Raw genomic sequence first — 57671 nt, forward strand, 5'->3', positions numbered from 1 at the left:
GCATGTGTCGTTCCTGGCGTTGGATCAGCGGATGACCGGCAGCGCGGCCAGTGTGATCGGACGCGCGATTGCGGGTCTGGATGCGTTCGTGCTGGATTCGCGGCTGCGTCCGGCACCGGTCGGTGTGCCCGGGGAGATCCACGTCGTCGGCGCTCAGCTCTCGCGTGGCTATCTGGGCAGGCCGGGGTTGACCGCGACACGGTTCGTGGCCGATCCGTTCGGTGCGCCGGGTTCGCGGATGTATCGCAGCGGCGATATCGGCCGATGGCGCGTGGACGCCGACACCGCGGCTCTCGAGTACGCCGGGCGTGGTGATCAGCAGGTGCAGTTGCGGGGGTTCCGCATCGAGTTGGGCGAGATCGAGGCGGCGCTGCTGCGGTGCGAGGGCATCGGGCAGGCGGTCGCGTCGGTCCGCTCCGACGACCAGTCCGGACAGCGGCTGATCGGATACGTGGTGGCCGACACCGGCGCGCAGGTCGACCCGGTGCGGGTCCGCGCGGAAGTGGCTGGGTTCTTGACCGGCTACATGGTGCCCGACGCTGTGGTGGTGCTGGACGCGCTGCCGCTGACCCCCAACGGCAAGCTGGACCGTAAAGCGCTGCCTGCCCCGGAGTTCGTCAGCGGGGTCGCCTACCGTGCGCCGCGCACCGCCACCGAACACGCCATCGCCGAGGCGTTCGCCGACCTGCTCGGCGCCGACCGGGTCGGGCTCGACGACGACTTCTTCGCGTTGGGCGGCAACTCGCTGCTCGCGGCACAGGTCGTCGGACGGCTCCGGGACGCCACCGGAGCGACGGTGCGCGTGCAATGGTTCTTCACCGACGCCACCGTCTCGGGTCTGGCCGCGCGCATGGATGCGGGCGACGCCGATGCCAACGCGGCGTTGGAGGTGCTGCTGCCGATCCGTGCGAGCGGTTCGGCGGCCCCGCTGTTCTGCCTGCATCCGATGTACGGCTTGGCCTGGTCGTATGCGGGCCTGGCCCAGTTCCTGCCCGCGGAGCAGCCGATCTTCGGTCTGCAATCGCCCGCGCTGTCGGAGGACGGCGAGCTGCCCGGATCGCTGGACGAGCTGGCCGAGCGCTACCTGTCGGAGATCAGGGCGGTGCAACCGCACGGCCCGTACCGGTTGCTCGGGTGGTCGCTCGGCGGTGTGCTCGCCCACACCATCGCCACCAAGTTGCAGGACGCGGGCGAGCAGGTGGGGTTGCTGGCCATGATGGACAGCCATCCGAACCCGGACATCGTCGGGTTCCGCGCCGCGGTGCGCGGCGCCTTGGCCGAACTCGGCCTCGGTACGGCGGCTGCCGACGCCGATGATGTCTACGAACTCGACGACGAGGCGTTGGCCACACTGCACGCCACGATCCCGGCGGATCTGGTGGCCGTGACGCCACAGCGACTGCGCCGGATCTATCGCAGCGCGGTCCGGTCGGCGGAGCTGATCGCGGCGCACCGGCCGGGAGTATTCCGCGGCACCGTGCAGTACTTCAGCGCGGCCGTCGCCGACCCCGCCGACAAGTTGCGCGCCGCCGCGGCGGACTGGTGGCCATACGTCCACGGCATGGTCGTCGACCGGCCGGTCGAGGTCACGCATGCTCGAATGGCCGCACCGGAAGCGTTGGCGGTGATCGGCCCGCAGCTGGCCGCCCTGCTCGACGTCCGCCGTTGATCGTTCCGGCCGACGCCGTGGCCCGAATCGCGCGTCGGCAGGGAATAATCATCTCCGGCACTCGTCACGCGCGTCCGTTCCGCGGCCCGGTAGTCCACCGGTCGTGGCCGACGGCGCTCGGCGTGCGCCGGCGGTTAGGTAACGATCGGCATGCGCGCGTTCGATGATCATGATGCGGGGGGGCATGGTGACGTGCGTGTGGCGACGACAGACAGGGTGAGGCAGCACGATGGTTCGGGCGGTCGGGCAGCGGTGTGACGAGACTGCGGAAGCGGTGCGCGCATGACCCGCCCAGCCCGTGTGCGCCCGACCCGTACCCGCCGCCCCCGAGTCACCACCCTGCCGCAGTTGATGGCCACGGCCGTCGAGGCCAACCCGAGCGGCGCCGCCTTGGTGTTCGCCGACGCGACCAGCACGCTGGCGCAGCTGAGCTATGCGGAGCTGGATGAACGGTCCACGCGGTTGGCGCGTCTGCTGATCGATCGTGGGGTGGGTCCGGAGGATTTGGTCGCGGTGGGTGTGCCGCGGTCGATCGAGTCGGTGGTGGCGGTGTGGGCGGTGGCCAAGACCGGTGCGGGGTTCGTTCCGGTCGACCCGAACTATCCGGCCGATCGCGTCGAGCACATGATCGCCGACTCGGGCGCGGTCTTCGGGCTGACCGTCGACGAGGTCCGTGGCGACCTGCCGGACCGGGTCGAATGGCTGTCCATAGATACCGTCGAGTGCGCGCGGCGACTCGAGGAGTTCCCCGCCGACCCGGTGACCTACACGGAACGGGTTCGCCCGCTGCGCGGGGAGCATCCCGCCTACGTCATCTACACCTCCGGCTCCACCGGCAAGCCGAAGGGCGTGGTGGTCACACAGGCGGGGTTGGCGAGTTTCTGCGCTGAGCAGTGTGAACGGTATCGGGTGACGAGTGTGTCGCGGACGTTGCATTTCGCTTCGCCGTCGTTCGACGCCTCGGTGCTGGAGTTGTTGCTGGCGTTGGGCGGCGCGGCCACCATGGTCGTCGCGGCCCCTACGGTGTTCGGCGGCGAGGAGTTCGCGTCCCTGGTGCGCAGGGAGGCCGTGACCCACGCGTTCGTGACGCCCGCCGCGCTCGCCTCGGTGGACCCGGCAGGCCTGGACGAGTTGCGCGTGGTGGTGGCCGGTGGCGAAGTGTGCCAGCCGGAATTGGTGCGGCGCTGGGTGCTGCCGGTTTCCGGCGGGCGGACCCGTGAATTCTTCAACGGGTACGGCCCGACCGAGACCACGATCATGACCAATATCAGCGCGCCGCTCGTGCCGGGGGAGCCGGTGACGATCGGCGCGCCGATCCGGGCCGTCACCGAGTACGTGCTGGACGAACGATTGGTCCCCGTGCTCAGCGGTGTGGTCGGCGAGCTGTACATCACCGGTGCGCACCTGGCCCGCGGCTACCACGAACGGCGCGGGCTGACCGCGTCCCGTTTCGTGGCGAACCCGTTCGACGCCCACGGTTCACGGCTCTATCGCACCGGTGACTTGGTGCGGTGGACGCCGAATGGTGAGTTGGAGTATCTGGGTCGCAACGATTTCCAGGTGAAGATTCGTGGTTTCCGGATCGAGCTGGGTGAGATCGATGCGGTGCTGGCCGCGCACGAGACGGTCGATTTCGCGGTCACCGTCGGGCATCAGCTCGACAGCGGCGCCACCATTCTCGTCGCCTACGTGCACGCCGCGCCCGGCATGGTCGCCGACGCGGCCGAACTGGCCGCTTTCGCCGAGCAGAGCCTGCCCGCGCACATGGTGCCGACGGTTGTCATGGTGCTGGAGGAGATCCCGCTGACCCCGGTGGGCAAGCTGGACCGCGGGGCCCTGCCCGCGCCGCGGTTGCAAACCAAGGTGTTCCGCGCGCCCGTCGGTCCCCTGGAAGAGCTCGTCAGCGAGGTATTCGCCGAACTGCTCGGCCCGGGTGCGCCGGTCGGCGCGGACGACGATTTCTTCGAACTGGGCGGCAATTCGCTGATCGCCACGCAAGCCGCGGCCCGTTTGGGCGCCGCCATCGCGGCGCGGGTGCCCGCGCGGCTGATCTTCGAGAGCCCTACCGTCGCCGCGATGGCCGCGCGGCTGGAGCCGATGAAGGGCGCGGGGGACCGGCGGGCGTTGGTGGCGGTGGAGCGTCCGGAGCGGGTGCCGTTGTCGTTGGCGCAGCGGCGGATGTGGTTTTTGAATCAGTTCGATACTGGTTCGGCGGCGAACAATATTCCGTTCGCGGTGCGGTTGTCGGGTGTGTTGGATGTGGCGGCGTTGCAGGCGGCGGTCGCGGATGTGGTGGAGCGTCATGAGACGTTGCGGACGGTGTATCCGGCGGTGGACGGGACCGGGTACCAGGTCGTCGTGCCCGTGGCCCGAGCCGTCCCCGACCTCGCGCCCAAGCCCGTCGCCGAGCACGAACTGCTGGACTGGCTGCGTGGCTTCGCGCTGACCGGTTTCGATGTCGCGGCGGAAGTGCCGCTACGCATCGCTCTGGCCGAGATCGCCCCCGACGATCACGTGGTCGTCGTCGTGGTGCATCACATCGCCGCCGACGGCGCATCGGTCGCGCCGTTACTGCGGGATCTGCTCGGCGCGTTCCTCTCCCGGCGCAACGGGGCCAGACCGTCCTGGGAGCCGCTGCCGGTGCAGTACGCCGACTACACGCTGTGGCAGCGGGCGATGCTCGGCGACGAGGACGATCCGGATTCGGTGGCCGCCGCGCAGATCGCCTACTGGCGTCGTGCCTTGGCGGACATCCCGGACCGGATCGACCTACCCTCCGACCGGCCGCGCCCACCTGTCGCCTCCGGCCGGGGCGCGGAGTACACCTTCGCGGTGGACGCCTCGGTGCACCAGGGTCTGGCCGCACTGGCGCACAGTGCGGGCGCCTCGGAATTCATGGTGGTGCACAGCGCGCTTGCGCTGCTGCTCGCCCGGCTTACGGGCACCTACGACATCACCATCGGCACGCCCGTGGCGGGCCGTGGCGAGCGGGAGCTCGACGCGCTGATCGGTATGTTCGTCAACACGCTGGTGCTGCGCTCCCGGATCGACCTCGGCGCGTCGTTCCGTGCGCTGCTTGCCCAGACGAAAGAAACGGATCTGGGTGCGTTCTCGCATGCCGACTTGCCGTTCGAGCGGCTGGTCGAGGTGCTGGACCCGGTGCGCTCGCAGGCGCATCATCCGCTGTTCCAGGTGGCGCTGTTCTTCCAGAACATGAGCAGGCCCGAGGTGGTCCTGCCCGGCTTGTCCGCCCGGGTGCTCGAGCTGGACGGCGCGATCGCGAAATTCGACCTGCAACTGACCGTGGTGCCCGACGCCGAGGGCGAGCCGACGGGCTTCACGGCGATGTTCACCTACGCCACCGACCTGTTCGACGAGCGGACGATCGCGGAGTTCGCCTGGCGGTTGGAGCGGCTGTTGGCCGCCGCCGTCGCCGAACCCGACCGGCCGATCGGGACGATCGATCTGCTCGCTCCCATAGAGCGCGAACGCATCCTGCTCGAGTGGAACGACACCCGGTATCCGGTGCCCGCCGAGTTGCTGCTGGACGGTTACCGGCGTGCGGCGCAGGCGTACGCCGATGAGGTCGCGATCGTTTACGAGGGTGTCGAGCTGTCGTATCGGGCGTTCGATGCGCGGGTGAATCGTTTAGCGCGGTTGTTGATTTCGCAGGGTGTGGGTGCGGAGTCGTTGGTGGGTTTGGCGGTTCGGCGGTCGTTGGATCTTGTGGTGGGGATGTATGCGATCGTGGCGGCGGGTGGGGCGTATGTGCCGTTGGATCCGGATCATCCGGCCGAACGCATCGCGCACATCCTCGAGACGGCGCAACCGATCTGTGTGCTCACGACCTCCGCCGACGCGGTCGACGTGCCCGAAGGCACCGCGGTACTGCTGCTGGACGCCCTGGATCCGAACCGTTTCGACGACGCCGCGGTCCGTGCCGAGGAGTTGGTGCGCCCGGTGCTGCCGCACCATCCGGCGTACGTGATCTTCACGTCCGGGTCGACCGGCAGGCCGAAGGGCGTCGCGATCTCGCACTTCGCGATCCAGAACCAGGTCAGCTGGATGCTCGCGGCGTATCCGCTCGATGCCGACGACGTGTACTTGCAGAAGACGGCGACGACGTTCGATGTCTCGCTGTGGGGATACTTCATGCCGTTGCGGGCGGGGGCGAAACTGGTCGTCGCCACGCACGACGGCCATCGGGATCCGGTGTACGTCGCGGATACCATCGCCGCGCAGGGCGTGACGGTAACGGATTTCGTGCCGTCCATGCTGACGGTCTTCGCCGCGCACACCGCCCCCGGTTCGTGTCCCACCCTGCGCGACATCTTCGTGATCGGCGAGGCGCTGCCGCCGGAGACCGTCGCCGCTGTGCAGGCGGTGACCGACGCGGCTGTGCACAACCTGTACGGCCCGACCGAGGCGGCCGTGTCGGTGACCTACTGGCCCGCGACCGCCGCTGACGAGCGTTCCGTGCCGATCGGCGTGCCGCAGTGGAACACCCAGGTGTACGTGCTGGATTCGCGTCTGCAACCGGTGCCCGCGGGTGTTCCGGGCGAGCTCTATCTCGCCGGTGATCAGCTGGCCCGTGGATATGTGCGTCGTCCCGATCTCACCGCGGACCGCTTCGTGGCCAACCCGTTCGGTATCGGCGAGCGGATGTATCGCACCGGTGACCTGGTGGCCTGGCGCGCCCCGACCGAAATACTGCCGCATCGGCTCGACTATCTCGGCCGGACCGACTTCCAGGTGAAGTTTCGTGGTCAGCGGATCGAGCTGGGTGAGATCGAGACGGCGCTGCTGGCTCAACCGTCCGTGAGCCAGGCCGTGGCTCTCGTCGCGCCGTCCGCGCTGGGCGACCAGCTCGTCGCCTACGTCGTGCCCGCACCGGGACGAACGAGCGAACAGGCCGAATTGCTCGCGGCGATCGGTGAAACGCTGCCCGCCTATATGGTTCCGGCCACGATTGTCGCGCTGGACGCGTTTCCCCTGAACCCCAGTGGCAAGCTGGATCGTAAGGCGCTGCCGGAGCCCACCTTCGAGGCCAAGCATTTCCGTGCGCCCGTGACCGCGATCGAGGAGATCGTGGCCGGGGTGTTCGGTGAAGTGCTCGGTGCGGGGCGGGTCGGCGCGGACGACGATTTCTTCGCGCTCGGCGGAAACTCGTTGGTCGCCACCCAGGTCGTGGCGCGGGTCGGTGCGGCGGTCGGTGCGCGGGTACCGGTGCGGACACTGTTCGAGTCGCCGACCGTCGCGGCGTTGGCGGCGGCGATCGAATCGGATACGCATGGTGAGCGCGCTGTAGAGCTCGGCGGTATCGCGCGGCCGGAACGTCTGCCGTTGTCGCCGGCGCAGCAGCGTATGTGGTTCCTCAACCGCTTCGACCATGCGGACAACCCTGCCGCGGCCACCGCTTCGGCGGCCTACAACCTGCCGTTCGCGTTGCGGTTGACCGGCGAGCTGGACGTGGCCGCGCTTGGGGCGGCGCTGAACGATGTCGTCGCGCGGCACGAGGTGCTGCGCACGGTCTATCCGGAGACGCCGGACGGTCCGGTGCAGGTGGTGTTGCCCGCCGCGCAGGTGGCGCTGGACGTGGCCGTGCATCCGATCGGTGCGGCCGACATCGCAGGCGAGGTGTACGAACTCGCCTCGGCTCCCTTCGATGTGACCGCCGAAGTGCCCGTACGAGTGCGATTGCTACAGGCCGCGCCGTCGGAGTTCGTGCTGGTGGTTGTGGTGCATCATATCGCGGCTGATGCGTCGTCGATGGGTCCGTTGGTGCGGGATGTGATGATCGCCTATGCGGCGCGCACTGCGGGTGACGTGCCGGGGTGGTCGCCGTTGGGTGTGCAGTACGCGGATTACGCGTTGTGGCAGCGGGCGGTGTTGGGGGAGGAATCGGACCCGGAATCCATCGCCGCCCAGCAGATCAGATTCTGGCGGGAGCAGCTTGCCGGGTTGCCGGATTTGTTGGAGTTGCCCGCGGATCGGCCGCGTCCTGTGGTGGCGTCGTTGGCTGGTGCGCGGGTGGATGTTGCGGTTGATGCGGCGACGCATGCGGGTCTGGTGGAGTTGGCGCGTGCGCATGGTGCGACGTTGTTCATGGTGGTGCATGCGGCGTTTGCGGTGTTGTTGGCTCGGTTGTCGGGTAGTTCGGATGTCGCTGTCGGTAGTCCGGTGGCGGGTCGTGGTGAGCGTGAGTTGGATGATTTGATCGGTATGTTTGTCAATACCGTGGTGTTCCGGTCGCGGGTTGATGGTGGTGAGTCGTTCGCGGGTTTGCTTGCGCGTCAGCGTGAGTGGGATTTGGCGGCGTTCGCGCATGCGGATGTGCCGTTCGAGCGGTTGGTGGAGGTGTTGAATCCGCCGCGGTCGACGGCGCGTCATCCGTTGTTCCAGGTGGGGTTGTCGTTTCAGAATGTCGGGCGTGCGGTGTTGGAGTTGCCGGGTTTGTCGGTGGCTGGTGTGGATGCGGATTTGGATGTGTCGCAGTTCGAGCTGCATTTGATTGTTGGTGATGGGTATGAGGAGTCGGGTGCGGCTGCGGGTATTGGTGGGTTTTTGACGTATGCGACGGATTTGTTCGATCGGGCGACGGTGGAGGGTTTCGCGGCGCGGCTCTCGCGGATCCTCGCGGCTGTGGTCGCGGATGCGAACGTCGCGGTCGGCGATATCGACATCCTCGCCGACACCGAGCGCACCGACGTGCTCACCGTATGGAACGACACGACCCACCCGGTGGAACCCGCCGCGACGCTGGGATCGTTGTTGCGCCGGGCCGTCGCGGCGGCGCCGGCAGCGGTCGCGCTGGTCGCCGACCTGCCCGATGGTGCACGCGCCGAACTGACCTACGCAGAGCTGGCTGCCCGGGTCAACCGCCTCGCCCGCTACCTGGTCTCGGTGGGCGTCGGCCCCGAATCCCGGGTCGCGCTCGCTTTCCGCCGATCGGTCGATCTGGTCGTGGCGATGTACGCGGTGGCCGAGGCCGGTGGTGCGTATGTGCCGGTGGATCCGGATCAGGCTGCCGAGCGCACGAGCTACATCCTGGCGACGGCCGCTCCGGTGTGTGTGTTGAGCAACGCGGAGGCGGAGTTCGACACCGACGTCGCGCCGGTGGTGCGGCTGGAGGACTTGGAACTGACCGCGGTCGCGAGCGCGCCGCTCACCGCATCCGAGCGGGTCGTACCGCTGCGGCCGGAGAACACGGCATACGTCATCTTCACCTCGGGATCGACTGGCCGCCCGAAAGGCGTCGCGGTGCCGCACGCGGCCATCGTGAACCAGTTGCTGTGGAAAGTAGCCGAATTCGAGCTGACCGAGGACGACTCGGTGCTGCTGAAGACGGCGGCGACGTTCGACTTGTCGGTGTGGGAGTTCTGGTCGGCGGCGGTGTGTGGTGGCCGGCTGGTGATCGCCGCCCCGGAGGGCCACCAGGATCCCGCGTATCTGAACGACCTGATGGCGCGGGAGTCGGTCACCACACTGCATGTGGTGCCGTCGATGCTCGACGCGCTACTGGTACACCGAGCAACCGCGGAGGCGGTGAATTGGTCGCCACGGCGGGTGTTGGCGATCGGTGAGGCGTTGCCGGGTTCGGTGGCGCAGCGGTTCCTGCGGGAGAACCCGCGTACTGAGTTGTTCAACTTGTATGGTCCGACCGAGGCGGCGGTGTCGATCACCAGTCATCGGGTGAGCCGTGCTGATGAGGTGTCGGTGTCGATCGGTGCGCCGGAGTGGAACAGTCAGGTGTATGTCCTGGATGCGCGTTTGCGGCCGGTGCCGGTGGGTGTGTCGGGTGAGTTGTATTTGGCGGGTGCGCAGTTGGCGCGCGGGTACTTCGGTCGGGCGGATTTGTCGGCGGATCGGTTTGTGGCGAATCCGTTCCAGCCTGGAGCGCGGATGTATCGCACGGGTGACTTGGTCGCCTGGAACGGTAGTGGTGAGCTCGAGTATCGGGGTCGTACGGATTTCCAGGTGAAGATTCGTGGTTTCCGTATCGAGTTGGGTGAGATCGAAGCCGCACTGTTGGCGCTGCCCGAAATCGCGCAGACAGCGGTGATCGCGAAGTCGGATCCGAAGACCGGTGACCGCCTGGTGGCCTACCTCGTGCCGAGCGATGCCGATGCCGATGCCGGTGCCGGTGTGGATGTGGGGCGGGTGAGGTCGGAACTGTCGGCGGGTTTGCCGTCGTACATGGTGCCGTCGGTGTTCGTGGTTTTGGATGCTTTGCCGTTGAATGTGAACGGCAAGTTGGATCGTAAGGCGTTGCCGGAGCCGGAGTTCGAGGTTCAAGCGTTCCGTGCGGCCTCGACGCCGATCGAGGAGATCGTGGCGCGGGTGTTCGGCGAGGTGCTGGGTGTCGAGCGTGTCGGTGCGGATGATGATTTCTTCGCTTTGGGTGGTAACTCGTTGTTGGCGACGCAGGTCGCGGCGCGTATCGGCGCGGCGCTGGATGCGCGTGTTCCGGTGCGGGTGCTGTTCGAAGCCTCCACCGTCGCCGGGCTGGCGATCAAGGCCGAACGAGGCGCAGGCCGCGAGCGCACGCCGCTGGTCGCCGGGCCGCGCCCCGACCACATCCCCCTGTCGTTCGCGCAGCAGCGCATGTGGTTCCTCAACCAGTTCGACACCTCGGCCTCGGTCTACACCATCCCCGCGGCGATCCGCCTGTCCGGCGACCTGGACGTGGCCGCATTGCAGCAGGCCGTCGCCGACATCGTGGCGCGACACGAGATCCTGCGCACGATCTACCCGCAGACGCCGGACGGCCCGGTGCAGCGGATCCTCGCGCCGCACGAAGTGCCGGTGGAGCTGGCTCCCGCGCAGATCGGCGACGAGCACGTCGCGGGCGAAGTGCAGCGGGTCGTCGCGTCCGGCTTCGACGTGACCACCGAGGTGCCGTTCCGCACAAAGCTGTTCCAGCTAGAGGGCCCCGAGTACGTACTGGTTTTCGTCGCGCACCACATCAGCGCCGACGGCTGGTCGATGGGCCCGCTGACCAGGGACCTGATGCTGGCCTACGTGGCGCGCAGCGGAGGACGGGAGCCGTCCTGGGCGGCGCTGCCCGTCCAGTACGCCGATTACGCGCTGTGGCAGCGCGAGGTGCTCGGCGCCGACGACGATCCCGAGTCACTCGCGGGCACACAATTGGCCTACTGGACGGCCGAACTCGCAGACCTGCCCGACGAGCTGAACCTGCCCGCGGACCGCCCGCGCCCGTCCGCCCAGTCCTTCGTGGGCGGCAAGACCGGTTTCGTCGTCGACGCCGACGTGCACGCCGCGCTGGCGGGTCTCGCGCGGCAGCACAACGCCACGTTGTTCATGGTCGTGCACACCGCGTTCGCCGTGTTCCTGTCCCGTTTGTCGGGCGCCGACGACATCGCCATCGGCACGCCCGTCGCGGGCCGCGGCGAAGCCGAAATCGACGACCTGGTCGGCATGTTCGTCAACACATTGGTACTGCGCACCCGAGTCGCGCCCGGTCTCGGCTTCACCGAACTGCTTACCGCCACCCGGGAAACCGATCTGCGCGCCTTCGCCAACGCCGACATCCCGTTCGAGCGGCTGGTCGATGCGCTCGGCCCCGAGCGCTCGGCAGGCCGCCATCCGCTGTTCCAGGTGGCGTTGTCGTTCGAGAATCTAGCCGCCACCAGCTTCCGACTACCCGGCCTGAGTTTCACCGCCCTCGACCCGGCCGCCGACACCGCGAAGTTCGATCTGCTGCTGACCATGCGCGAGCAGCGCACCGAGTCCGGCGCGGAAGCCGGTCTCGCCGCCGAGTTCACCTACGCCCGCGACCTGTTCGACGAGCAGACCGTGGTCGAGTTCGGCCGCAGGTTCCGTCGCGTCCTGGCCGCCGTGGTCCGGCATCCCGCCACCGCCGTCGGTGATCTGGAGATCCTGGACGACTCCGAGCGCGCCGACCTGATCGCCCGTGCCGGCGCACCGGCCCTGCCGCCGCGCACGCTACCGGAGCTGATGGCCGCCGCCGTCGCCGCGAACCCGGCCGGAATCGCCGTGGTCGCCGACGGCCGCACCTTCAGTTACGCCGAACTGGACGCGGCCTCCGCGCAATTGGCGCGCGCCCTGATCGACCGCGGCGCGGGACCGGACGTGCTGGTCGCCATCGCGATCCGTCGTTCGGTGGAATCCGTGCTGGCGCTGTGGGCGGTGGCCAAGACCGGTGCGGCCTTCGTCCCGGTCGACCCGACCTATCCTGCCGACCGCATCGCCCACATGGTCGCGGATTCCGGAGTGACCCTCGGCGTGACGCTCACCGCCGAGCTGGGCAACCTGCCCGTCCTCACCGGTGGCGCCTGGGTCGCGTTGGACGACCAGGACTTCACCCTGGACGTCGCCGTGCGCTCGGACCAGCCGCTGCGACCCGGCGAACTGCGCGGGACATTGCGTGCGGGCAACGCCGCGTACGTCATCTACACCTCCGGCTCCACGGGAACGCCCAAGGGCGTCGTGGTCACCCACGCAGGCCTGGCGAACTTCAGCGCCGAACAGGTGGAGCGTTACCGGCTCGACCGATCGACGCGGGCCTTGGCGTTCGCCTCGCCATCGTTCGACGCATCGATGCTGGAACTGCTACTCGCGCTCGGTTCGGCGGGTGGGCTGGTGGTGGCGCCGCCACTGACCTTCGGCGGTGAAGAACTGGCCGAGCTGATCCGCGTCGAGGGCGTCACGCACGCCTTCCTCACTCCATCCGTGCTCGCCTCGCTCGACCCGGACGCGCTGTCGGGGATGCGGGCCATCGTGGCGGGCGGCGAAGCGGTGCCCGTCGATCTGGCGGCCGAGTGGACGGGTGCGCCGGAGCGCGCCTTCCACAACGGTTACGGGCCGACCGAGACCACCATCATGACCAATATCAGCGACCCGCTACAGCCCGGCGAACCGGTCACGATCGGCGGTCCCATCCGCGGCATGCGGTCGCTGGTGCTCGACAGCAGGCTGCGTCCGGTGCCGGAAGGCGTCACGGGCGAACTGTATCTGGGCGGCATCCAGCTGGCGCGCGGCTACCACGCCCGGCCCGGTCTCACCGCCGCTCGGTTCGTGGCCGACCCGTACGCCGCGCCGGGCGAGCGCCTGTACCGCACGGGCGACCTGGTGCGCTGGCGTCGGTCCGGTGCTGCTCCGGTTCTGGAGTACGTGGGCCGCAACGACTTCCAGGTGAAAGTGCGCGGCTTCCGCATCGAACTCGGCGAGATCGACGCCGCGCTCGCGGCTCAGCCCGAAGTCGGCTTCGCCGTCACGCTGGGACGCGAAAGCCGTTCCGGTGCGACGATGCTCGTCTCCTATGTGCTGCCTGCCAAGGGCGCCAGCGTCGACCCGGCCGCGCTGACCGAGCGGATCGGGCGCGCGCTGCCGGAGTATATGGTGCCGACGGCGATCGTCGTGCTCGACGCGATCCCGCTGACGCCGGTGGGCAAGCTGGACCGCAAGGCGCTGCCCGAGCCGGAAATGGACGCCCGCGCCTACCGTGCGCCGCGGACCCCGGCCGAACTGGTGATCGCCGAGGTGATCGGCGCGGTGCTCGGCGTCGACCAAGTCGGCCTGGACGACGACTTCTTCGCCCTCGGCGGCGACAGCATCATGTCCATTCAGGTGGTCTCGCGCTCGCGCGCCCGCGGCGTCATTTTCTCCCCGCGTGACGTCTTCGAATGCCGTACGGTGGCCGCTTTGGCCCGCGCGGCCGCGGTAGAGGGCGGATCCGGCGACGAGGCGGGCGAACTACCGCTCACGCCCAACGCGGCCCGGACGGTGGACGAGGGCATCGAGGTGCGGGCCATCGCCCTCGACGTTCCCGAGACCTGCTCCGTCGACACGGTGCGCGCCGCGGTGGCCGCCGTGCTCGACCAGCACCCGATGTTGTGGGTGCGGGTGCGCAACGACGACAAGGGCAGGCCCGTGTTGCGCATCCCGGCTGCCGCCGAGCGCACCGGTGAGGCGTTCCGCCGGCTGGATCCGCAGCGCGGCGAGACCTCGCTGCCCATCGACGACGTGGTGCAGGCGGCCGCGGCCGCGCTGGATCCCGAAGAGGGCCGCAACATCTACTTCGTGCTCACCGGCGATCCCGGAGCCCGCTCGACGCTCATCGTCGTGGCCAGCAGCCTCGTGGTCGACGACGTCTCCTGGCGGACCGTCGTCGACCAGCTCAGCGCGCGATGGAACCGGGCGCGCCATGCCGCGCCCGCGACCCCGGAAACCGGCCTCGGCACGCTCATCCGTGCGCTGTCGGCCAAGGCGCACGATCCGGCCACCCTCGCCGAAATGGATTGGTGGCGACGGGCGCTCGGCACCGTCCCGGAGGGCGCGGGAACCGATGGACGTGATCTGCGCGCCCGCAGCCGGGTATCGCTGACCATCACGGCGGAGGGCGCGGCGGCCGTCGCCGCTGCCGCCGAGGCTTACCACGCCGGGGTGGACGACATCCTGCTCACCGCGCTGGCGCTGGCCCTGCAGACCTCGGCGGGGGAGACCGTCACGCGCGCGATCGGTTCGGTCGTCCGGCTGCCCGCCGACGGTCGGACGGCCACCCATGCCGACGCCCAGAGCATGGTGGGCGGCTTCCTCACCGAGTATCCGCTTCCACTGCGGCTGACCAGGATCGACCTCGATGACGCCCTGATCGGCGGCCCGGCGGCGGGCACGGCGATAGCGCAGATCAAGGAGCTGCGGCGGTCGGTGCCCTCGCGCGGTGTCGGCTACGGCCTGTTGCGCCACCTCGATGCCGAGACCGCCGCCGAACTGCGCGGCCTCGGCCACGGCCGGTTCGCGCTGCGCTACCGGGATCTGCGCCCGGCGCGGGTGCACACCGACATCCCCTCCGACGAGCTGCTGCTGGTGCTGACCGTCGACGCCACCGACGACGGCCTGCTGGCCCGATTCGACTTCGCCTCCGCCGCGTTCCGCGGCGAGGACGCGAAAACCTTCGCCGAGCACTGGATTCGCGCCCTGGGCGGCCTCGCCGAACACGGCCTGCGTCCGGACGCGGGCGGCTACACCCCGTCGGACTTCCCGCTGGTGCGGCTGAAGCAGCCCGATATCGATCGCTTCGCCCGCGCCTACCCGGACCTGTCCGACGCCTGGCCGCTCACCCCGCTGCAATCGGGCATGCTGTTCCACGCCCTGCTCGCCGAGAATTCGGTGGACGTCTACACCACCCAATTCGTGCTCGATCTCGGCGGCGCGGTGGACCCCCGCCGGATGCGGGCCGCCGCGCAGGCCGTGCTGGACCGGCACGACAACCTGCGCGTCGCCTTCGCCGACGACAGCGAGGGCAATCCCGTGCAGATCGTGCAGGATTCGCTCGAGGCGCCGTGGCGGCTGATCGACCTGTGCCAGCTGGAACCGGCCGCGGCCGCGGCCGAGGTAGAGCGGATCAAGGCGGCCGACCTGGCCGAGCACTTCGACATGCGGACCGCGCCGCTGCTGCGGTTCGCGCTCATCCGTTCCGCCGCCGCCCGGTACCACCTGCTCGTGACCAGCCACCACATCCTCATCGACGGCTGGTCCATGCCGCTGTTGATGAAGGACCTGCTCACCCTGTACGCGTTGGGCGCCAACTCCCGGCACCTACCCGCGGTGCCGTCCTACCGCGACTACTTGGCGTGGCTGGTGGCGCAGGACGCGGAGGCGGCCCGCGCCGCGTGGCGCGCCGCGCTGGCCGGTATCACCGAACCGACGCCGCTGGCTCCGGTCGATCCCGGCCGCGAGATCTCCGCAGGCGTCGGCGAGGTGGGGTTCGAGTGGTCCCCTGCCGACACCACCGCGCTGACCAGGCTCGCGTCGGGTCTCGGCGTCACGGTGAACACCGTTGTGCAGGCGGCCTGGGGTCTGCTGATCGGCCGCACCGTCGACCGCGACGACGTGGTCTTCGGCGCCACCGTATCGGGTCGCCCACCCCAGCTGGACGGCGTCGAGTCGATGGTCGGCCTGTTCCTGAACGCGATCCCCGTGCGGGTGCGGCTCGATCCGACCGGCACCCTGGGCGGGCTGCTGCGCCAGTTGCAGGCCGAGCAGGCCGCACTGCTGGAGCACCACTATCTGGGACTGAGCGACATCCAGGAAGCTGTTGGCGTGGAGGGCCTGTTCGACTCGCTCGTCGTGTTCGAGTCGTTCCCGGTGGACCGGGAGGGCCTGGACCAGGCCGGCGCCATCGACGGAATGAACGTCATCGGTGTCGGCGCGGCCAACGGCACCCATTACCCGTTCACGGTGATGGTGGTGCTGGACAGTCAGCTGCGGGTCTCGGTGAAGTACCTGCGCGACCTGACCGGAGAACCGGCTGCGACGGCGCTCGCGCAGCGGCTCTCGATGCTGATCGGTCGCTTCATGACCACCCCGCAGGCGCGCGTCGGCGACATCGACGCGCTGCTGGACGACGAGCGCGCCGAGCTGGCCGCGCGCAACGCCACCGACGTGCCGGAACTGCTCGACGAGGCGACGCTGCTGTCGCTGTTCGACGCGCAAGTGGCGCGCACGCCGGACGCGCTGGCGGTGCGCTTCGGCGACACCACGCTCAGCTACGCCGAACTCGACTCGCGCGTCCGGTCCCTGGCCGTCGAGCTGATGGGGTGGGGCGTCGGCCCGGAGACGCTGGTCGCCGTGGCCATGCGGCGCGGCATCGACCTCGTCGTCGCGATCTACGCGGTGTTGCGCGCCGGTGGCGGCTATGTCCCGATCGATCCGGACCATCCGGCCGAGCGCAGCGAGTACGTCCTCGACAGCGCCGCGCCGATCTGCGTCCTGACCACCACCGCGGACGCCTTCGACACCGCGACCGGTGTCCCGGTGGTCGCGGTCGATACGCTGTACCTGCCTCCCTACCAGGGCCTTCGGCCCCAGGATCACGTTTATCCGGACACCGTCGCCTACGTCGTCTACACCTCGGGCTCGACCGGTCGCCCCAAAGGCGTGATGATCACGCACCGGCAGATGGTCAACCAGTTCCGCTGGGCGCAGTCGGCCTACCCGCACGACGGCGGTGACGTGGTGCTGCACAAGACGCCGATCACCTTCGACATCTCCACCTGGGAGCTGTTGTGGCCACTGCAAACCGGTGCGTCGATCGTGATCGCCGAGCCCGACGGACATCGCGATCCGGCCTACCTGGCTCGACTCATCGTCGACAACGCCATCACCACGGTGCATTTCGTGCCGTCGATGCTGGAGGCGTTCCTCGACCCGGTCGCCGACCCCACCGCGCGGTACCCGTCGCTGCGGCGGGTGTTCGCCGCGGGGGAAGCGTTGTCCGGGGAGACCGCGGCGGCCTTCGCCGCCACCGCACCCGGCGCCGCGCTGGTCAACTGGTACGGACCCGCCGAGGCCACCGTGGTCACCGATCACCCGGTGCGCGACACCGCGGCGGCGGCGGTACCGATCGGCGTTCCGGTGGCCAACACCCGCGTGCACGTGCTCGACCGGCAGCTGCGCCCGGTGCCGCCGGGCGCGGCGGGCGAACTGTACGTCGCCGGAGTGCAGTTGGCCCGCGGCTATCTCGGCGCCGCGGCCCTCACCGCCGAGCGATTCGTCGCCCATGCCGGCGGCGCCCGGCTCTACCGCACCGGTGACATCGTGCGCTGGCGCAACGGAGCGCTGGAATACCTGGGCCGCAGTGACTTCCAGGTCAAGCTGCGCGGCCAGCGGGTGGAACTCGGAGAGATCGAGGCCGTGCTCGCGCGCCATGCCCAGATCCGGCAAGCGGCGGTCTCGGTGGTGCGCAGCGCCACCGGGGACCGGCTGGTCGCCTATGTGGTCGCCGCGCCGGGAGTGACCGTCGACGAGGCTGCCCTGCTGCTGCACGCCCGCGCCGCGCTGCCGTCCTACATGGTGCCCTCGGCTGTTGTCGCGCTCACCGAACTGCCGCTCAACGCCAGCGGCAAACTCGACCGCAAGGCGCTGCCGGCACCGCGACCGGCCGCGCGTCCGTACCGCGCGCCGGGCACGCCGTTGGAGCGGACCGTGCTGGAGGTGTTCGACGAGGTGCTCGAGCTCGGTGCCGGACAACGGGTCGGCATGGACGACGACTTCTTCGACCTGGGTGGCAACTCGCTGGTCGCCACCCGCGCGGTGAGCAGGTTGCGCACGCTCACCGGCGCCCAGGTGCGGGTGCAGTGGTTCTTCACCGATCCCACCCCGGCGGCGCTGGCGGCCCGGATCCTCGCCGCGCTGGCCGACGACCACGACTACGACCAGGACTCGAACGCGGCGCTCGGTGTGCTGCTGCCGATCCGGACCATGGTGCCGCACGACGTCGCCGCCGCGGGGCCGCTGTTCTGCCTGCATCCGATGTATGGATTGTCCTGGTGCTACGCAGGCCTCGCGCGCTATGTGCCCGCGAGCACCCCGATCTTCGGCCTGCAGTCGCCCGCGTTGACCGAAGAGGGCTACCTGCCGCGGTCGTTGACCGAGATGGCGCACCGCTACGTGGCCGAGATCCGCGCGGTGCAGCCGCACGGGCCTTACCGGCTGCTCGGCTGGTCGCTCGGCGGTGTGCTGGCGCACGCGGTGGCGACCGCGTTGCAGGCCGCGGGTGAGGACATCGGCCTGCTCGCCATGCTCGACAGTCACCCGGACATCGACGTCACGGATTTCCGGGCGGCGATCCGCGAGGCGCTGGCCGAACTCGGTATCGGCGCGGACGCCCTGCTGCCCGGCGACGGTGACATCCACGATCTGAGCGAGGACGCTCTCGCCGCGCTGCACGCCACCATCCCCCCGGACATGGCGGTGCTCACTCCCGACCGGGTCCGCCGGATCTACCGCAGCGCGGTGCGCTCGGCCGAGTTGATCGCCGAGCACCGCCCGGACGTTTTCCGTGGACGATTGGACTACTTCAGCGCGGCCGGTCACGACACCGCGGCCGCGGGCTGGCAACCCTACGTCGAGGGCCGGGTCGACGATCATCCCGTCGGCGTCCCGCACGACCAGATGACTTCGCCGGAAGCGCTGGCGCAGATCGGGCCGCGATTGTCCGAACTGCTGGATCCCCCCGGCTGGGAAATGACACGGAACCCGGGGCGGTCATGATCGACCCGCGACCGTTCCGGCATGATAGGGCAACGGTGCGGTAACGAAGTCCTCTGTTGTGACGACTACATAGGCCGTATGGTCGGGCGTGGTGTCCAGGGCATCCCCCGGCGCGTGGGGCATGCAGAGTGAATCTCGAGACGAAGCGAAGGTGCGAAAATTGATACGTCGACAGACCCGGCGCGGCGGCCTGCGGGCTGCGGCCGCGATCGCGGCAACCGCGGTGCTCGCGGGAGTGATGACCGGTCTCGGCGCGTCCAGCGCGACAGCTGACCCGATCATCGATTCCAAGACCCTGCTGGGCAACCCGGTCGCCCCGGACGGTTCGCGTATCACCAAAGCCGAGTACAAGGACGAGCGCAGCATCCGGTTGTACGTGTACTCGGCGGCGATGGACGAGAAGGTCATCATCGACGTCCAGCGCCCGGCCGACGCGTCCGTGCCGCGTCCCACGCTGTACCTGCTCAACGGGGCGGGCGGCGGCGAGGACGACGCCTCGTGGCAGGCGAAGACCGACGCGCTGGAGTTCTTGTCGGACAAGAACGTGAACGTGATCCAGCCGATCGGCGGCAAGTGGAGCTACTACACCGACTGGATCAAGGACGACCCGGTACTGGGCCGCAACAAGTGGAAGACCTTCTTCACCGAGGAGCTGCCCCCGCTCATCGACGGCGCGCTGGGCACCAACGGCGTGAACGCCATCGCGGGCCTGTCCACCTCGGGCACCACCGTGCTGGCGCTGCCGATCGCCAAGCCGGGCCTGTACAAGGCCGCCGCGGCCTACAGCGGCTGTGCGCAAACCAGTGACCCGGTCGGCTCCCAGTTCGTGAAGCTGACGGTCGAGACCTGGGGCGGCGGCAATACCGACAACATGTGGGGTCCGGAGGGCTCGCCGGACTGGGTGGCCAACGACCCGTACGTGAACGCCGAGGGGCTGCGCGGCCTCGACCTCTACATCTCCACCGGCAACGGCCTGCCCGGCCAGTACGACACGCTCAACGGCCCGTACACCCTTCCCGGCCCCTACGGCCTGGCCAACCAGATCGTCATCGGTGGAGTGATCGAGGCGGGCACCAACTACTGCACGAACAACCTCAAGAACAAACTGGAGCAGCTGGGAATCCCGGCCACCTACAACTTCCGCAACACGGGCACCCACTCGTGGGGCTACTGGCGTGACGAATTCCAGGTGTCGTGGCCCGTGCTGGCGAAGGGCCTCGGTCTCTGATCGCCGCGTAGCCGGTGCATACGGCCGGGAAATCCGGCTGACCTCCATCGACCGCCTGGTTGCGAACCGCGCAACCAGGCGGTCGGTCTTTCACGCATCACCCGGTGCGTGTGATCAGACCCAGTTCTCGATCCAGTACTTCCAGATCCGCGGCGCGTACGCCTCCAGCGGCGGGACCCTGATGTCGGTGCCGGCCAGGGCCGCGCTGGTGTGCCTGCAATCGAACCAGCAGGCGAATTCGCTGTGCTCCAGAACGTCCAGCGGTACGCCGACCCGGGGCAGCAGCCAGTTGGCGCCGGGGACGCGCAACATCATGTCCAGGGTGCGCTTGGGCACCACCTCGACCAGGTGGGGCGCGCCCGCCTCGTCGGCGAACAGGTTGAGCGCGTCGACCGCGCTCTGCCTGCGCGGATCCACCAGGTGGTAGGTGATCTTGTCCGAACCGGGGCGGTGCGCGATGTGGTCGAGGGCACGGGCGACGAAATCGACCGGGACCATGTTGGTCTCGCCCAGCTTGGGCACCAGGACCGGCAGCAGCCTGGGCAGTTGCGCGCCCATGCGCAGCAGGCGGAAGAAGTAGTACGGGCCGTCGATCCGATCGATCTCACCTGTCCTGGAATGCCCGATCACGATGGACGGCCGGTAGATCCGCCAGCGCAGCGACGATTCCCGGACGATCCGCTCGGCCTCGAACTTCACCCGTTGCACCGGGGTGGCCAGTGTCTGGCCGTGATCGAACATGTCCTCGGTGAACAGGCCCTCGCTGGACCCGGCCACCTCCACCGTCGAGACGTGGTGCAGCAGATCGACACCCAATTCCTCGGCGACATCGACCAAGTGCCTGGTCCCACCGCCGCGTTCGGTGAGGTCGTAGCCGGCGGCCAAGTGGAAGACGTGCTCGATCTCGCCGCGGTGCCGGGTCAGCCAGCTCGGGTCGATGCCCAGCCCCGGGGCGCCCAGATCGCCGCGTACCGGACGGACGCGGTCGCCGCCCGCCCATTCCTGCGCGCAGCAGGCGAACCGGTCGGCCGAGGCGTCGCCCGGCCGTACCAGGACGTGGATGGCACCCTCGCGTTTCAGGAGCTCGGGGATGAGGAACCGACCGATGAACCCAGTTGCCCCGGTAACCAGGTAAGTCATAGCCGATGAACATAGTCGCCTGCCGGTCGGTACGTTCCGGCGGGCTGATCAGTCGGCGAAGACGGCCTTGCGCTTGGTGAGCATGGCGGTGGCGCCCTCGATGAAATCAGGGGAGCGCAGCAGCTCGGTCTGCCCCGCCTTCTCGGCGGCCAATGCGGCGTCGAGGGAGGTCAGCGTGGCCTGGTTCAGCGCCCGCTTGGTGAGTTCCAGCGCGCGGCGCGGCCCGGTCGCGATCTTCTCGACGCCGGCCTCGACCGCGGCATCGAGTTCGTCGTCGGGCACGACCGCGGTGAACAGGCCCGCCGCCGCGGCTTCGCGGGCGGGCAGTCGCTCGCCCAGCAGTGCCATCCGAGCCGCCAGGGGCCGGCCCGCCGCCGCGGCGACCAGCGCGGCCGCCCCGCCGTCGGGCATCAAGCCGATGTTGATGAACGCCAGCAGCAGGTAGGAGTCCTCGCTCGCGTACACCAGATCGGCGGCCAAGGCGATGCCGACGCCGACGCCAGCCGCGGCGCCCCGGATCCGGACGATCACCGGGACCGGCGCGTCGACGATGGCGCGCACCAGCTGATTGGCCGCGTCCATGACCATGTCCGAGGTGATGCCGCGGCGCGCCTCGTCCGCACTCGACGACAGATCGGCCCCGGTGCAGAAATCACCGCCTTCGCCGGCCAGCACGATCGCCCGCACCGCGCGGTTCTCGGCGGCCGCGAGGAAGGTATCCCCGAGGGCGACCATGGTGTCGTAGTCGATCGCGTTCTTCCGCTTGGGGTTGGTGATCGTGACCCGGAGCACCTTGCCGTCCTGGACCGCCGTGAACCGGGTCGCGGGGGCGGCCGGGGCCACGGAATCGTTGGTGCTCATGTTCGCTCCTAAGCTGCAATTCGGCGGACGGCGGGCTGTGAATGATGGTTAACTTTGCGAATTGTGGTTAACTTAGGTTCCATTGTCGGGCGCTGTCAACCAGCGCGGCCGGAGAACGGAGAGGTGCATGGTCGCGGATCGCAGCGAGGTCGGCCTCGCTCCCGCGCGGCCCGAACCGGGCAAGCGGGCGGGTGCGCCGTCGGTGCGACGCCGTCCGAAGGACCGCAAGGTCCAGATCATCCGGGCGGCCGCGCGCGCGTTCAGCGAACGCGGGTACTACCCGGTCGGGGTGGACGAGATCGCCGCCGAGGTGGGCATCTCCGGCCCCGCCCTCTACCGGCATTTCACGAACAAGTACGCGCTGCTGGTCGCGGCCGCCGAGGAGGGCGCGCGGCACCTGCTGACCGTCGCCGAGGCCGCTGACGACACCCGGCTCGACCCCGGGCAGCGCTTGGACGCGCTCATCCGCGCGATCAGCGAGCACACCGTGGAGATCCGCCGCGAGGCCGGGCTCTACCGCTGGGAACGGCGATATCTCGAGCGCGACGACCGGGTTCGGATCAGGAAGATCTACGACGACCTGAACAACACCCTCGCCGCGCCGATCGCACTGCTGCGACCCGACGCGCCACCCGCCGACGTGGCGATGCTCGCCGCGGGCGTGCTCAGCGCGATCGCCAGCATCGCGGCGCACCGCACCGCGCTGTCGAGCGCCCGGCTGCTTCCGCTGCTGCACGAGATGGCCTGGGCCATCCTGCGCACCGAGCTGCCCCCCGCGCCGGACGAACCCGACCCCGGCCCGCCCCTGCGCGGCATTCCGGTGACCTCGAAGCGGGAACAGTTGCTCACCGAGGCCATCCGGATCTTCGGCAGGCAGGGCTATCACGAGGCGAGCATCGAGGAGATCGGCGCCGCCGTCGGCATCAACGCCTCCAGCGTGTACCGGTACTTCGCGAGCAAAGCCGACCTGCTCGCCGCGGCCTTCTACCGCACCGGGGACCGGCTGGCCATCGCGATCACCGAGGCGTTGGCCGAGGCGGCCAGCCGGGAGGACGCCGCGCGCCGCGTGGCCGACCGCTACGCGAGATTGAGTTTCGCCATGCCGGAGATCATGCCGGTGTATTACGCCGAGTTCAGCAACCTGCCGCAGGCCGAGCAGCACAAATTGCGCGCCATTCAACGGCAGAACGTGCTGGAGTGGGCCAACCTGCTCGACGGGGACCCGGTGGAGGCGCGCTTCCGGGTGCACGCCGCCATCAGCCAGGTGATCGATGTGGGCAGGTTGATCCGATTCGATTCCCGGCCACCGCAAGTGGCCCGGGTCACCGCCCTCATGGACGCGGTGCTGCTCGATTGAGCTCGCGCCGGTCAGGGGCGGCGGCCGTGCCGGATCCGGAAGATCGTCCTGGCCACGCGGAGGTGGCGCGGGTGCCGATCGAACGTGGAGAGGTTCACCGGCGCCTGGTACCGCTTGCGCGTGATGGCCAAAGTCCTGCTGAACTCGCGTAGCCCCTGGTCGCCGTGGCTGTGGCCCTGGCCGTATTCGCCCACACCGCCGAAGGGCAGCGCGGGAATGCCCGCGTAGGCGGTCGAGGAGTTGATCGTCACCACGCCGACTCGCAGTTGTTCGGCGAACGCCTCGATCTCGTGCACGTCCCTGGTGAACACCGATACCGCGACGTCGGTGCCGACCGCGTTGATCCGCTCGGCGGCTTCGTCCATGCTCGCCACCTTGTTCACGATGAGCACCGGGCCGATGCCCTCACCGGTGATCGCGATGCTCTCCTCCGGCACCTCGGCCAGCACGATCGGCTCGATGTAGGGCTCGCGGATCGAGTCCAGCCCGCCGACCACCGCGCGGCCGCCGCGGGCCACCGCGTCGCGTACCTGCCTGCGCACCACGTCGACCTGCGACTCCATGATCATCGGCCCGTAGGACGCTTTCCGGTCGGCGCCCGGCCGCAGCCTGCGGGCCTGCTCCACGACCAGGTCGAGAAAGCGGTCGTACACCGACTGGGCGACGTACGCGCGCTGGATGCCGGTGGCGTTCTGTCCGGCGTTGGCCATCGCGCCGAACACGGCGGCCTCGGCGGCGTCGTCCAGCTTGGCGTCGACGTGCACGACCATGCTGCCCTTGCCGCTGCGCTCCACGACGACCGGCGTCATGGTCTGCGCGCACACCGAGATCACCTCGCGCGCGCCCGCCTCGGAACCGGCGTAAGCGATCTTGTCGACCTTCGCCCGGCACAGCGCGGTTCCGGTGGTCTGGTCTCCCGTGACCACCTGCAACACCGGTTGGTTCGGCGCGAGCCGGGCCCAGCTGTCGGCCAGCCACACTCCGACGCCGGTGGTCAGCTCGTGCGGCTTGAACACCACGGCGTTGCCCGCCGCCATCGCGTACGCGATCGAGCCCATCGGGGTGAACACCGGGTTGTTCCACGGCCCGAGCACTCCGACGACCCCCAGCGGCAGGTAGCCGACCGAGGCGCGCTGATTGCGGCTGAGCCAGTTGGAACCGATGCGCCGTCGGTCCAGCGCGCGGCCGGCGTTGCGCGCGGCCCAGTCCAGGTCCTCCACCGCGAGCATCACCTCGATCGCGGCGTCCGCTTGCGGTTTCCCGGTCTCCTCGCACAGCAGGGAGACCAATTCGCCCGAGCGCCGGGCGATCTCGCGTTTCCAGTCCAGCAACCACCGTTTACGGCTGCTGAATCCCAGCTCCGCCCACCATTTTTCGGCGGAGCGGGCCGCGCGGACCGCGCGATCGAGTTCGCCGGCGCTCATCACGGCGTAGTTGCCGACGACCTCGCCGGTGCGCGGATCGTAGGACGTCAGCACGTTCGTTCGGCCCGTTCCTCCCGGACGCGCCGCCAACCGTGGCTGCGCGGACTCGGCCATGATCACCTCTCGCAGTGTCGGAAACGGCGTGCGGACCGCTGAGCGGAGCGCAGCCGCGGACGAGTGAGTGTGGTCCCCCGCGAAGCAGACTATGGTCTGGCGCAGTGGGCCGACAAGGTTCGGCCGCCCGCTCTCGCCCGTGCCGGATCGCGCTCACCAGCGTCGATCCCTTGCTCGGCGCATGGACCGGGGGAAATGTGAGTAAGGACACACAGGGTGCATGCCGGTGCGCCTACCGTGCGCGAAGCGAAAGCCGGTTCGATCGGGCCGGTAACATCACGCCGAGCGCGACGGATCACCAATCCGAGCGTGCGCTGCGCTCGGGCGACCTGGTCGCCGTACCGGCCGATAGTGGAGAGTTGATGCCGAGTTCCAATCAAGCAGATTCGCATGCGGGTGAGCCAGCGGTCCGGGTAGCGGACGTCCGCAAGTCGTTCGGCGACGTGCATGCACTGCGGGGCGTCAGCTTCGTCGCCGACCGCGCCTCCGTCCTCGGCATCCTCGGGCCCAACGGCGCGGGCAAGACAACGATGGTGAAGGTCCTCTCCACCCTGCTGCGCCCCGATTCCGGCACCGCCGTCGTCGCGGGCCACGACGTGGTGCGGGACCCGGCGGGCGTGCGCCGATCGATCATGATGACCGGTCAGTACGCGGCGCTGGACGAAAACCTCTCCGGCCGCGAGAATCTGGAGCTGTTCGGCAGGCTGATGGGCTTGGCGAAGTCCGCGGCACGCAAGCGCGCCGACACGCTGCTGGAGGAATTCGATCTGGTCAGCGCGGGCCGCCGCGCCGTGCGCCACTACTCGGGCGGCATGCGCCGCCGCGTCGACATCGCCTGCGGTCTGGTGGTGCGTCCCGAGGTGGTGTTCCTCGACGAGCCGACCACCGGCCTGGACCCGCGTAGTCGCCAGGGCGTCTGGGATCTGGTGACCGCGCTCAAGACGCAGGGCATCACGGTGCTGCTCACCACGCAGTACCTGGAGGAAGCCGACGTGCTCAGCGACAACATCATCGTGATCGACAAGGGCACGGTGATCGCCGAGGGCACCGCGGACGAGCTCAAGGAGAAGACCGGCGGCAGCTACTGCGAGGTCGTTCCGCTGGATCCGAAGAAACTGCGCACCGCCGCGTACGCGCTCGGCGACCTGGTGCCGTCCGCGGTGTTGGCCGACATGAACGGCGGCGACCGGCTTTCCATCCCGGCGCCGGAGGGCGCCGCCACGCTGACCGAGGCACTGCGCAGGCTCGACAGCGCCGGTGTCGACCTGGCCGACATCGCGCTGCGCCGCCCCTCGCTGGACGACGTGTTCCTGTCCATCACCGGCCACTCGGGCGGGCACGCGTGACCGCTGCGACCGCCCCGGAGCACACCCACGCCGAGGCGACGCTGTTCGCCGAGCTGCCCGTGGCACGGTTGTCGTCGTTCGCGCAGTGGCGCGCGCTGACCGGCCGCATCATCCGCACCATGGCGACCAAGGGCGAGCTGATCGTTGCGATGGTCACGCCGCTGGTCTTCACGCTCGGCTTCTACCTGCCGCTGCGCTACGTGATGAAGTTCCAGGGCATCGACTACGCCCAGTACGTCATGCCGATCATCGTGTTGCAGACCATGGCCTTCACGATGATGTCGAACGCGCAGCTGGCCGCGTTCGAGGCGCTGACCGGCCTGAGCACCCGCTTGCAGACGATGCCGATCGGGGCGCTGGTGCCGTTCACCTCACGCATCTGCGCCGGGCTGGTCCGCTCGATCACCTCCCTCGCCGCGGCGGTGGCGTTCGGCCACCTGATCGGCTTCCGCTTCGTCGCGGGCTTCGGTCAAGCCGTGCTGTTCTGCCTGTTCTCCCTCGCCGTCGGCACGGTGCTCGCGATCGGCGCCGACGCGCTCGGCAGCCTGACCAAGAGCCCGGAGTCGCTGAGTCAGGCGCTGACGCTGCCGACACTGATCTTCGGCATGCTCTCCTGCGGGTTCGTGCCCGAACGCAGCTTCCCGGAATGGATTCGTCCGTTCGTGCGCAACCAGCCGATCTCGCAGTTCTCCTTCGCCCTGCGCGACATGACGGCCGACGGCGTGACCTGGCAAGTGCTGTGGGTGCCGCTGCTGTGGTTGATCGGGCTGTCGGTGGTGTTCATCCCGGTGGCGATCTGGGCGAGTGTGAGGCGGTCATGAGTTCGGTGGAATCAACCGTGGAGCGCACCTCCCCGCGGGCGGACGAAGAGCGGGCGCGCGCGAGCGAACCCCTGCCGGTCGTCCGGGCGAGGCCGGAAGGTTCGCTGGTCACCTGGGCGGTGCAGAGCCTGATCCAGTGCAAGAGGCTGCTGCTGATCTGGGCGCGGGATCCGGCGACGACCATCCAGACGCTTGTGTATCCGGCGCTGACCTTGTTGATGTTCTACATCGTCCTGAACAACTCGGTCTCCGGTGCCACCGGTATGCCCGCCGTGTACGGCACCGTCCCGCTGTTGACGTTGGTCGCCGCGATGTCCGGTGCGGTGGTGAGCGCGCTCGGCTTCAAGACCGAGAAGATGACCGGACTGCTGGGCCGGTTCTGGACCATGCCGGTGCATCGCGCGGCCGGGTTCACCGGCCGGCTGCTCGCGGAGGCGGTCCGTGTCCTGGTGACCACGTTGTTCGTCGTGGCGGTGGGGCTGCTGCTCGGATTCCGGTTCGGTCAGGGCCCGCTCGCGGCGCTGGCGTTGATCGGCATCCCGGTCCTGTTCGGCGTCGCGTTCGCCGTGCTGGTCACCGCGCTGGCCACCATCTCCGAGGGCGTGATGCTGGTGAACATCATCGGCATCGTCAACACCCTGCTGATGTTCTTCAACTCCGGTTTCGTTCCGGTATTCGCCTATCCGGTCTGGTTGCAGGACGTGGTGGCGAATCAGCCGATGAGCTGCGCGATCGATGCGATGCGCGGATTGTCCTACGGCGGTCCGGTGGCCGAGCCGCTGATCAAGACGCTCGCCTGGACGATCGGCATGATCGTGGTCTGCGCCTACCCCGCGGTCAGGGGATACCGGCGGGCCGCGGAGACCGGCCCCTAGCCACCGCGCCGTCGCGGCCAGGGCCGTCCGCAGGCCCTGGTCACCGGACCTGGCGTCCGGCCGATTCGCGCGATGGCGCGAAGTCGTAGTCCAGCCAGCGGTCCCGGTTGGTCCAACCGACCAAGTCGTAGCGCCACCGGAACGGCCAGGTGTGCGCCACGGTATTCCACAGCACGGCGCCCAGGGCGGTGTAGTCGTCGTGCGCGGACAGCAGGGCGCGCTGGCCGCGGGGTGAGGCACTGAAGAACGCGTCGAACATGGCGATGGACTGCGCGGTGGTGAGCCTGCCGAGTCCGTAGAGGCCGCGCATCCGCATCCAATACACCAGGCGCGCCCGCGGCGGCCACAAGTCGGCGACCGGGTCGCGGCCCTGCCGCAGCGCGGTGAGCGCGGTGTCGACCAGCGCCAGCGAGTCGGCGACGCTGTACCCCGTGCACGGGTGCATCATGCCGCCGCGCGAACCGAACGGGATCGCGCGCGCCGTACCCTTTCGGGGCGGCGGCTGGTCGAGTGGATAGTGCGCCGCCTCGCTCGACTCGTCGCCGGTGAGCCGGATGCCGTGCGCGGCGAGGCGGTGGAGGGTGCGCTTGCGCAGTTCGTGCTGCGGCATGCCGCCCCGCAGGCCCAGGCTGGTCTCTTCGAAGATCACCGTGCCGTCGCCGAGGGGCACCGCGTAGAGGAACGACGGCGGCTCGTCCGGGCCTGCGCCGTTCTCCGGTCGCCAGTCAAGTAGCAAGCCCGAGCCTTCGACGATCATCGGCGCCGCCGTCTCGGCGTCGACGAAGATGCCGTGCGCGCTCGCCGCCCTGCGGCGTCCGAGTGACGGCAGCCCGCGGGTGTCGAACACCGCCGCCGCCCGGTGCACCGTGCCGTCGGTGAGTTCGACTTCTCGCGCGTCCACCCGGACGGCGCGGCCCGCTACGACGGTGGCGTCGTCGAGCGGCAGGGCCGCGCGCAGGCCGGGTTTGGACAGCACACAGTAGGGCCGGTCGATCCGGTGTTCGGTTTTCGTCCAGACCGTGGGCATCGGGATGGTGGTCGCGATGGCGGTGGACGGCAGCCACTGCGGCAGCTCGTCCACCCAGCAGGAGAACGTGGGCGGCCACAGCCGGTCGGGGCGCGGGTCGATCGCGGTCACCGACAGCCCGGCGCGCATCGCGCGGTGAGCGAGCGCCCGACCGGTGGGGCCGAGCCCGACCACGCACACATCGACTTCCCGGCCCGCGCTGACACCCATAGAGGCATTCAATCCGCTCCGCCGATGTACGCGCAACTATTCGCAGCGTGCGAGCCCAAGGAATTCGGGTCTCGCGAAATCGAAATCAGACGAAACGCGATACGGCGAGAATTCCGTGTTCGCGCGTGCCCCCAGAATCAGTGGCCCAGCAACTTCAGTCGTGAAATGGGTTGGGCCGCACCATAGCCTGAGCTCGGACGCGAGGCGTTCCGGGATTCGGGATAAGGGGAGTCATGAGAGGAAGCCACCTCCGCCGGCTGGTGCTGTCGGCGGCGATCGTTGCCGCCACCGCATCGGCGGTCGTGTCGGTGCGGGCACATGCGGCGCCCACGGAGTCTTCCATCGTCTCCGTGCGGGAGCACGACGCGCGCAACGTGACCTTGACGGTGCGTTCCGCCGCCATGGATCTCGATATTCCGGTCGAAGTGCAGCGCGCCGCGGATACCAGCGTGCCGCGTCCGGTGCTGTACCTGCTGCTCGGCGCGGCCGGTGGCATCGACGGCTCGACGTGGGCCACGAAGACCGACGCGATGCAGTTCCTCGCGGACAAGAACGTCCACGCGGTCACGCCGATCGGCGGGATGTTCAGTTACTACGCGGACTGGCAGAAGGACGATCCCAGACTCGGGCGCCAGAAGTGGAAGACCTTTCTGAGCAGCGAACTGCCGCCGCTGATCGACACCTATCTCGGTACCAGCGGGCGCAATGGCGTCGCGGGTTTCTCCATGTCGGCGACGACGACGCTCGCGCTCGCCGCGACCACCGGCGACCTGTTCTCCAGTGTCGCCGCCTACAGCGGTTGCGCGCAGACCAGTGATCCGATCGGCCGCGAGTTCGTCCGGCTCACCGTCGAGGAATGGGGTCTGGCCGAACTCGACAACATGTGGGGGCCCGCGGACGACCCGCAGTGGAAGGCCAACGACCCGTACGTGCACGCGGAGGGTCTGCGTGGGAAGTCCGTCTACATCGCCAGTGGGAATGGCCTCCCCGGCGTCTACGACCAGTACGGCGGCAAATACTCCCTGAACGGCCCGTGGGGTTTCGCGAATCAACTCGTGGTGGGCGGGGTCATCGAAGCGGCCACCAATTATTGCTCACACAACATGAAAGCCCGGTTGGACAGCCTCGGCATCCCCGCGCGATACAACTTCCGGCCCGAAGGAACCCATTCGTGGGGTTATTGGGAGGACGCGCTGAAGGACTCGTGGCCGACACTCGCCGCTCCATTGGGAATCTGATCGGTCAGGAATTCGAGATGCCTGTTGTCTTCCGTGCCGCGCGAGTCGCGGGCCTGCTGATGGCCGCGGCCTGTGCGGCGCTCTTGCACACGCCCGGCGCGACCGCCGCCCCACCGACTCCGGCGCTCGACGGCGCCAACGACTGGTCCTGCCGTCCCACCCGGGCACGACCGGAACCGGTTGTGCTGGTCCACGGTTCGGGTACCGATATCGGCCGCAGCTTCTCCGTGCTCGCCCCCGCCGTGCGCGCCGAGGGCCATTGCGTGTTCGCCGCGAATCTCGGTGCCGCGCCGGGCGTCATCGACGCGGTGAGTGGGCAGTCCGGGTCCAGTTCGATCGGTATCGGCCCGATCGGCGCCGCCCTGGCGGGGCGAGTGCTGTACGGGGTGGCCGACATCGAGCGGATGGCGGGCGAACTCGCCGAAGTGGTGCGGTCCGTGCGGGAAACGACCGGTGCGAGCCGGGTTGCGCTGGTCGGCCACTCCACCGGCGGCACCGTGATCCGGCAGTACCTGCGGGACGGCGGCGCCGGCGCGGTGTCGCAGGTGGTGACGCTCGGCACGCCGTATCGCGGCACGACCTGGGACGGGTTGCGCGCGGGCTACCCGGACCTGGCCGCACTCGGCCTGGGCAACGCGCAGATCGCGGCCCAGGTCTTCGGAACTCCGGGACAGCAGCAGGTGGTCGGGTCACCGCTGCTGAACCGGCTGAACGCGGGAGGCGAGACCGTGCCCGGTCCGCGGTACACGGCCATCGCCTCCCGCGCCGACCTGGTGATCACGCCGCAGGACACCGCCCTGCTCACCGCTCCGTCCGCCACCGACCGCAATTTCTGGCTCCAGGACGGATGCCCCGGCAACACCGCCGATCACAGCGGCATGCTCGAGGACCCGCGCGCCACCGCCGCCGTTGTCTCGGCGCTCGCCGGAGATCTGCGGGCGCTGCCCTGCTGATCGCACCGCAGCCGGACAAGATCATTGGAGACGAAACGGAGAACCTCGGTGGGTCTCGGCATTACTTGTAGCGGGCTGCGCCGTGAATTCGCGGGAGTCGCCGTGGTCGATGATGTGACGTTCCAGGCCCCTGCGGGGCGAGTCACCGCCGTAGTCGGTCCGAACGGCGCGGGGAAGACGACTCTGCTGTTGATGCTCGCGGGCCAATTGCGACCTCACAAAGGGTATATCCGTGTGGGGCAGACGGATCCGGCTGTCGAACCATGGGTGGTCCGCTCCCAGGTCGGCTGGGTGCCCGACGTCTACGAGAGCAGCGAGACGTGGTCCATCGCGGAGGTGCTCCATTATTCGGCGAGCATCGCAGGACACAACGGGAGCCGATCCGCCGAACTCGTCGAGCGGGCGTTGGATCTCGCGCGTTTGCGGAAATATTCCGCCGAACCCGTTCTGCATCTTTCGCGGAGTACGAAGAAGTGGTTGAGCCTGGCCAGAGCGCTCGTCTCCGACCCCGCCGTGCTCGTGCTGGACAACCCCATGGCGGACTTGGATGACGAGGGTCGCGGCTACCTCTCCGAATTGTTGCGAGACTTCGCGAGACAGAACATGACCATTGTCGTCTCGGCCCTCGCGACGGATGGGCTCGCCGGATGCGCGCAGGAATCCGTGCACCTCGATCACGGTCGAGTCGTCGGCAGCCGTGGGCTGTGAGGCCGAGCACCGACTCCCGGGCGACCGCGACTACTTCGGGGTGACCCAGGTGGTGATATCGGCGTGCACCACCTCCAGGCCGTGCTTGTCGTAGATCGACACCGGCACCACCAGTTCGAGGCCCTCGGTGACGGTCGCGAAATCGGGAATCTCGGGCAGCTTCGCGACCGCCCGCAGACCGGTCTCGGCCTTGGCCAGGTATTGCACGTTCATCGCCTTGGGGATCCACCGATGAGTGGCGGGCACCGTCGCCTCACTCAGCATGCCCATCGCGACCTCGGCCAGATTGCACGCCGCGATGGCGTGGAAGGTGCCCAGATGGTTGTGGATGCCGAACCACTTCGGTGAAGTCACCTCGCACAACCCCGGCTCGAGCCGCACCACATTCGGCAGCACGGTGCCGAAGTACGGCACCCTGGCCACCATCCCGAGCGAAAACAGCGCATGCCCCAGCCGGTTGTCCGGCAGCTTCTTCCAGCCGCGATAGGTCACGGTCTCTTCCGTCATGCGCGTATATTACTCAAAAGTAAGTTGCGTGTGCGCCGACGATGGGGTTCGGGTGCGACCCCCGCTGTCACCCCACCGATTTGAAGTGGCTCGACGGCGTCGTGCATACTGTTCGGGTTGCCCTGCACCGGGCCATGTCTGTTTCCTCGTGAAACGGGTGGTCGGGCGGGGCGAGCAGTACCCCATCGTGTACCTCACCGGGTTTCCGGTGTGGGTACGTCCGGGACAGCGTTCCAGGCCTGAGATGCTTTGCGATCCGAGGCCGAGGAATAAGCGGGAGAGCGACACGCCCGACCGCGTGTACCGGAGAACCATGACAGATGAACAGCGGCGAGGATCGGGCGTGCCCGGTCGTGGTCTCCACTGTGTCGGATCTGGCTCGACCGAGGGCCCTGCGTGAATCGCAGGCTGCCTCTCCGGGCTCGACCGATCGGGCTGGGACGTCTTCGTGTGTTCGGGCTGTGCAAATGAGGGTGGTCCAGAAGGTCGGCACAGCCGGCTTCCGGGCCACGAAGGAAAGCGGAGAAAAGGACACTTAGCGTGGCGGGACAAAAGATCCGCATCAGGCTCAAGGCCTATGACCACGAGGCGATCGACGCATCGGCGCGCAAGATCGTGGAGACGGTGACCCGCACCGGGGCACGCGTCGTCGGCCCGGTGCCGTTGCCGACCGAGAAGAACGTGTACTGCGTCATCCGTTCGCCGCACAAGTACAAGGACTCGCGCGAGCACTTCGAGATGCGTACGCACAAGCGCCTCATCGACATCCTCGACCCGACGCCGAAGACGGTGGACGCGCTCATGCGCATCGACCTGCCGGCCAGCGTCGACGTCAACATTCAGTGACGGGGACTCGAGACATGACTGACAACAAGAACAGGCCGGCCGCGGGCATCCTGGGCACCAAGCTCGGCATGACCCAGGTCTTCGACGACAAGAACCGCGTGGTTCCGGTCACCGTCATCAAGGCGGGGCCGAACGTCGTCACCCAGATCCGCACCGTGGAGCGCGACGGCTACAGCGCCGTCCAGGTCGCTTTCGGCGCCATCGACCCGCGCAAGGTGAACAAGCCGGTCTCCGGCCAGTTCGCCAAGGCGGGCGTCACCCCGCGCCGCCACGTCGTCGAGATCCGCGTCGCGGACGCCTCCACCTTCGAGGTCGGCCAGGAGATCAGCGCCGACGTCTTCGAAGAGGGCAGCTACGTCGACGTCACCGGCACCAGCAAGGGCAAGGGCTTCGCGGGCACCATGAAGCGCCACGGCTTCCGTGGTCAGGGTGCCTCGCACGGTGCGCAGGCCGTGCACCGCCGCCCGGGTTCGATCGGTGGCTGCGCCACCCCCGGCCGCGTGTTCAAGGGCATGCGCATGTCGGGCCGGATGGGTAACGACCGGGTCACCACGCAGAACCTCTCGGTGCACAAGGTCGACGCCGAGAACGGCCTGCTGCTGATCAAGGGAGCGATCCCGGGTCGCAAGGGCGGCGTCGTGATCGTCAAGAGCGCCGTGAAGGGTGGTGCGCACGCATGACGAGCTCTGCTGTGAACACAGAGAAGAAGTCTGCAAATCTCACGCTGCCGGTCAAGGAGATCGGTGGCAAGACCAACGGCACCGTCGATCTCCCCGCGGAGATCTTCGACGTGACCGCCAACCTCGCGCTGATGCACCAGGTCGTCGTGGCCCAGCAGGCCGCGGCCCGCCAGGGCACGCACGCGACCAAGACCCGTGGTCAGGTGCGCGGCGGCGGCAAGAAGCCGTACCGGCAGAAGGGCACCGGTCGCGCCCGTCAGGGTTCGACCCGCGCGCCCCAGTTCGCCGGCGGTGGCACCGTGCACGGCCCCCAGCCGCGCGACTACACCCAGCGCCTGCCCAAGAAGATGAAGGCCGCCGCCCTGCGTGGCGCCCTGTCCGACCGGGCTCGCAACGAGCGCATCCACGTGATCACCGAACTGGTGGCTGGCCAGACCCCGTCCACCAAGACCGCGAAGAGCTTCCTGGCCGAGCTGTCGGACCGCAAGAAGTTCCTGGTCGTCGTCGGCCGCGAGGACCTCGCCGCGTGGAAGAGCGTGGCGAACCTGCAGAACGTGCACCCGATCGCTCCCGACCAGCTCAACACCTACGACGTGCTCAACAGCGACGACGTGGTGTTCAGCGTCGAGGCGCTCAACGCGTTCGTGCACGGCCCCGCGGAGTCCGCGCAGGACAACGCGGCGATCGCACAGGAGGAGAGCAAGTGACCACCATCGCCGACCCCCGCGACATTCTGCTGGCGCCGGTCATCTCCGAGAAGTCCTACGGACTGATCGAGGAAGGCACCTACACCTTCCTGGTGCACCCGGACTCGAACAAGACGCAGATCAAGATCGCCGTGGAGAAGGTCTTCGGTGTGAAGGTGACCAGCGTCAACACCGCCAACCGTCAGGGCAAGCGCAAGCGGACCCGCTTCGGTTACGGCAAGCGCAAGAACACCAAGCGCGCGCTCGTGACCATCTCGGCCGACAGCAAGCCCATCGAGATCTTCGGAGGCCCGGTCGCCTAAGCGCCCGGGAATCCAGAAAGCAGAGAAGAACTCATGGCAATCCGTAAGTACAAGCCGACAACGCCGGGCCGTCGTGGCGCCAGCGTCTCGGACTTCGCCGAGATCACCCGGTCGGAACCGGAGAAGTCGCTGCTGCGCCCGCTGACCAAGTCCGGCGGCCGCAACGCGCACGGCCGGATCACCACCCGCCACCGCGGTGGCGGTCACAAGCGCGCCTACCGGCTGATCGACTTCCGTCGCCTGGACAAGGACGGCATCCCGGCCAAGGTCGCCCACATCGAGTACGACCCGAACCGGACCGCCAACATCGCGCTGCTGCACTTCGTGGACGGCGAGAAGCGCTACATCATCGCCCCCAAGGGCGTGACGCAGGGCACCCGCATCGAGTCCGGCCCCACGGCCGACATCAAGCCGGGCAACAACCTGCCGCTGCGCAACATCCCGACCGGTACCACCATCCACGCGGTGGAGCTGCGTCCTGGCGGCGGCGCCAAGCTGGCCCGTTCGGCGGGCATGAGCATCCAGCTGCTCGGTAAGGAAGGCCCCTACGCCACCCTGCGTATGCCCTCCGGCGAGATCCGTCGCGTCGACGTGCGCTGCCGCGCCACCGTCGGCGAGGTCGGCAACGCCGAGCAGTCGAACATCAACTGGGGTAAGGCCGGCCGCATGCGCTGGAAGGGCCGCCGCCCCACCGTCCGTGGTGTCGTCATGAACCCGGTCGACCACCCGCATGGTGGTGGTGAGGGCAAGACTTCCGGTGGTCGCCACCCGGTCTCGCCGTGGGGTCAGCCGGAAGGCCGCACCCGCAAGCCCAACCGTCCGAGCGACAAGCTCATCGTCCGCCGCCGCAAGACCGGCAAGAAGCGCTGAAGGAGGAGGTAAGAAATGCCACGCAGCCTCAAGAAAGGCCCGTTTGTCGACGACCACCTCCTGAAGAAGGTGGACGTGCAGAACGAGAAGGGCACCAAGCAGGTCATCAAGACCTGGTCGCGTCGTTCGACCATCATCCCCGATTTCATCGGGCACACGTTCTCGGTGCACGACGGCCGCAAGCATGTGCCGGTGTTCGTCTCGGAGTCCATGGTCGGGCACAAGCTCGGTGAGTTCGCGCCGACCAGGACGTTCAAGAGCCACGTCAAGGAAGACCGGAAGAGCAAGCGGCGATGAGCGAAGCGAAGAGCAATCAGACACTGCTGACGACTCCGTCGAACCCGACTGCGCGCGCGACCGCCAAGCACGTTCGCGTCACGCCGATGAAGGCACGCCGTGTCGTGGACCTGGTCCGCGGCAAGCGTGTCGAGGACGCCCTCGCCCTGCTGAAGTTCGCGCCCCAGGCCGCGAGCGAGCCGGTCGCCAAGGTCGTCGCCAGCGCCGCGGCCAACGCCGAGAACAACCTCGGCCTGAACCCGGCCACGCTGGTCATCTCGACGGCCTACGTCGACGAGGGTGCGACCATGAAGCGGTTCCAGCCGCGTGCCCAGGGGCGTGCGTTCCGCATCCGCAAGCGCACCAGCCACATCACCATCGAGGTCGAGAGCATCCCCACCGCCGGTGGAGCCACTCGTAACCGCCGGAAGGGAGGGGCAAAGTAAATGGGACAGAAAATCAACCCCCATGGCTTCCGCCTCGGTATCACCACCGACTGGAAGTCGCGTTGGTACGCGGACAAGCAGTACGCGGACTACGTGAAGGAAGACGTCGCGATCCGCAAGCTCCTGGCCACCGGCATGGAGCGGGCGGGCATCTCCAAGGTCGAGATCGAGCGCACCCGTGATCGCGTGCGGGTGGACATCCACACCGCGCGTCCGGGCATCGTGATCGGCCGCCGCGGCGCCGAGGCCGATCGCATCCGCGCCGAGCTGGAGAAGCTCACCGGCAAGCAGGTGCAGCTGAACATCCTCGAGGTGAAGAACCCCGAGTCGGATGCGCAGCTGGTCGCCCAGGCCGTCGCCGAGCAGCTGTCCAACCGTGTGGCGTTCCGTCGCGCGATGCGCAAGGCCATCCAGTCGGCCATGCGTTCGCCGAACGTCAAGGGCATCCGCGTGCAGTGCTCGGGCCGCCTCGGTGGCGCCGAGATGTCGCGCTCGGAGTTCTACCGCGAGGGTCGGGTGCCGCTGCACACGCTGCGCGCCGACATCGACTACGGCCTCTACGAGGCCAAGACCACCTTCGGTCGCATCGGCGTGAAGGTCTGGATCTACAAGGGCGACATCGTCGGTGGCAAGCGTGAGCTGGCCGCCGCTGCCGCCGCGCCCGAGCGTCCGCGCCGGGAGCGGCCGAGCCGCCCGCGTCGGTCCGGTTCCACCGGCACCACGGCGACCAGCACCGAGGCCGGGCGCGCCGCCACCGCGGTGGCCGACGCTCCGGCAGAGACACAGGAGGGCTGACGCATGCTGATGCCTCGCAAGGTGAAGCACCGCAAGCAGCATCACCCGGGCCGTTCGGGCATGGCCAAGGGCGGCACTTCGGTGGCGTTCGGCGAGTTCGGCATCCAGGCGCTGGAGCCGGCGTACGTCACCAACCGGCAGATCGAGTCGGCGCGTATCGCGATGACTCGCCACATCCGCCGTGGCGGCAAGATCTGGATCAACATCTACCCGGATCGCCCGCTGACCAAGAAGCCCGCCGAGACCCGCATGGGTTCGGGTAAGGGTTCGCCGGAGTGGTGGGTCGCGAACGTCAAGCCCGGTCGCGTGATGTTCGAGATGAGCTACCCGAATGAGGAGACCGCTCGTGAGGCGCTGCGCCGCGCGATGCACAAGCTCCCGATGAAGTGCAGGATCGTGACCAGGGAGGAGCAGTTCTGATGGCTACCGGAACACCGGCCGCAGAGCTCCGCGAGCTCACCGAAGAGGAGTTGGTGGCCAAGCTGCGCGACTCCAAGGAAGAGCTGTTCAACCTGCGCTTCCAGATGGCGACGGGGCAGCTGGACAACAACCGTCGTCTGCGCGTCGTCCGTCACGAGATCGCGCGCATCTACACGGTCATGCGTGAGCGCGAGCTCGGTCTGGCCACCGGACCCGCTGGCAAGGGAGATGCTGCATGAGCGACAAAGTAGAAGGGCAGCGCGGCACCCGTAAAGTGCGTGTCGGTTACGTTGTCTCCGACAAGATGAACAAGACGATCGTCGTCGAGCTGGAAGACCGTAACCGGCACCCGCTCTACGGCAAGATCATTCGCACCACCTCGAAGGTGAAGGCGCACGACGAGAACGAGATCGCCGGTATCGGTGACCGCGTTCAGCTGATGGAGACCCGTCCGCTGTCGGCCACCAAGCGCTGGCGTCTGGTCGAGGTCCTGGAGAAGGCCAAGTAAGCCTATTCCACGGCGTGAAACCGCAAGGCCCGCTCCCCGTCCCGGAGAGCGGGCCTTCGCCGTATCCGGGCAGTGCCCGATAGCTGGGCCGCCGATAGGTACTGTCGTGTTGCGGCAGCAACCGGCCGCCGCGTCTCGGTGACCGGAACGGTGATCGGTTGTACCGACGGCCATGTGGAGGTATGAGCGGTGGGATATGCGACTCGACCCGGTCGATCCGATGACCGCGAGCTGCTTCGAAAGCACCTCCTGGAGACACGGATAGCGGGGGACGTCGCGACGCCCCGGGAGGGGAATCTCTCGCACTATCGCAAGATGGTGGAGAAGGAGCCGAGGTACCAGTTCGGGCTGACACTGAGGGATTGGACCTTCGACGAGACCTTGGCGATGATGGCGCGACTGTGCGGGGTCAGCCCGGATCCGCGTCATCTGCGGGGCCCCGACACCATCGATGCGGAGCTGACTCTCGACGCGCTGGATGCGATGGGGGCGCGGATCGGGCTCGCGGCTCGCCGCCGGGAGACCGTGATCCTGGCGACCGGGCATCCGGAAACGCTCATGGATGTCTATCGAGCTGTCGAGGATGCGTTGCGCGCGGCGGGATGCGTGGTGCTGACGCCTGCCGCCGGGTGGTCCTACCGGGTCACCGCTCGCATCGGGTCGCAGAATCGCGAAATCGTCTACACCTCGGGGGTGGCGGCGCTCGGCGACGACGGGCGGCTGAAGCACACGCACGATCCGCACCCGATGCGGGCGGTCCTGCGGGAACTGCGCGACGCCGGGGCCGGCCACTGGCCCGACCTGGTCATCGCCGATCACGGCTGGGCAGGCGCCGCGGGCGAAGCGGGCATCGAAACCGTCGGATTCGCCGACTCCAACGACCCCGCACTGTTCGCCGGGCAGGTCGAGGGCAAGATCGCCGTCACGGTTCCGCTCGATGACGGGGTGCACCCGGAGTACTACCGGCCGCTGACCACCTATCTGCTCGACCGTGCCGGGCTCGGTGGGTGAATCAACCGGGTCCGGGCGAGTGCCCCCCGGCCGCCCAGGTATCCCGAACGATGGTGTCGAGCTCGGAATAGGACGGATACCAGGGTAGTTCGGTTATCGCCCGGGTGGGATCGCTGATCAGCGTGGCGGGTTCGGATGCCGGTGGCCGATGGATCAGCTGGATCCGGCGGCCGGTCCGCCGCTCGACGGCGGCTACGACGTCGAGGACGCTGCTGCCGTGGCCGCTGCCGATGATGTACCGGCGGAACCTGTCCGGCGGCGGGTTGTCGACGCAAGCGACGAAAGCCGCGGCGGCGTCGACGACGTGCAGGTAATCGCGAACCGCGCTGCCGTCGCCATTGACCTGCAATGCCGAAGCATTCACCGCGGCGGCGAGCGCCCGGGGAATCAAGCGCGTGGGGTCGCGGTCCGCGCCACCGGCCACGTTCGTCAAGCGCAGCACGGTGGCCGACAAGCGGCCGGTTCGCGCCTGGGCCGAGATCGCGGACTCGGCGGCCAGTTTGCTCGCGGCGTACGGGTGCGGCGGTGCGTCGGGCAGGCGCTCTGTCATCGGTTGGCGCTCGGGCGTCCCGTAGATCGAGCCGGTCGAGGCGAAGACGATCCGCGCGACCCCGGCAGCGGCCATCGCGTCCAGTAAGGCGACGGTCCCGCCCGTGTTGACGCGAAAGTACCGGAGCGGATCGACCGTGGACTCTCGCGCCCGAGTCAGCCCGGCGAGGTGGCAGACCACCTGTACTCCGCGCAGTGCGTCGCGGAGCCCGCTCTCGTCGAGGAGGTCGGCGACCCGAGTGGTCTCCCGCATGGCCGAAGTGCCCCCGCGAACCATCGCGATCGGCTCATGGCCTGCTCTACCCAGCAGATCTACGACCGCCCGACCGAGATAACCATTCGCTCCGGTGACAAGAACGCGCACCACTCGATCTTGTCACCGCGTATGAGTCCGGATCAGCGAGGTCGGGCGAGATAGCTCGCGGACGGAAGGGCACAGAACTGCGGTATCACCTCTGATACCATTAATGTATGGCTTGGACCATGCGATTGCCGGACGACGAAGAGGCGGCGCTCAACGCGCAAGCGGACGCCGAGGGGCGCTCCAAGCACGAGATCACTCGTGACGCGGTCCGGGCTTATCTCATGCGGCACCGCAAATGGGAGACGCCCCTGCTCGGCGATGACGAGACGTTCGATCTGGGTGGGCCGATCGCCAAGGACGACATCCGCAATGCGATGAACCGACCCGCATGATCGTCGTGGCCGACACTTCTGGAATTCTGGCGCTATTCAATCGTTCGGACCCCGAGCACTTCGCGGTGCGTCGAGCAGCCGATTCGGCGGGCGCGATCGTCGTCAGTCCGCTGGTGCTCACCGAGGTGCATCATGTTGCGAGTGTCCGGGCCGGACGTGCGGTCGCCGACGGCATTCTCACTCTGATCGCGGAGCGAGTCGCGTCGACGCGGATCGTCATCTCGAACGTCGATGCGGCGCAGTTGCGCACTGCGGTCGACATCCGGGGGAAGTACGGCACCCTGAACCTCGATTTGGTGGACGCGGTGTGTGTGGCTCTGGCCGACGAATTCGATACCGACACCATCCTGACGCTCGACCGACGTGACTTCCGAACTTTGCGGCCTCTCGGTCGCTACTCCGCATTTCGCATCCTGCCGGACGACTTGCGCCCCACGTCCTAGGTAGGCCGCGTATCGGCAGCTCGAGCCTCGGCTCGGCGTTGCGGCCCTAACGGTGTCTTCCGTGGTTGGGTGGGGTGGTGGCGGAGTTCGGGCGAGCGCGGTTGGCTGCGGGGGCGTTGTTCGTTCGCGGCGACGAAGTGTTGCTTGTGCACAAGACCTATGGCAATGGCTGGGATCTGCCGGGTGGGTATGTGGAGCCGGGGGAGGCGCCCGCCGCGGCTTGTCGGCGGGAACTCGGTGAGGAGTTGGGGATCGACCGGTTCGTTCGTCGGCTGCTCGTGCACGACTGGGCTCCGAGTCCCGAGGAGGGGGACAAGGCGCTCTACGTATTCGATTGCGGTGAACTCGGCGCCGAGGAGCGGACCATCCGATTGCAGGAGTCGGAACTCGACGCCTGGCAGTGGGTTTCGATCGGCGCTCTCGATGACTACCTGATACCGCGTCTCGCTCGGCGGGTGCGGCAAGCACATCTCGCGCACATCGACGGCTGCCCCCGGTATCTCGAACATGGCCGTCCGGTCGGGCGGGGTGATTAGCCGAGCGGCGGCCCGGCGTGCCCTGCGGTGAGTCAGCGCTTGCGTTATACGTATACATCTACTTATAGTGACATGGCAGCCCGGCCTTCCTGGAAACATCGAACTCGCACCTCCACGGCGGATTCGGCACGGGCCGGCTGACGGTAGGCGCACGCTCGGGTGTGCATTCATCCATGAAATGGGGATTTGCCATGACCACCGATCCGAATAATCCGGCCGGTGTGGCCACCGCCGACGAGCAAGCCGGCGGCGTCACCTTCCTGAAGGATTCCGGCGAGCGGGGCGGGGTGGAGGATCTCCGGGAGATCGTGTTGCGGGTCGGCCCCGGCGGCGGGCGCAGACAGCGGTTTTTCGGCAGACTGCTCGGCGAGTCCCGGGAGTACACCAAAGCCGGGATGGATGTGGTGCGGGTCTATGTGAGCCGTAAAGGCAAGTTCGTGGTGCACCGGCGGGAATCGTCATGGCGCGAAATGTCCGTCGCGATCGACTGGACCGAATGGAAGACCTGGCGGGACCTGCTCCGGTCCGGCGGCCGCGAGTGGGGTGATTACACGGTCGAGATCGTGGACTCGCCCGCCGAACTGCTGGGGCGGATTCCGGAGCACATCTATCGGACCGTCGTCGATGTGGCCGAGAACCCCACCTCGCAGGACCTCCAGATCTGAGAGACCGAAGCTTTTCCCGAATCCGGAAAGGATTTCACAGCAGATGTTCGCACGACTGGGGGCCGTGGTCGTCCACAATCCGTGGAAGGTGATCGGCCTGTGGGTGCTGCTCGCCATCGCGGTGGTGGCTACGGCGCCGGAACTGAAATCAACGACCGACCAATCCGCCTTCCTGCCTTCGCATTACGAGTCGATTCAGGCGCTGGAATTGCAGCAGAGGGCTTTTCCGGAAAGCTCCGCTCCCGCGGCGATCATCGTGTTCGCCCGGAAGGATGGTGCGCCGCTGACCGAGGCGGACTCGGCTTCGGTGGTAGCGGTCGCCGCTGATCTGCGCGGCGCGAAGGTCAAGGACGTCACCGCGATCCAACCGGCCCCACCCTCGGAGAACCGGCTGATCCAGATCATCGCGGTGCAGATGACCAAGGTGACCGATCCGAGCGACACCACGCAAGGCGACGCGGTCAAGGCGCTGCGCACGCGGCTGAAGGAGAGCGTCGCGGACACCGACCTGAAGGCGGGCATCACCGGCCAGGCGGCGCAGGTGCTCGACCAGCAGGAATCCAGCGAGAAGGGCCTGGCCATCGTCGGCGTCGCCACCATCGTGCTGATCCTGGTGCTACTGCTGATCATCTTCCGCAGCCCGGTGATCGCGTTGTTGCCGATCGTCGTGATCGGCGCGATCTCCAGCATGGTCGGCGGATTGATCGCCATGGTCGCCAGAGCCTTCGACCTGCAGATCGACGCATCGATCAACGCCATCCTGGTGGTCGTGCTGTTCGGTGTCGGCACCGACTACATCCTGTTCCTGATGTTCCGTTACCGCGAGCGGTTGCGCGCGGGTGAGGATGCCAAGACCGCCATGGTCAGCGCCGTCAGCCGGGTCGGTGAGGCGATCACGTCCGCGGCGGGCGCGGTGATCATCGCGTTCATGGCGCTGGTGCTGTCCACCCTCGGCATGTTCCGCGCCATGGGCCCGGCACTGGCGATCGCGGTGGCGATCGCGCTCGCGGCAGGGTTGACGCTGGTCCCCGCGGTGGTCTCCCTGTTGGGCACCAAAGTCTTCTGGCCCTCGAAAGCGTGGCGGACCGAGCCGAGGGGAGCTCGGTTCACGGCGGTCGGCAACGCACTCGGCCGACGACCCGGTGCTTTCGCCGCGGTCTCCGGCGGGGTACTGGTCGCGCTGGGGATCTTCGCCTTGGGCTTCCACCCGACGTTCGACCTCAGCTCCGGGCAGACCTCCGAGGCGTCCGAATCCGTGGTCTACAGTAAGGAACTGGTCAAGGGCATGCCTGCCGGTACGACGCAGCCGTCGGACGTTCTGTTGCGGTCCGGCGGCGGCGAATTGACCGCCGATCAGCTCACCGCCTACCGGGCCGCGCTCGCCGCCGTATCCGGTGTGGGACAGGTAGCCGAGCCGCAGTTGTCCGCGGACAAGACGATCGCCGACTTCGCGGTGACGCTCGATGCCGTGCCGGAGTCCGATGCCGCGCTGGAGACCGTCAAGGGACCGCTGCGCGATGTGGCGCACTCGGCGGCTCCCGCCGGTGCCACGGCCGCGGTCGGCGGTCTGACCTCCGTCTTCGTCGACTTCCAGGACGCGATGGCGCGCGACTACGCGATCGTGTTCCCGGTGGCGGCGATCCTGATCATGATCGTGCTGGGATTGCTGTTGCGCAGTCTGGTGGCGCCCTGGTACCTGATGGCGTCGGTGTTTCTCGGATTCGCCGCAACGCTCGGCGCCGCGGTGCTGGTCTTCCAGCAGTTCCAGGGCGAGTCCGGGCTGATCTTCACGCTGCCGGTGATCATGTATCTGTTCGTGGTGGCACTCGGCACCGACTACAACATCCTCATGGTCGCCCGGTTGCGGGAAGAGGCCCGCGAGGGCAACGAGCCGAAACAAGCCGCGGCGCTGGCCCTGCGGCACACCGGACCGACCATCGCCGCGGCCGGGGTGATCCTGGCGGGAACGTTCGCGTCGATGATGCTGGCGGGCAACAATGTCCTCGCCCAGATGGGCTTCGCCATCTCGGTGGGCATCGCGATCGCCGCGTTCGTCATGGCGATGTTCTTCACGCCCGCGGTCACGGCGCTGATCGGGCACAAAGCATGGTGGCCCGGACACGGCGACCAGGCTGCCGAGAAGGTTTCGGTCACCAAGAGCGGGCCCGAGGTGGATAGTCGAACGCGCGCGCTCTGACGCCGCCGGCAGAGCAAAGGGCTGTGCACCGGGAATCCGCCCGGTGCACAGCCCTTTCCGATACGAACCGGTTCGCGTCGGGGTCCCGGTAGTAATCGCGCGGAAAACAACGAAGTTGCCTTGACCAGCGGTGATGGCGGGCTGCCGGTGTCTGGCGCGACGATGTCGGTTGGTGTCGAGTTCGCTACGGCGGGACATCGGCTGGTGGGGAGGGAGTCCCGGTGTTCTGGGGGAGTCCGGAATCCTGAGGCTGGCCCGATCTGCTTGCATCGCGAGCTGGCGAACTGACACCATCAGGCCGTGTCCTTCACCGTGCTGGCCGGTCAGGGCCTCGACGTCGCGCGGCTGGGGGAACACCGCGACGCTCTCCGCGCCCGGCTCGGCCCCTTTGATGTTGCGCCCCAATCCCGTGATCACCCATCGGACGACTACTTCGGGCGCTTGGGCCTGCGGCTGGCGTACAACGCATCGCTGCACCTCGAGCTCATCACGATGGGCCGCCACGTGGATGCCCAGTTCGAGGGTGTCTACCTGCTCGGCAGAGGCTGGCGCGACGTGGTGACAGACCTGGCCGCACTGGGATTTGTCGCGACCTACATCGACACCCCGATCGAGCAGTCGATCGAGTACCGGGACCAGGGCTTGCGGCTGTTCAGCTACGACCCGGACGACGACGAGGACGAACCCGAAGGACTCGCCGTCTACACGCCTGGACATCTCGACTGAAAGGGCTGCACCAGGAACCGCTGACCGTCCGAAGAGGACAGCGTGCCGGTGCCGAACACCGGCGTCAACGGCACCCGGCGTGGTAGCCGATGATCGCCAGGTTCAGGGGTTCCGGTAGTAACGGCGCGTAAAACAACGACAATGGCTTGACCAGCAGCGATGTCGGTTGCTGGTTCCGAATTGATTGGGGCTACACGGCCCGTGGGTCCGGATTTGAGAAATCCGGCGCTTAGCGGCCCCTACCACACTGACGGATACAGCTGATGATCAGCGAGGATCAGCTCCGGGGCTGATCCTCGGCGCTATGTCTGTACCGTCAGCGCATGGAGACTCCCGACCTCGCTGATCTCATCTGGCTCTTCGAGGACGAGCCGACACGAAAGTACGATGATCTCGACTGGCCCGTCGGTCTGCATTCCTTCCGGCTCACTCGAGGGGGTCTGGCCGTATTGTTCTCGCTCGACCCTCTGGTCGGTGAGGCGTACATCAGTCTCTATGCCGGCGAGGAGGAGATTGCTTACTTGGGCCGTCTGCGTCAGCTGGATCGGTTGACCATCGTCCGTGGCCCGTCCGGCTACGAAGGACTGCAGCTCTGGTTCCCGAGCGACACGAACGAACCTCTCGCACTGCAGACCAAACCTCAGATCCGTCTGTCGTGGAACATACGAGACGTGGGCACGTGGTAGTTCATCCAGGCAGGACCGCAAGGGGCGGGCAAGCGCTGGGGCGATTTGGCGGTTACACGCGCGGCGTGGTGCCGCTGATGATGCGGTGGATGGTGGAGCGGCCGACGCTGTATTCCTGGGCGAGGTCGGCAAGGCTCGCGTCGTCGGCGGGGTCGTGGTATCGGCGGTGGATCGTTTTCCGTGCTGCCAGAGGCAGTTTCGGTTGTTTGCCTTTCAGGCGACCCTTCTCGCGGGCTTTGGCCATGCCTTCGCGGGTGCGCAGGTGGTTCAGGTTGGCCTCGAACTCGGCGACCATGGCGAGGGTTTGCAGGAACAGCTTGCCGAACGGGTCGGCCCAGTCGTAGATCGAGCTGCCGAGCCCGAACAAGACGTCGCGCTCGCGCAGGCTGGTCAGGATCTCGCCGGCCTCGGCCATGTTGCGGGCGAACCGGTCGAATTTCGTCGTCGTCAGCACGACCTGCCGATCGGCGACCGCGGCGGCAGCGGAGGTGACCGCGGTGAGCGCGTTGTCCAGCCCGGTGCGGTTCTTGCGGGTGGTGCCGGAGAAGCCTTTGTCGATGAAGATCCGCTCGCGCGGTACTCCGAGGGTGAGCAGTTGCTCGGTCTGGAGCTCGACATCCTGTTTGTCAGTGGAGCAGCGGCAATATCCGACGCGGAACGGCTCACCCATACCCGAAGTGTTCCATATAAGGAGGGATCACCGGAACAGTTCGCGGAACACCTTTACGGAACAGCGTGACCAGGGCCTGGGTTCGGTGACCGTGGTGTTCCGTTGGCGGATCGGCTTGCGGAACACCACTACGCCAACAACACCGTACTTTGCACTTCATGACAGCTTCAGGAGTTCGGGGCCGCCACCAGCCGCGCCCTGGACTCGGTCACCGACACCGAAGTCGGCGCCGCACTGGAAACCCTCTGGGGCACCGCCGCGGTGAACACCTGGAACGCGCGCCGCGCCGCAGTCGGCAAATGGCTGTCCTGGTGCGCCGAGCAGGGCTGGACCGCACCGAGCGTCCCGGCCTCGGTCGCGCGGTCCACACCGCCGGACTCCGACACCCCCGTCCGCTCGCGCACCGCGATCGACCGGCTCATCGCCCGCCGCGAGATCCACCTGCGGGAGAAGACGCTGTGGCGGATGCTGTACGAAACCTGTGCCCGTGCCGAGGAACTGCTCCAGCTCAACATCGAAGACCTCGACCTCGCAGGGCGGTGCGCGGCGGTGAAGTCCAAGGGCACCAAACCCCGCACCCGCCGCCGCGGCGCCGACCACCACGAACACGTCCTCGAGAACGTCTACTGGGACGCGGGCACCGCCCGCCTGCTGCCCCGGCTCATCCGCGACCGCACCCGCGGGCCTGTGTTCGTGACCCACCGCCGACCCGGGCCCGGCAAGTACCTCGCCGACCGCGACATCTGTCCCGACACCGGCCTGGCCCGGCTGTCCTACGACCAGGCCCGCGACCTGCTCGACACCGCCACCGCCGTCGATGGCCCCCGGACCGGCTGGGACCTGCACGAACTGCGCCACTCCGGCCTGACCCACCTCGGGGAAGCCGGGGCCAGCCTGCTGGAACTGATGGCCAAGTCCCGCCACCGCAAAGCCGAGAACCTGCGCCGCTACTTCAAACCATCCCCGCAAGCGATGCGTGAGTTGACCTCGATCCTGGGCCCGGACACCAACCGCCGCTGAACAAGCTACGCCATATCCGTTGATTTTTCGGCGGTTACTACCGGAACCCCGCGTCGGCGGCGCAGGGTGCGCTGAAGACCAAGCCACCGAGTGGTTGCACCGGATGCGGACATTCCGCGGCTCGATCGAGCAACCTCGCTCGCGTCGTCGCCTCGGAGCATCAGCCGTTGGCTGTTCTGGCCACCTCGGAACGCCGCTGACCGGCTGTGTCAGCCGATGACCGCGTACGGGCGATGGACTTTGATGGCCGAGTCCAGAACTCGGGTGACCGCCGCGCGGGAGACACCGAGTTCGTTCGCGATGGCGGGAGTCGAGCCCCCTTGGTCGGCGAGCGTGAGGATTTCCCTGACCTCCTCGATCGGCAAGCTGGACAGGCGCCGGGTGGTGATGGCCCGCGCGATCGCCGAGATCTCGTCGTCGTCGGTGTCGGCCTCTTCCGGCTCGGCGGGGAGTTCGCCGTCCTCGTCGTCGTCGGCATCCAGAATCGGCAAAGGTTCCGGGCGCGGTGGTTCCGGGGATTGCTCGAGGGCGAGTTGTTCGCCCTCCGGTTCGGCGGAGCGATCGTTCTGCTCGCCGGACAGCGACTTTCCGCGTTTCGCCGCACGCGCAGCGGTGGCGTTCGGATGCACCTGCGTGGCGGCGTCCGTGGTGGCCGAGGCCGGTGTGCGCCCGGGTTCGGCGGCGCCGGCGCTCGGGTGCCGAACGGGGTCGTTTCCGCGAGGCGCGCGATCCGGATGACCGCCGTGATCGACATGCGGATGCGGCGATGCCGCAACGGCGGTGCCGTGCTCGCGGTTCGGCGGTACGAGGCGACGCTCCCGTAATTCGAGTCCATCGTGCAGGTCGTCGAGCGAGATCTGCTGAGACGTCTGCGTGGGTTCGGGACGCGTCTCCTGCGTGGTGGTATCCGCCGGGTCCGCGATCGTGCCGCCCGCGTCGACCGACGAAGGAGCGCCTGCCTGGCTCGGTTGTCCACGTTCCGCGTCCGCTTCGGAAGTGGGCGCCGGGGCGTCAGCCGCTCGGGTCGTGGGCTCGTGGGTGGGGAGATGGAAGACGTAATCGGCGACAGCGGAGGTCGAATGATCCGCAGGCGGGGCTGTCACGTCCTCGCCGTTGGCGGTGGAGGAATGTGTGCTTTCGTCGGGCGTGAGGCTGCCCGTATGGCCGTTGGTGGCAAGGGGAGGGGTGTGTCCGTTGACCCGCAGGTCCCGACCGCGGAGGCCGGGTGAGATCCCGGCGGCGTGGCCGTTTGTGTTCGCACGACTGCCGTGTCCGTTGCTCTGCGCGTGATGTGCCGCGTCCGTGACGCTCTCGGCGCTGTATCCGTTCGTGGTCGGACGAAAGGTGGATTCGTCACCGTGCGTGCGTCCGGTGGGGGAGTTCTCGGCTGTGTATCCATTGGTGATCGGACGGACGCTGTGTCCGTTGGTCCGCACGTCATGGGCAGCGCCGGTGGTGGAGTTCTCGACGGTGTGGCCGTTGGAAGCCGGACGGACGCGGCGCTCATCGAGGCGAAGCTCGGCGGCGTTGCCGTCGGCGCTCTCGCCTTCGATCGGCAGGGCAGCGTGACCATTCGGAAGGATGTGACCGTTCACCGTGGTCTCGGCCCTGCGGCTGTTCGTGACGTGGGGGAATGCGTGGCCGTTCGCGGGGGAGGCGACCGCGTGGCTGTGCGCCGGCTCCGCGTTGACGTTGCCTCTGTTCGCCGAGTCGGTGGTGTGGCCATCAGACGATGACGTGACCGGTGTGTTCGTTGTGGCTGATTTGCCGCGCGGGGAATCGGAGCGGTCGACAACCGCCGTGTCCGCCGAACGGTGGGCAGCGGTATCAAGTCCGGCCCGTGGGACGTGCACGCCGTCCGGCTGACTGATGCGCCTGTCGGATTCCGCACCGCGTCCCGGATCGAAGTCCTCGTGCCGATGGGCCGCTGTGTCCCATCCGAATTCGCTGTGAGCCGAATTCACGCCGTCGAGCGGGCGAAGACGATCACTATCCGAGAGGCCAGGAATACGCTCCGCGTCGATCCGAACCGGCTGCGGTTCGCGCTCGATCACCGGCGCGCCGTCGATCAGCACCGCGTACCGCGCGGAAACCCAGGCGTGCAACCAGATCACCACGCCGACCATCACCGGAGCGATCGCGTACTCGGCGGCGCGGCCGAGGTCCCCCGCGGCGAGATGCGGTCCGGTATTGAGCGCCACGGTCGTACCGAGCAGAGCCGCCTCGAAGAGGATCACTTTGCCGCGCGCCAGCTCCCGGCCCCACCGTGCCGCGGTCGTCGCCGCCACCATGATGGTGATGATCGGAATCGAGATCATCGCCTCGATGCCGTAGCTCAACCAGTACAGCGGATCGGACATGTCGCCGCTGGGCACCAGATTGTGCTGCACGTTGACCCCTGCCCACACCATGCCGAGCACGACGACGGCGATCAACGCACGCGACGACCACTCCGCCCGCCGGTAGAGCTGCGCCAATCGCGCGTCCTCGCTGGACACCCGCCGCCGCGCCGCCAGCGCGCGCCGGTGCCAACGGGCGTCGGCCTCCTCCGACCGGCGCAACGCGGCCGCGGACTTCCGGTCACGCCGCTGTGCGGCCAGCTCTTCCTCGATCTCCAGTCGCCGCTGCTTGCGTCGCTGCGCGCGGATCCATTCCGCGAGTTCGCGCTCCGCGCTGATCTCGCGTTCGGACAGCACTTGCAGCAACGCCGGGTCCAGCTGCAGGGGCAATTTGCCGCGCGCGGTCTCGACTTGCTGCGCCAGCGCGGCGATCTCGGAACTACCGTTCGACAGTTCGTCGGGCATCGCGAGCCTTCCCAAGAGCAGATGTCATGCCGGGTGGTGGAGACATGAGTGCTCGAACATATGTGTGATCGCCAGTGAGACTAAACCGCCCTATGCTCGTGGTCAACGTGGCCGAATCCGGGCCGACGGCGACACGCCGAACTGCCGAAATTCACGATGCGGCTCGATTATCCGGATGAGCGGCCATTTCGTAGCCCACCTGCGTGTCGAAACTCAGTTCGAATTCACATCCCGTCCGGAGCGGCTTTTTCACCGCCCGGGGTTGCCCGGGGGGCGGGATCAGCTCAGCGTGGTGTGCCAGACAATAGCGGCCGCCAAGGCGCCCGCACCGTTGACCGACCAGTGCAGTGCGATCGGGGCGAGCAGGCTGCCGCTGCGGTGGCGCAGCCAGGTGAACACCGCACCTGCGGCGGCCGTCGCGACCACGGCGAGCAGGATTCCGATGACCTGTCCGGCGACGCCCCCGCCGATGACTCCGCTCAGGCCGCGGTTGCCCGCGGTGAGGCCGAAGGAGGAGGCGATGTGCCAGAGACCGAACAGCAGGGAACCCGCCGCGAAGACGCCGCGCGCGCCGTACGCGCGCAGCAGTGTGCCGTGCAGCACACCTCGGAATGCCAGTTCCTCGGGGATCACCGTTTGCAGGGGGATGACGATCATCGAGGCGATCAACGCGCCCGAGATGGTGGCGTAGCGATCGGCCAGGAAGAACGGCCGGGTCAGCGGGAGCGCCGCCCCGATCGCGACGACGGCGAGGACCAGCGCCGCCGCGCCGAGCGCGTAGAGCGAGCCGCGCCGCCAGTGCCGAGGGGAAAGCCCGAGCTCGGACCAGCCGAGGCCGCGCCTGCGCACCAATGCGAGCAGCGCGATCGCCGCCACCGGCACCGTGACGATGCTCGCCCACGCGGTGGTGAAGTGCGCGATCAGATTGGTGCCCGCCAAGACCAGCACCACGACGGCGACGTCGATGTATGCGTGCATCTTGCGTCGTTGCTGGACTGTTGCTGCTAGGTCTGGCTCAGGCATCCCGGACCAGTGTACGGATCTGGAACAGGTTCGCTACGCGCCCCCGCCCCACTGATGAATAGGCCACTTCTCCCTGGCGTGCGGACCGCTTCCCTCAGCCCGCCCACCCGTGCGGATCGGTCCACGCCCGCAACGTGCGAGTGGTCTCGAAGCGGCGCGGCTCGCGGGTGATCGGGTCTGTGAACTCGAGCACGGCGGCCAGCAACTGGAGCGGTCTGGTGAAGTCGTCGACGGGTTTCTCGGTGAGCACCGGGTAGAAGTCGTCGCCGAGAATAGGAATGCCGAGGCTGTTCATGTGCAGGCGCAACTGGTGGGTCCGGCCGGTGTGCGGGCGCAGCCGGTAGCGGCCGAGGCTGTCGCGGTGCTCGAGCAGTTCGATCTCGGTTTCCGCGTTGGGCTCGCCCGGCACCTGTTGGGCCGCGAGCACCTGCTTCTCCTTGATGATCCGGCTGCGCACCACGCGGGGCAGCGTGAGGCCGGGATCGAACCGGGCGATCGCCTCGTACTCCTTGCGCACGGTGCGCTTGTGGAACATGGTCTGGTACGCGCCGCGACGGGCCGGATTGATCACGAACAGCACCAAGCCCGCCGTGACGCGGTCGAGCCGGTGCGCCGGGACCAGATCGGGGAGGTCGAGCTCCCGGCGCAATCGCACCAGCGCGGTCTGCAGGATATGCCGACCGCGCGGGATCGTGGCCAGGAAGTGCGGCTTGTCCACGACCAGCAGGTCGTCGTCGCGATGCACGACGGGGATGTCGAACGGGACCACCGCCTCCTCGGGCAGATCGCGATGGAACCAGACCGCGCCGCCCGGAACGTACGGTGCGTCGGGAGCGATCGGCCCGTCCAGGTCGACGATGCCGCCCGCGTGCAGCAGTTCGTCTATGCGCGTCGCGGGCACCCTGGGCAGGCGCTCCACCAGGTGGTCCCGGATGGTCGCCCAGTCGCCCTGCTCCGGCAATCGCAGCCGAGCCGGGTCCAAGCCGTGCCGTTTCGGCAACGGCGGTTGTTGCCGCCTTCTCATCGGTGTCGACCCTAGCCGCAGGCTGGTCGCGGGAGGTCCGAGGCCGCCTCAGTGGGCGCGAACCGCGATGCCCGGGTAATCGAGCACCAAGCCGGACTTGTCGTACTCGAGGCAGCAGGTGAAGTCGACGTCGGGGGCGGCGTAGTCGAACCGAGGGCCGTGCTCGCCGTCGGCGATGCGGGCGTAACGCTGTTCCAGCCGCCCCACCGCAGCGCCGGAGGCGTACACGTAGGCCGCGGGCGCGTGAGCGGCATCGCCGACCTCCTGCGCCGACCGATGCACCGGAAGCGCGTTGGTCAGCGCCGAGGACTCCAGGTCGACGTCGAGGCAGCCGTCGAGCAGCGGCGCTGGCATGCTGTCCAGCAGCCAGGACCCGGCACCGTCCGATTCCAGCACCAGCGTGTTCCAGCCACCGGGTTTGCGCACGGCGACCTGGGCCCGGCGCGTACGCCATTCGGGATCCAGCGCTATCCGGTAGTCCACCACCCAGGCCGTGCCGTCCTCGACGGCCGTCGTGCAGCCGTCGGTCAGCACGCCTTGCTCGGTGACCCGGAAATAGGCCACCTCGAAGCCCTCGCGTGCGGTCCGATGCCGCCACGCGGCGGTGGGTGGTGGCGGCGCGAACATCATCGGGTCAGAATCCGCGCAGGCGATCGGGGGTGATACGCAGCACGACCGAGTACTCGGCGTAGAACTGCTCGTCGGTCATCTCGATGGAGCGCAGTCCATCGGCGTACTTCGTCGTGAAGGCCGCGATCTCATCGGCGCCGGGCCGCTGCTCGATGACGCGCGCCGTACCGGTGAACACGACCACGTCGCCGCCGGTCTCGGTGCTGTTGAGGTTCAAGGCGACCCGGGGGTTGCGCTCGATGTTGCGCACCTTCGGCTTGCCGGGCTGGCTGAAGATCAGGAATTCGCCGTCGCGCCACTGGAACCAGACGGGATTCGGCTGCGGTGTGCCGGTGGGGCCGACGGTGGTCAGCCAGAGGACGGACTCGCGGTTCAGTCGTTCGGCGACTTTCGCGCCGAATTCGGTGTCGGTGTCGACGACAGGGGCGGATCGATCGGATGCCGTGGAGGTCATGGCAGGAACAACACCGCGGCACCCGGGGCGATTCCGCCCGACCCGCGGCGGCCGCCATTACGGCGTGGCCCGCTCGTCGAGCACCATCAAGCGTGCCTCGACCAGCGTCTTGCGCGCGCGGCGGCGGACCCGGCACAGTTCCACGCTGCAATCCAGGTGCACCTGCATAGCCCGGTGCGCCTGGCCCGCACTCAGTTCGCCGGGGTCACGCGCGGAATTCGACAGAACCGAGAACAACTCCATGCCATACATATCCGGTGCTCCTGTGCTCCGATAGTTCCCGCTTTCGCTCGAAATTAGCGATGTGCACGAGCTATCGGACCCGGATGTACCGCCGTTCACGGAGGTTTCCCCGGCGCGTCGGGAGTACGAAAACCGCGGGTCCGGAACAATTTTCGCACATTGACGGAACACGGCGGGGAGGACAACTTCGGGGTGAGTGTCGATCGAGGCGCGGCGGTGCGGACGGTGTGCTCCGCTGTTCACGTGCCTGCGCACGGCCCCTCCCTGATCACATCTCAGAAAGTCGGCTCGGTCTTCCATGCTGGGACGCTGGCGGATGTCGGCGAGCTGAGGCCGAAGGGTTGGAGACGCGGACGGATGCCGGTGTATTCACGCCGCCGGTGGCGAAGAGGGGAACCGGTCGCTGAAGATGCTCGGCGAATGCAAAACGCGGGAGCGGAGGCGCGCCGGGGTTCGTCCTGGGGATAGTCGCCGAGCACAACAAAATATAGGTTAGGCAACCCTATTTTGTTGCGATATGCTGCTTGCCGAGATGCCTGACCGGGCGGTCGGCGCGATACCTCCGGAACGGCTGGGACTTCGAAGCGTTCCTACAGCCCGGACCGGTGCGGGCATCCCGCGAGACAGAGGAGTGACGGCAGTGATGGAGTCAGGGCAGGGGACCGGGGCGGAGTCGGTTGCGGCGGCGGCGATGGACACCGACGAAGTACGCGAGGCGGTGGCCGCGCAACTGGGCGTCGCCGCGGACACGATCACCGACCGTGACGACCTGATCCAGCTGGGCCTCGATTCCATCCGCACCATGAAGTTGGCCGGCGCCTGGCGAAAGCGCGGCTACGACGTCAACTTCGCCGAACTGGCCGCTGCGCCGACAGTGGCGGACTGGCACCGGATCCTCGCGTCGGGCGCGCGACCCGCGGCGTCCGAAAGCGCCGTCGTCGGCAGCGGGCGGCAGGTAGGGGACCGGACCGGCGGAACGGCGGAAGATTCGGCGCAGCGGGCGGACGAGTTCGCCCCGTTCCCGCTCGCAACCATGCAGCACGCATACTGGATCGGACGTTCCGACGAGCAGGAACTCGGGGGCGTGGCGGCGCACCTGTACGTCGAATTCGACGGCAGCCAGGTTGATCCCGCGCGACTGGAGCGCGCGGTGGCCGACCTGGCGGCGGCGCATCCGATGCTGCGCACCAGATTCCTGCCGGACGGTACCCAACAGACGATGGACGCGCCGGGACGCACGGTGTTCAGCGTCGTTGACCTGCGTGAGCACGCGCACGACGCCGCCGAGGCGGCTTTGACACGACTGCGCGACCAAAAAACCCATCAGCGTTTGGACATCGCGGACGGACAGGTCTTCGACGTCACGCTCACCCTGCTCGCGGAGGGGCGTACCCGGCTACACCTGGACGTCGACATGCTGGCTGGGGATGCGATGAGTTATCGGGTACTGGTCGCGGATCTCTCCGAGCTGTATCACGGAGCCCAGCTGTCGGAGCAATCTTATAGCTACCGTCAATATCGGACCGAGCGGAAGGTGGACACCGCCGCCCGCGAGCGTGACCGCCAGTGGTGGCAGCAGCGGCTGCCGGACCTGCCGGGCGCCCCGGAGCTGCCCACCGTTCCCGTCGGGGAGCGCGTCGAACCGCATCGCACGGTTCGCTACGACCACTGGCTGGCTCCGGAAGCGAAGGAGCGGTTGTCGGCGGCCGCGCACGAGCGCGGGATCACCCCCGCCATGGCATTGGCGGCGGTATTCGCCGAGACCATCGGCGGCTGGTCGGCCCAGAGCCGGTTCCTGCTGAATGTGCCGCTTTTTCACCGGGAGCCGGTGGACCCCGGCATCGACCGGGTGGTCGGCGACTTCACCTCGTCGATCATGCTGGACGTGGACGTCACCGAGAACGTGACCGTCGCCGAGCGAGCCAGATCGCTGCAGCGCAGCATGCACGAAAGTGGTGCGCACACCGCCTATTCCGGGCTGGAGGTGCTGCGTGACCTCGGCCGATACCGAGGTGAGCCGGTATTGGCGCCGATCGTCTACACGAGTGCGCTCAATCTCGGCGAACTATTCGCCGAGTCGGTCACCGGCACCTTCGGCGAACCGGTATGGATCATCTCGCAGGGGCCGCAGGTGCTGCTGGACGCGCAGGTCACCGAGATCCGTGGCGGACTGTTGCTCAACTGGGATGTCCGGCAATCCGCGTTTCCGGCGGGGATGATCGACACCATGTTCGCCCGCTACATCGAGGCGGTCGCGCGGCTCGCCGAGGGGTCGGCGGGCTGGGATGCCGAGGCGCCGGTTCGGCTACCGGTGGCACAGGCCGCGGTGCGCGCGCAGATCAACGCCACCGACGGGCCGGTCAGTGGGCGTTGCCTGCACCAAGGACTGTTCGAGCACGCCCGGACGAAACCCGATGCGCCCGCCGTGGTGTGGAGCCGCGACGGTGCGGACGGTGTGTGGACCTACCGTGAGTTGGCTGCGCAGGCACTGGCCGTCGCGGGCGCGTTGCGCGACAACGGTGTCGAGTCCGGTGACGCCGTGGCGGTGCAGTTGCCCAAGGGGCCGGACCAAATCGTGGCCGTGCTGGGCATTCTCGCGGCAGGTGCCGCCTACGTGCCCATCGGATTCGATCAACCCGTAGCCCGGCGTGCGGAGATCCTGCGGACGGGTGCGGTGGCCGTTGCCCTTACCGTCGAGGGCGCCGACATGGGCGAACAGGTCCGCTGTGTGCCGATGACCGCGGCCAGGCGGCATGTGAACCCGTTGCGGGAGCCGGTGCTCCCGGACACGCGCAGCATCGCCTACGTCATCTTCACCTCGGGCTCCACAGGTGTGCCGAAGGGTGTCGACGTCCCACACTGCGCGGCGATGAACACCATAGACGCGGTGAACGACTGGTTCGAGGTCGGTTCCACCGACCGGGTGCTCGGCCTGTCCGCCCTGGAGTTCGACGCCTCGGTCTATGACATCTTCGGGATGTTCTCGGTCGGCGCAGCGGTGGTCGCGCTCGACGCGGAACAACGCGCCGAGGCCACCTCCTGGGTCGAACTCCTTCGCCGTCACCGGGTTTCCATTCTCAATTGCGTCCCCGCCATGCTGGACATGATCCTGGAAGTCGGCGGTGGGGAACTGGGTGGCTCACTGCGTGCGGTGACACTGGGCGGCGACTGGGTCGGCGCCGACTTGGCACGCCGACTCGCTCGCCAGGTCCCCGGTTGCCGGTTCTCGGGACTGGGTGGTGCGACCGAGACGGCCATCCACAACACCATCTGTGAGGTCGCCGATCCTCCCGAGCACTGGGCGACGGTGCCGTTTGGCGTGCCCCTGCGCAATGTGCGCTGCCGGGTCGTCTCGCAGGCCGGCCGTGATTGCCCCGATTGGGTGCCGGGTGAGTTCTGGGTCGGCGGCGCCGGCGTGGCGGCCGGCTACCGCAACGATCCGGAGCGGACGGCGGAGCGGTTTGTCGAACACGAGGGGATGCGCTGGTATCGCACCGGTGATCTGGCCCGGTACTGGCCGGACGGCACCATCGAGTTCTTGGGTCGTGCCGACCATCAAGTGCAGATCCGTGGCTACCGTGTGGAACTCGGCGAGGTCGAGACCGCGTTACGGGCGGTGGACGGCGTCCGCCATGCCGTTGCCGCGGTCGTGGGCGACAGCTCGCCGAAACTGGTCGCGGCGGTGTCCGGGCCCACCGGATGTGCCGCGGATATCACCGATGCGGTATCGGAGCTGTTGCCCAGCTATATGATTCCGACTCGCATCGAGGTACTCGATCGCATGCCGTTGACCGCGAACGGAAAGCTGGACCGCCGCGCCGTGGTTGCCCTGCTCGAACCGAGCGCCGGGGATGGGTCGGACGGTCGGCCACGCACTGATGTGGAAGCCGCGCTCGCGGATATCGTCGCCGGGGTGCTCGGCGTCGACA

General features: G+C 68.2%; 43 protein-coding genes and 1 pseudogene (1 of these 44 running past the window's edge). 31 read left to right on the plus strand and 13 right to left on the minus strand.

Going from position 1 to position 57671, the window contains the following annotated elements:
• From M8859_RS21955 to M8859_RS21965, 3 genes are all read left to right on the plus strand, one after another.
• On the plus strand, positions 1-1669 hold a 1669-nt coding region (locus tag M8859_RS21955), incomplete at its 5' end, for a thioesterase domain-containing protein (RefSeq protein WP_249644796.1).
• Between the two features lie 282 nt (positions 1670-1951).
• Positions 1952-18706 (plus strand): non-ribosomal peptide synthetase, encoded by a 16755-nt coding sequence (locus M8859_RS21960; RefSeq protein WP_249644797.1) that lies wholly within the window; start codon positions 1952-1954, stop codon positions 18704-18706.
• Positions 18707-18944: 238 nt separating this feature from the next.
• Complete coding sequence (locus tag M8859_RS21965) at positions 18945-19934, plus strand: alpha/beta hydrolase (RefSeq protein WP_159922842.1); 990 nt, start codon at positions 18945-18947, stop codon at positions 19932-19934.
• A gap of 114 nt (positions 19935-20048) precedes the next feature.
• Here the strand turns inward: M8859_RS21965 and M8859_RS21970 are convergent, their stop codons facing one another.
• Together M8859_RS21970 and M8859_RS21975 are read right to left on the minus strand one after the other, a co-directional pair.
• On the minus strand, positions 20049-21074 hold the full coding sequence (locus tag M8859_RS21970) for an SDR family oxidoreductase (protein WP_159922702.1): 1026 nt from the start codon (positions 21072-21074) through the stop codon (positions 20049-20051).
• Positions 21075-21122: 48 nt separating this feature from the next.
• Positions 21123-21935: an enoyl-CoA hydratase gene (locus M8859_RS21975; RefSeq protein WP_195071306.1), complete on the minus strand. Its 813-nt coding sequence runs from the start codon at positions 21933-21935 to the stop codon at positions 21123-21125.
• 127 nt (positions 21936-22062) lie between these two features.
• Here M8859_RS21975 and M8859_RS21980 point away from each other — a divergent pair, with 127 nt between their 5' ends.
• The gene (locus M8859_RS21980; RefSeq protein ID WP_159922706.1) at positions 22063-23292 is read left to right on the plus strand and encodes a TetR/AcrR family transcriptional regulator; all 1230 of its coding nucleotides are present in this window, start codon (positions 22063-22065) and stop codon (positions 23290-23292) included.
• 11 nt (positions 23293-23303) lie between these two features.
• Here M8859_RS21980 and M8859_RS21985 read toward each other — a convergent pair whose 3' ends face one another.
• Complete coding sequence (locus M8859_RS21985) at positions 23304-24830, minus strand: aldehyde dehydrogenase family protein (protein ID WP_159922844.1); 1527 nt, start codon at positions 24828-24830, stop codon at positions 23304-23306.
• A gap of 362 nt (positions 24831-25192) precedes the next feature.
• On the opposite strand from M8859_RS21985, the gene M8859_RS21990 reads away from it, so the two are divergent.
• From M8859_RS21990 to M8859_RS22000, 3 genes are read left to right on the plus strand one after another with little or no spacing between them, the layout of a single operon-like run.
• Entirely contained in the window at positions 25193-26176 is a 984-nt protein-coding gene (locus M8859_RS21990; RefSeq protein WP_249644798.1) for an ATP-binding cassette domain-containing protein, read from the plus strand.
• A complete protein-coding gene (locus M8859_RS21995) occupies positions 26173-26997 on the plus strand; it encodes an ABC transporter permease (RefSeq protein ID WP_159922710.1) in 825 nt (274 codons plus the stop codon). The genes M8859_RS21990 and M8859_RS21995 overlap by 4 nt, the downstream gene beginning before the upstream one ends.
• Positions 26994-27872 (plus strand): ABC transporter permease, encoded by an 879-nt coding sequence (locus M8859_RS22000; RefSeq protein ID WP_159922712.1) that lies wholly within the window; start codon positions 26994-26996, stop codon positions 27870-27872. Before M8859_RS21995 ends, M8859_RS22000 begins: the two co-directional genes overlap by 4 nt.
• Positions 27873-27912: 40 nt before the next feature.
• Here M8859_RS22000 and M8859_RS22005 read toward each other — a convergent pair whose 3' ends face one another.
• Positions 27913-29109 carry a lycopene cyclase family protein gene (locus tag M8859_RS22005; RefSeq protein WP_159922714.1) on the minus strand — a complete coding sequence of 399 codons (1197 nt, stop codon included), beginning with the start codon at positions 29107-29109 and terminating at the stop codon, positions 27913-27915.
• Positions 29110-29342: 233 nt separating this feature from the next.
• Between M8859_RS22005 and M8859_RS22010 the strand changes: the two genes are divergently transcribed.
• The 3 genes from M8859_RS22010 to M8859_RS22020 are packed head-to-tail and all read left to right on the plus strand — an operon-like array spanning position 29343 to position 32008.
• On the plus strand, positions 29343-30347 hold the full coding sequence (locus M8859_RS22010) for an alpha/beta hydrolase (RefSeq protein WP_159922716.1): 1005 nt from the start codon (positions 29343-29345) through the stop codon (positions 30345-30347).
• A gap of 17 nt (positions 30348-30364) precedes the next feature.
• Entirely contained in the window at positions 30365-31300 is a 936-nt protein-coding gene (locus M8859_RS22015) for an esterase/lipase family protein (RefSeq protein ID WP_249644799.1), read from the plus strand.
• A gap of 48 nt (positions 31301-31348) precedes the next feature.
• Positions 31349-32008, plus strand: coding sequence for an ATP-binding cassette domain-containing protein (locus tag M8859_RS22020; RefSeq protein ID WP_159922722.1), 660 nt, complete (start codon positions 31349-31351; stop codon positions 32006-32008).
• 30 nt (positions 32009-32038) lie between these two features.
• Here M8859_RS22020 and M8859_RS22025 read toward each other — a convergent pair whose 3' ends face one another.
• Complete coding sequence (locus M8859_RS22025; protein WP_195071305.1) at positions 32039-32515, minus strand: hotdog fold domain-containing protein; 477 nt, start codon at positions 32513-32515, stop codon at positions 32039-32041.
• Between the two features lie 540 nt (positions 32516-33055).
• Between M8859_RS22025 and rpsJ the strand changes: the two genes are divergently transcribed.
• The 12 genes and pseudogenes from rpsJ (at position 33056) to M8859_RS22085 (ending at position 39376) form a co-directional block, all read left to right on the plus strand.
• Positions 33056-33361, plus strand: a complete 306-nt coding sequence (gene rpsJ, locus M8859_RS22030) for a 30S ribosomal protein S10 (protein WP_003938093.1) — start codon at positions 33056-33058, stop codon at positions 33359-33361.
• A 14-nt stretch (positions 33362-33375) separates the two neighbouring features.
• Positions 33376-34041: a 50S ribosomal protein L3 gene (gene rplC, locus M8859_RS22035; RefSeq protein ID WP_043687243.1), complete on the plus strand. Its 666-nt coding sequence runs from the start codon at positions 33376-33378 to the stop codon at positions 34039-34041.
• A complete protein-coding gene (gene rplD, locus M8859_RS22040) occupies positions 34038-34748 on the plus strand; it encodes a 50S ribosomal protein L4 (RefSeq protein ID WP_159922726.1) in 711 nt (236 codons plus the stop codon). The genes rplC and rplD overlap by 4 nt, the downstream gene beginning before the upstream one ends.
• The gene (rplW, locus tag M8859_RS22045; RefSeq protein WP_011207266.1) at positions 34745-35050 is read left to right on the plus strand and encodes a 50S ribosomal protein L23; all 306 of its coding nucleotides are present in this window, start codon (positions 34745-34747) and stop codon (positions 35048-35050) included. The genes rplD and rplW overlap by 4 nt, the downstream gene beginning before the upstream one ends.
• Before the next feature lie 33 nt (positions 35051-35083).
• Positions 35084-35920 (plus strand): 50S ribosomal protein L2, encoded by an 837-nt coding sequence (rplB, locus tag M8859_RS22050; protein ID WP_043687244.1) that lies wholly within the window; start codon positions 35084-35086, stop codon positions 35918-35920.
• Between the two features lie 15 nt (positions 35921-35935).
• The gene (gene rpsS, locus M8859_RS22055; RefSeq protein ID WP_159922728.1) at positions 35936-36217 is read left to right on the plus strand and encodes a 30S ribosomal protein S19; all 282 of its coding nucleotides are present in this window, start codon (positions 35936-35938) and stop codon (positions 36215-36217) included.
• Positions 36214-36642, plus strand: coding sequence for a 50S ribosomal protein L22 (rplV, locus tag M8859_RS22060; RefSeq protein ID WP_159922730.1), 429 nt, complete (start codon positions 36214-36216; stop codon positions 36640-36642). The genes rpsS and rplV overlap by 4 nt, the downstream gene beginning before the upstream one ends.
• Positions 36643-37437, plus strand: a complete 795-nt coding sequence (gene rpsC, locus M8859_RS22065) for a 30S ribosomal protein S3 (protein WP_043687258.1) — start codon at positions 36643-36645, stop codon at positions 37435-37437. It abuts the gene before it with no gap.
• A 3-nt stretch (positions 37438-37440) separates the two neighbouring features.
• On the plus strand, positions 37441-37857 hold the full coding sequence (rplP, locus tag M8859_RS22070; protein WP_040864842.1) for a 50S ribosomal protein L16: 417 nt from the start codon (positions 37441-37443) through the stop codon (positions 37855-37857).
• The gene (gene rpmC, locus M8859_RS22075) at positions 37857-38096 is read left to right on the plus strand and encodes a 50S ribosomal protein L29 (protein WP_040864843.1); all 240 of its coding nucleotides are present in this window, start codon (positions 37857-37859) and stop codon (positions 38094-38096) included. The genes rplP and rpmC overlap by 1 nt, the downstream gene beginning before the upstream one ends.
• A 20-nt stretch (positions 38097-38116) precedes the next feature.
• Positions 38117-38365 (plus strand): annotated as a pseudogene (gene rpsQ, locus M8859_RS22080) (30S ribosomal protein S17); the annotation flags it as partial.
• Positions 38366-38554: 189 nt separating this feature from the next.
• Positions 38555-39376: a phosphatase gene (locus tag M8859_RS22085; protein WP_195071304.1), complete on the plus strand. Its 822-nt coding sequence runs from the start codon at positions 38555-38557 to the stop codon at positions 39374-39376.
• 1 nt (position 39377) lies between these two features.
• Here M8859_RS22085 and M8859_RS22090 read toward each other — a convergent pair whose 3' ends face one another.
• A complete protein-coding gene (locus tag M8859_RS22090; RefSeq protein ID WP_308221224.1) occupies positions 39378-40292 on the minus strand; it encodes an NAD-dependent epimerase/dehydratase family protein in 915 nt (304 codons plus the stop codon).
• Positions 40293-40396: 104 nt separating this feature from the next.
• Between M8859_RS22090 and M8859_RS22095 the strand changes: the two genes are divergently transcribed.
• From M8859_RS22095 to M8859_RS22125, 7 genes are all read left to right on the plus strand, one after another.
• A complete protein-coding gene (locus M8859_RS22095) occupies positions 40397-40621 on the plus strand; it encodes a ribbon-helix-helix domain-containing protein (RefSeq protein WP_159922734.1) in 225 nt (74 codons plus the stop codon).
• Complete coding sequence (locus tag M8859_RS22100) at positions 40618-41064, plus strand: type II toxin-antitoxin system VapC family toxin (RefSeq protein ID WP_195071302.1); 447 nt, start codon at positions 40618-40620, stop codon at positions 41062-41064. Before M8859_RS22095 ends, M8859_RS22100 begins: the two co-directional genes overlap by 4 nt.
• A 77-nt stretch (positions 41065-41141) precedes the next feature.
• Positions 41142-41600, plus strand: coding sequence for an NUDIX domain-containing protein (locus M8859_RS22105; RefSeq protein WP_201295190.1), 459 nt, complete (start codon positions 41142-41144; stop codon positions 41598-41600).
• 191 nt (positions 41601-41791) lie between these two features.
• On the plus strand, positions 41792-42265 hold the full coding sequence (locus M8859_RS22110; RefSeq protein WP_159922740.1) for an EXLDI protein: 474 nt from the start codon (positions 41792-41794) through the stop codon (positions 42263-42265).
• Between the two features lie 43 nt (positions 42266-42308).
• Positions 42309-44462, plus strand: coding sequence for an MMPL family transporter (locus tag M8859_RS22115; RefSeq protein WP_195071300.1), 2154 nt, complete (start codon positions 42309-42311; stop codon positions 44460-44462).
• A 300-nt stretch (positions 44463-44762) separates the two neighbouring features.
• The gene (locus tag M8859_RS22120; protein ID WP_195071299.1) at positions 44763-45188 is read left to right on the plus strand and encodes a hypothetical protein; all 426 of its coding nucleotides are present in this window, start codon (positions 44763-44765) and stop codon (positions 45186-45188) included.
• A gap of 323 nt (positions 45189-45511) precedes the next feature.
• On the plus strand, positions 45512-45874 hold the full coding sequence (locus tag M8859_RS22125) for a hypothetical protein (protein WP_195071298.1): 363 nt from the start codon (positions 45512-45514) through the stop codon (positions 45872-45874).
• A 52-nt stretch (positions 45875-45926) separates the two neighbouring features.
• Here the strand turns inward: M8859_RS22125 and M8859_RS22130 are convergent, their stop codons facing one another.
• Positions 45927-46544, minus strand: coding sequence for a recombinase family protein (locus tag M8859_RS22130; RefSeq protein ID WP_249644800.1), 618 nt, complete (start codon positions 46542-46544; stop codon positions 45927-45929).
• A 261-nt stretch (positions 46545-46805) separates the two neighbouring features.
• Between M8859_RS22130 and M8859_RS22135 the strand changes: the two genes are divergently transcribed.
• On the plus strand, positions 46806-47564 hold the full coding sequence (locus M8859_RS22135) for a tyrosine-type recombinase/integrase (protein ID WP_249644801.1): 759 nt from the start codon (positions 46806-46808) through the stop codon (positions 47562-47564).
• Positions 47565-47773: 209 nt separating this feature from the next.
• On the opposite strand, the gene M8859_RS22140 is transcribed toward M8859_RS22135, so the two are convergent.
• The 6 genes from M8859_RS22140 to M8859_RS22165 form a co-directional block, all read right to left on the minus strand.
• On the minus strand, positions 47774-50368 hold the full coding sequence (locus M8859_RS22140) for a hypothetical protein (protein ID WP_249644093.1): 2595 nt from the start codon (positions 50366-50368) through the stop codon (positions 47774-47776).
• Between the two features lie 279 nt (positions 50369-50647).
• Entirely contained in the window at positions 50648-51391 is a 744-nt protein-coding gene (locus tag M8859_RS22145; protein ID WP_195071295.1) for a CPBP family intramembrane glutamic endopeptidase, read from the minus strand.
• A gap of 94 nt (positions 51392-51485) precedes the next feature.
• Positions 51486-52415: an RluA family pseudouridine synthase gene (locus M8859_RS22150; RefSeq protein WP_195071294.1), complete on the minus strand. Its 930-nt coding sequence runs from the start codon at positions 52413-52415 to the stop codon at positions 51486-51488.
• A 48-nt stretch (positions 52416-52463) separates the two neighbouring features.
• Positions 52464-53045, minus strand: a complete 582-nt coding sequence (locus M8859_RS22155; RefSeq protein WP_249644094.1) for a putative glycolipid-binding domain-containing protein — start codon at positions 53043-53045, stop codon at positions 52464-52466.
• A gap of 4 nt (positions 53046-53049) precedes the next feature.
• Complete coding sequence (locus M8859_RS22160) at positions 53050-53499, minus strand: TIGR03667 family PPOX class F420-dependent oxidoreductase (protein ID WP_195071292.1); 450 nt, start codon at positions 53497-53499, stop codon at positions 53050-53052.
• A gap of 57 nt (positions 53500-53556) precedes the next feature.
• On the minus strand, positions 53557-53751 hold the full coding sequence (locus tag M8859_RS22165; RefSeq protein WP_195071321.1) for a hypothetical protein: 195 nt from the start codon (positions 53749-53751) through the stop codon (positions 53557-53559).
• A gap of 634 nt (positions 53752-54385) precedes the next feature.
• Here M8859_RS22165 and M8859_RS22170 point away from each other — a divergent pair.
• Positions 54386-57671 carry the 5' portion of a non-ribosomal peptide synthetase gene (locus M8859_RS22170; RefSeq protein ID WP_195071291.1) on the plus strand. 266 nt of this gene lie beyond the right edge of the window, so 3286 of the gene's 3552 nt are visible here — the first part of the coding sequence; it begins with the start codon at positions 54386-54388; the stop codon falls past the right edge of the window.

The organism is Nocardia sputi, assembly GCF_023501985.1.

Bases quoted from the DNA above. Each gene is read 5' to 3' on its own strand.
- M8859_RS21960 (WP_249644797.1), top strand. From the start codon at position 1,952: ATGACCCGCCCAGCCCGTGTGCGCCCGACCCGTACCCGCCGCCCCCGA.
- M8859_RS21965 (WP_159922842.1), top strand. From the start codon at position 18,945: ATGACCGGTCTCGGCGCGTCCAGCGCGACAGCTGACCCGATCATCGAT.
- M8859_RS21970 (WP_159922702.1), bottom strand. From the start codon at position 21,074: ATGACTTACCTGGTTACCGGGGCAACTGGGTTCATCGGTCGGTTCCTC.
- M8859_RS21975 (WP_195071306.1), bottom strand. From the start codon at position 21,935: ATGAGCACCAACGATTCCGTGGCCCCGGCCGCCCCCGCGACCCGGTTC.
- M8859_RS21980 (WP_159922706.1), top strand. From the start codon at position 22,063: ATGGTCGCGGATCGCAGCGAGGTCGGCCTCGCTCCCGCGCGGCCCGAA.
- M8859_RS21985 (WP_159922844.1), bottom strand. From the start codon at position 24,830: ATGGCCGAGTCCGCGCAGCCACGGTTGGCGGCGCGTCCGGGAGGAACG.
- M8859_RS21990 (WP_249644798.1), top strand. From the start codon at position 25,193: ATGCCGAGTTCCAATCAAGCAGATTCGCATGCGGGTGAGCCAGCGGTC.
- M8859_RS22000 (WP_159922712.1), top strand. From the start codon at position 26,994: ATGAGTTCGGTGGAATCAACCGTGGAGCGCACCTCCCCGCGGGCGGAC.
- M8859_RS22005 (WP_159922714.1), bottom strand. From the start codon at position 29,109: ATGGGTGTCAGCGCGGGCCGGGAAGTCGATGTGTGCGTGGTCGGGCTC.
- M8859_RS22010 (WP_159922716.1), top strand. From the start codon at position 29,343: ATGAGAGGAAGCCACCTCCGCCGGCTGGTGCTGTCGGCGGCGATCGTT.
- M8859_RS22015 (WP_249644799.1), top strand. From the start codon at position 30,365: ATGCCTGTTGTCTTCCGTGCCGCGCGAGTCGCGGGCCTGCTGATGGCC.
- M8859_RS22025 (WP_195071305.1), bottom strand. From the start codon at position 32,515: ATGACGGAAGAGACCGTGACCTATCGCGGCTGGAAGAAGCTGCCGGAC.
- rplC (WP_043687243.1), top strand. From the start codon at position 33,376: ATGACTGACAACAAGAACAGGCCGGCCGCGGGCATCCTGGGCACCAAG.
- rplD (WP_159922726.1), top strand. From the start codon at position 34,038: ATGACGAGCTCTGCTGTGAACACAGAGAAGAAGTCTGCAAATCTCACG.
- rplB (WP_043687244.1), top strand. From the start codon at position 35,084: ATGGCAATCCGTAAGTACAAGCCGACAACGCCGGGCCGTCGTGGCGCC.
- rpsS (WP_159922728.1), top strand. From the start codon at position 35,936: ATGCCACGCAGCCTCAAGAAAGGCCCGTTTGTCGACGACCACCTCCTG.
- rplV (WP_159922730.1), top strand. From the start codon at position 36,214: ATGAGCGAAGCGAAGAGCAATCAGACACTGCTGACGACTCCGTCGAAC.
- rpsC (WP_043687258.1), top strand. From the start codon at position 36,643: ATGGGACAGAAAATCAACCCCCATGGCTTCCGCCTCGGTATCACCACC.
- rplP (WP_040864842.1), top strand. From the start codon at position 37,441: ATGCTGATGCCTCGCAAGGTGAAGCACCGCAAGCAGCATCACCCGGGC.
- rpmC (WP_040864843.1), top strand. From the start codon at position 37,857: ATGGCTACCGGAACACCGGCCGCAGAGCTCCGCGAGCTCACCGAAGAG.
- M8859_RS22095 (WP_159922734.1), top strand. From the start codon at position 40,397: ATGGCTTGGACCATGCGATTGCCGGACGACGAAGAGGCGGCGCTCAAC.
- M8859_RS22100 (WP_195071302.1), top strand. From the start codon at position 40,618: ATGATCGTCGTGGCCGACACTTCTGGAATTCTGGCGCTATTCAATCGT.
- M8859_RS22110 (WP_159922740.1), top strand. From the start codon at position 41,792: ATGACCACCGATCCGAATAATCCGGCCGGTGTGGCCACCGCCGACGAG.
- M8859_RS22115 (WP_195071300.1), top strand. From the start codon at position 42,309: ATGTTCGCACGACTGGGGGCCGTGGTCGTCCACAATCCGTGGAAGGTG.
- M8859_RS22125 (WP_195071298.1), top strand. From the start codon at position 45,512: ATGGAGACTCCCGACCTCGCTGATCTCATCTGGCTCTTCGAGGACGAG.
- M8859_RS22130 (WP_249644800.1), bottom strand. From the start codon at position 46,544: ATGGGTGAGCCGTTCCGCGTCGGATATTGCCGCTGCTCCACTGACAAA.
- M8859_RS22140 (WP_249644093.1), bottom strand. From the start codon at position 50,368: ATGCCCGACGAACTGTCGAACGGTAGTTCCGAGATCGCCGCGCTGGCG.
- M8859_RS22145 (WP_195071295.1), bottom strand. From the start codon at position 51,391: ATGCCTGAGCCAGACCTAGCAGCAACAGTCCAGCAACGACGCAAGATG.
- M8859_RS22150 (WP_195071294.1), bottom strand. From the start codon at position 52,415: ATGAGAAGGCGGCAACAACCGCCGTTGCCGAAACGGCACGGCTTGGAC.
- M8859_RS22155 (WP_249644094.1), bottom strand. From the start codon at position 53,045: ATGATGTTCGCGCCGCCACCACCCACCGCCGCGTGGCGGCATCGGACC.
- M8859_RS22160 (WP_195071292.1), bottom strand. From the start codon at position 53,499: ATGACCTCCACGGCATCCGATCGATCCGCCCCTGTCGTCGACACCGAC.
- M8859_RS22165 (WP_195071321.1), bottom strand. From the start codon at position 53,751: ATGTATGGCATGGAGTTGTTCTCGGTTCTGTCGAATTCCGCGCGTGAC.